The sequence below is a fragment of the Marinococcus sp. LNHM4E3-1 genome (genome assembly GCF_056034405.1).
On record NZ_JBQLID010000012.1, the window covers coordinates 1 to 57,671 of the forward strand.

Annotated in this window: 58 protein-coding genes, 1 tRNA gene and 1 other RNA gene (1 of these 60 running past the window's edge); 3 read left to right on the forward strand and 57 right to left on the reverse strand. The window is 49.8% G+C overall.

Annotation, left to right across the window (positions count from 1 at the left end; genetic code table 11):
- Positions 1 to 118 precede the first annotated feature (118 nt).
- Entirely contained in the window at positions 119 to 529 is a 411-nt protein-coding gene (locus tag ACTRXI_RS12520) for a hypothetical protein (protein WP_474263006.1), read from the reverse strand.
- 158 nt (positions 530 to 687) lie between these two features.
- Between ACTRXI_RS12520 and ACTRXI_RS12525 the strand changes: the two genes are divergently transcribed.
- The gene (locus ACTRXI_RS12525) at positions 688 to 1,014 is read left to right on the forward strand and encodes a thioredoxin family protein (RefSeq protein ID WP_322526358.1); all 327 of its coding nucleotides are present in this window, start codon (positions 688 to 690) and stop codon (positions 1,012 to 1,014) included.
- 119 nt (positions 1,015 to 1,133) lie between these two features.
- The gene (locus ACTRXI_RS12530; protein ID WP_474263009.1) at positions 1,134 to 1,484 is read left to right on the forward strand and encodes a carboxymuconolactone decarboxylase family protein; all 351 of its coding nucleotides are present in this window, start codon (positions 1,134 to 1,136) and stop codon (positions 1,482 to 1,484) included.
- Between the two features lie 37 nt (positions 1,485 to 1,521).
- Here the strand turns inward: ACTRXI_RS12530 and ACTRXI_RS12535 are convergent, their stop codons facing one another.
- The 27 genes from ACTRXI_RS12535 to rpoN all read right to left on the reverse strand — a co-directional run bounded on the left by ACTRXI_RS12535 (position 1,522) and on the right by rpoN (position 26,966).
- Positions 1,522 to 2,145: a hypothetical protein gene (locus tag ACTRXI_RS12535; protein ID WP_474263011.1), complete on the reverse strand. Its 624-nt coding sequence runs from the start codon at positions 2,143 to 2,145 to the stop codon at positions 1,522 to 1,524.
- 102 nt (positions 2,146 to 2,247) lie between these two features.
- Complete coding sequence (gene nrdF, locus ACTRXI_RS12540) at positions 2,248 to 3,219, reverse strand: class 1b ribonucleoside-diphosphate reductase subunit beta (RefSeq protein ID WP_474263014.1); 972 nt, start codon at positions 3,217 to 3,219, stop codon at positions 2,248 to 2,250.
- Between the two features lie 18 nt (positions 3,220 to 3,237).
- Positions 3,238 to 5,292, reverse strand: coding sequence for a class 1b ribonucleoside-diphosphate reductase subunit alpha (nrdE, locus tag ACTRXI_RS12545; protein ID WP_474263168.1), 2,055 nt, complete (start codon positions 5,290 to 5,292; stop codon positions 3,238 to 3,240).
- Positions 5,293 to 5,296: 4 nt separating this feature from the next.
- On the reverse strand, positions 5,297 to 5,692 hold the full coding sequence (gene nrdI / locus ACTRXI_RS12550) for a class Ib ribonucleoside-diphosphate reductase assembly flavoprotein NrdI (RefSeq protein WP_322526362.1): 396 nt from the start codon (positions 5,690 to 5,692) through the stop codon (positions 5,297 to 5,299).
- Positions 5,693 to 6,131: 439 nt separating this feature from the next.
- Positions 6,132 to 6,749: a redoxin domain-containing protein gene (locus ACTRXI_RS12555; RefSeq protein ID WP_474263016.1), complete on the reverse strand. Its 618-nt coding sequence runs from the start codon at positions 6,747 to 6,749 to the stop codon at positions 6,132 to 6,134.
- Between the two features lie 47 nt (positions 6,750 to 6,796).
- Complete coding sequence (locus ACTRXI_RS12560) at positions 6,797 to 7,414, reverse strand: PepSY domain-containing protein (RefSeq protein ID WP_474263018.1); 618 nt, start codon at positions 7,412 to 7,414, stop codon at positions 6,797 to 6,799.
- A gap of 162 nt (positions 7,415 to 7,576) precedes the next feature.
- The gene (locus ACTRXI_RS12565) at positions 7,577 to 8,269 is read right to left on the reverse strand and encodes a PepSY domain-containing protein (protein WP_474263020.1); all 693 of its coding nucleotides are present in this window, start codon (positions 8,267 to 8,269) and stop codon (positions 7,577 to 7,579) included.
- Between the two features lie 70 nt (positions 8,270 to 8,339).
- Positions 8,340 to 9,692, reverse strand: coding sequence for a sensor histidine kinase (locus ACTRXI_RS12570; protein WP_474263022.1), 1,353 nt, complete (start codon positions 9,690 to 9,692; stop codon positions 8,340 to 8,342).
- On the reverse strand, positions 9,689 to 10,387 hold the full coding sequence (locus tag ACTRXI_RS12575; protein WP_474263025.1) for a response regulator transcription factor: 699 nt from the start codon (positions 10,385 to 10,387) through the stop codon (positions 9,689 to 9,691). The genes ACTRXI_RS12570 and ACTRXI_RS12575 overlap by 4 nt, the downstream gene beginning before the upstream one ends.
- Positions 10,388 to 10,423: 36 nt before the next feature.
- Positions 10,424 to 10,921, reverse strand: coding sequence for a DUF1648 domain-containing protein (locus ACTRXI_RS12580; protein WP_474263027.1), 498 nt, complete (start codon positions 10,919 to 10,921; stop codon positions 10,424 to 10,426).
- Positions 10,922 to 10,955: 34 nt separating this feature from the next.
- On the reverse strand, positions 10,956 to 11,147 hold the full coding sequence (locus ACTRXI_RS12585) for a hypothetical protein (protein WP_322526369.1): 192 nt from the start codon (positions 11,145 to 11,147) through the stop codon (positions 10,956 to 10,958).
- The gene (locus ACTRXI_RS12590; protein ID WP_474263029.1) at positions 11,144 to 11,356 is read right to left on the reverse strand and encodes a hypothetical protein; all 213 of its coding nucleotides are present in this window, start codon (positions 11,354 to 11,356) and stop codon (positions 11,144 to 11,146) included. Before ACTRXI_RS12590 ends, ACTRXI_RS12585 begins: the two co-directional genes overlap by 4 nt.
- Positions 11,357 to 11,525: 169 nt before the next feature.
- Positions 11,526 to 11,601 (reverse strand) — tRNA-Thr (locus ACTRXI_RS12595).
- Positions 11,602 to 11,693: 92 nt separating this feature from the next.
- Entirely contained in the window at positions 11,694 to 12,503 is an 810-nt protein-coding gene (gene zupT, locus ACTRXI_RS12600; RefSeq protein WP_091616308.1) for a zinc transporter ZupT, read from the reverse strand.
- A gap of 191 nt (positions 12,504 to 12,694) precedes the next feature.
- Positions 12,695 to 13,057: a transfer-messenger RNA gene (gene ssrA / locus ACTRXI_RS12605) on the reverse strand.
- A gap of 77 nt (positions 13,058 to 13,134) precedes the next feature.
- Positions 13,135 to 13,614 (reverse strand): SsrA-binding protein SmpB, encoded by a 480-nt coding sequence (gene smpB, locus ACTRXI_RS12610; protein ID WP_079475508.1) that lies wholly within the window; start codon positions 13,612 to 13,614, stop codon positions 13,135 to 13,137.
- Between the two features lie 81 nt (positions 13,615 to 13,695).
- On the reverse strand, positions 13,696 to 16,032 hold the full coding sequence (rnr, locus tag ACTRXI_RS12615) for a ribonuclease R (RefSeq protein WP_474263031.1): 2,337 nt from the start codon (positions 16,030 to 16,032) through the stop codon (positions 13,696 to 13,698).
- Positions 16,033 to 16,080: 48 nt separating this feature from the next.
- Positions 16,081 to 16,833, reverse strand: a complete 753-nt coding sequence (locus tag ACTRXI_RS12620; RefSeq protein ID WP_474263170.1) for an alpha/beta hydrolase — start codon at positions 16,831 to 16,833, stop codon at positions 16,081 to 16,083.
- Between the two features lie 30 nt (positions 16,834 to 16,863).
- Positions 16,864 to 17,610, reverse strand: coding sequence for an alpha/beta hydrolase (locus tag ACTRXI_RS12625; protein ID WP_474263033.1), 747 nt, complete (start codon positions 17,608 to 17,610; stop codon positions 16,864 to 16,866).
- Positions 17,611 to 17,777: 167 nt separating this feature from the next.
- Entirely contained in the window at positions 17,778 to 18,008 is a 231-nt protein-coding gene (gene secG / locus ACTRXI_RS12630; RefSeq protein WP_022793890.1) for a preprotein translocase subunit SecG, read from the reverse strand.
- Between the two features lie 164 nt (positions 18,009 to 18,172).
- The gene (eno, locus tag ACTRXI_RS12635) at positions 18,173 to 19,456 is read right to left on the reverse strand and encodes a phosphopyruvate hydratase (RefSeq protein ID WP_079475504.1); all 1,284 of its coding nucleotides are present in this window, start codon (positions 19,454 to 19,456) and stop codon (positions 18,173 to 18,175) included.
- A gap of 23 nt (positions 19,457 to 19,479) precedes the next feature.
- A complete protein-coding gene (gene gpmI, locus ACTRXI_RS12640) occupies positions 19,480 to 21,012 on the reverse strand; it encodes a 2,3-bisphosphoglycerate-independent phosphoglycerate mutase (protein WP_474263035.1) in 1,533 nt (510 codons plus the stop codon).
- Positions 21,009 to 21,767, reverse strand: a complete 759-nt coding sequence (gene tpiA, locus ACTRXI_RS12645; RefSeq protein ID WP_474263037.1) for a triose-phosphate isomerase — start codon at positions 21,765 to 21,767, stop codon at positions 21,009 to 21,011. Before tpiA ends, gpmI begins: the two co-directional genes overlap by 4 nt.
- Positions 21,768 to 21,812: 45 nt before the next feature.
- On the reverse strand, positions 21,813 to 23,003 hold the full coding sequence (locus ACTRXI_RS12650; RefSeq protein WP_474263039.1) for a phosphoglycerate kinase: 1,191 nt from the start codon (positions 23,001 to 23,003) through the stop codon (positions 21,813 to 21,815).
- 219 nt (positions 23,004 to 23,222) lie between these two features.
- On the reverse strand, positions 23,223 to 24,230 hold the full coding sequence (gene gap, locus ACTRXI_RS12655) for a type I glyceraldehyde-3-phosphate dehydrogenase (RefSeq protein ID WP_474263041.1): 1,008 nt from the start codon (positions 24,228 to 24,230) through the stop codon (positions 23,223 to 23,225).
- 73 nt (positions 24,231 to 24,303) lie between these two features.
- On the reverse strand, positions 24,304 to 25,350 hold the full coding sequence (locus ACTRXI_RS12660; protein ID WP_474263043.1) for a sugar-binding transcriptional regulator: 1,047 nt from the start codon (positions 25,348 to 25,350) through the stop codon (positions 24,304 to 24,306).
- A gap of 287 nt (positions 25,351 to 25,637) precedes the next feature.
- Positions 25,638 to 26,966 (reverse strand): RNA polymerase factor sigma-54, encoded by a 1,329-nt coding sequence (gene rpoN / locus ACTRXI_RS12665; protein WP_474263045.1) that lies wholly within the window; start codon positions 26,964 to 26,966, stop codon positions 25,638 to 25,640.
- Between the two features lie 370 nt (positions 26,967 to 27,336).
- Between rpoN and clpP the strand changes: the two genes are divergently transcribed.
- Positions 27,337 to 27,915 carry an ATP-dependent Clp endopeptidase proteolytic subunit ClpP gene (gene clpP, locus ACTRXI_RS12670; protein WP_022793882.1) on the forward strand — a complete coding sequence of 193 codons (579 nt, stop codon included), beginning with the start codon at positions 27,337 to 27,339 and terminating at the stop codon, positions 27,913 to 27,915.
- Between the two features lie 46 nt (positions 27,916 to 27,961).
- Here clpP and ACTRXI_RS12675 read toward each other — a convergent pair whose 3' ends face one another.
- From ACTRXI_RS12675 to secA, 29 genes are all read right to left on the reverse strand, one after another.
- Positions 27,962 to 28,219 (reverse strand): HPr family phosphocarrier protein, encoded by a 258-nt coding sequence (locus tag ACTRXI_RS12675; protein WP_022793881.1) that lies wholly within the window; start codon positions 28,217 to 28,219, stop codon positions 27,962 to 27,964.
- Positions 28,220 to 28,390: 171 nt separating this feature from the next.
- The gene (gene whiA, locus ACTRXI_RS12680; protein ID WP_322526381.1) at positions 28,391 to 29,353 is read right to left on the reverse strand and encodes a DNA-binding protein WhiA; all 963 of its coding nucleotides are present in this window, start codon (positions 29,351 to 29,353) and stop codon (positions 28,391 to 28,393) included.
- A 20-nt stretch (positions 29,354 to 29,373) separates the two neighbouring features.
- A complete protein-coding gene (locus ACTRXI_RS12685; RefSeq protein WP_474263047.1) occupies positions 29,374 to 30,318 on the reverse strand; it encodes a gluconeogenesis factor YvcK family protein in 945 nt (314 codons plus the stop codon).
- Between the two features lie 2 nt (positions 30,319 to 30,320).
- Positions 30,321 to 31,205, reverse strand: coding sequence for an RNase adapter RapZ (rapZ, locus tag ACTRXI_RS12690; protein ID WP_474263049.1), 885 nt, complete (start codon positions 31,203 to 31,205; stop codon positions 30,321 to 30,323).
- A 16-nt stretch (positions 31,206 to 31,221) separates the two neighbouring features.
- Positions 31,222 to 31,695 carry an NUDIX hydrolase gene (locus tag ACTRXI_RS12695; protein WP_474263051.1) on the reverse strand — a complete coding sequence of 158 codons (474 nt, stop codon included), beginning with the start codon at positions 31,693 to 31,695 and terminating at the stop codon, positions 31,222 to 31,224.
- Positions 31,696 to 31,852: 157 nt separating this feature from the next.
- Complete coding sequence (trxB, locus tag ACTRXI_RS12700) at positions 31,853 to 32,797, reverse strand: thioredoxin-disulfide reductase (RefSeq protein ID WP_474263053.1); 945 nt, start codon at positions 32,795 to 32,797, stop codon at positions 31,853 to 31,855.
- 90 nt (positions 32,798 to 32,887) lie between these two features.
- The gene (locus ACTRXI_RS12705) at positions 32,888 to 33,919 is read right to left on the reverse strand and encodes a tetratricopeptide repeat protein (RefSeq protein ID WP_474263055.1); all 1,032 of its coding nucleotides are present in this window, start codon (positions 33,917 to 33,919) and stop codon (positions 32,888 to 32,890) included.
- Between the two features lie 194 nt (positions 33,920 to 34,113).
- Positions 34,114 to 34,743, reverse strand: coding sequence for a bifunctional phosphoribosyl-AMP cyclohydrolase/phosphoribosyl-ATP diphosphatase HisIE (gene hisIE, locus ACTRXI_RS12710; RefSeq protein WP_322526898.1), 630 nt, complete (start codon positions 34,741 to 34,743; stop codon positions 34,114 to 34,116).
- Positions 34,740 to 35,498 carry an imidazole glycerol phosphate synthase subunit HisF gene (gene hisF / locus ACTRXI_RS12715; RefSeq protein WP_474263057.1) on the reverse strand — a complete coding sequence of 253 codons (759 nt, stop codon included), beginning with the start codon at positions 35,496 to 35,498 and terminating at the stop codon, positions 34,740 to 34,742. The genes hisIE and hisF overlap by 4 nt, the downstream gene beginning before the upstream one ends.
- Entirely contained in the window at positions 35,498 to 36,229 is a 732-nt protein-coding gene (gene hisA, locus ACTRXI_RS12720; RefSeq protein ID WP_474263059.1) for a 1-(5-phosphoribosyl)-5-[(5-phosphoribosylamino)methylideneamino]imidazole-4-carboxamide isomerase, read from the reverse strand. The genes hisF and hisA overlap by 1 nt, the downstream gene beginning before the upstream one ends.
- Entirely contained in the window at positions 36,222 to 36,866 is a 645-nt protein-coding gene (hisH, locus tag ACTRXI_RS12725; protein ID WP_474263061.1) for an imidazole glycerol phosphate synthase subunit HisH, read from the reverse strand. The genes hisA and hisH overlap by 8 nt, the downstream gene beginning before the upstream one ends.
- Before the next feature lie 20 nt (positions 36,867 to 36,886).
- Positions 36,887 to 37,477: an imidazoleglycerol-phosphate dehydratase HisB gene (hisB, locus tag ACTRXI_RS12730; RefSeq protein ID WP_474263063.1), complete on the reverse strand. Its 591-nt coding sequence runs from the start codon at positions 37,475 to 37,477 to the stop codon at positions 36,887 to 36,889.
- Position 37,478: 1 nt separating this feature from the next.
- Positions 37,479 to 38,750, reverse strand: coding sequence for a histidinol dehydrogenase (gene hisD, locus ACTRXI_RS12735; RefSeq protein ID WP_474263172.1), 1,272 nt, complete (start codon positions 38,748 to 38,750; stop codon positions 37,479 to 37,481).
- Positions 38,750 to 39,391 (reverse strand): ATP phosphoribosyltransferase, encoded by a 642-nt coding sequence (gene hisG, locus ACTRXI_RS12740; RefSeq protein ID WP_022793868.1) that lies wholly within the window; start codon positions 39,389 to 39,391, stop codon positions 38,750 to 38,752. The genes hisD and hisG overlap by 1 nt, the downstream gene beginning before the upstream one ends.
- Positions 39,384 to 40,571: an ATP phosphoribosyltransferase regulatory subunit gene (locus tag ACTRXI_RS12745; RefSeq protein WP_474263065.1), complete on the reverse strand. Its 1,188-nt coding sequence runs from the start codon at positions 40,569 to 40,571 to the stop codon at positions 39,384 to 39,386. The genes hisG and ACTRXI_RS12745 overlap by 8 nt, the downstream gene beginning before the upstream one ends.
- 199 nt (positions 40,572 to 40,770) lie before the next feature.
- Positions 40,771 to 41,250 carry an acyltransferase gene (locus tag ACTRXI_RS12750; RefSeq protein WP_322526891.1) on the reverse strand — a complete coding sequence of 160 codons (480 nt, stop codon included), beginning with the start codon at positions 41,248 to 41,250 and terminating at the stop codon, positions 40,771 to 40,773.
- Positions 41,247 to 41,903 carry a pyrophosphatase PpaX gene (ppaX, locus tag ACTRXI_RS12755; protein ID WP_474263067.1) on the reverse strand — a complete coding sequence of 219 codons (657 nt, stop codon included), beginning with the start codon at positions 41,901 to 41,903 and terminating at the stop codon, positions 41,247 to 41,249. Before ppaX ends, ACTRXI_RS12750 begins: the two co-directional genes overlap by 4 nt.
- 25 nt (positions 41,904 to 41,928) lie before the next feature.
- Entirely contained in the window at positions 41,929 to 42,759 is an 831-nt protein-coding gene (gene lgt, locus ACTRXI_RS12760) for a prolipoprotein diacylglyceryl transferase (RefSeq protein ID WP_474263069.1), read from the reverse strand.
- Between the two features lie 36 nt (positions 42,760 to 42,795).
- A complete protein-coding gene (hprK, locus tag ACTRXI_RS12765; protein ID WP_462866298.1) occupies positions 42,796 to 43,731 on the reverse strand; it encodes an HPr(Ser) kinase/phosphatase in 936 nt (311 codons plus the stop codon).
- A 204-nt stretch (positions 43,732 to 43,935) separates the two neighbouring features.
- The gene (locus tag ACTRXI_RS12770; RefSeq protein WP_091613443.1) at positions 43,936 to 44,298 is read right to left on the reverse strand and encodes a phage holin family protein; all 363 of its coding nucleotides are present in this window, start codon (positions 44,296 to 44,298) and stop codon (positions 43,936 to 43,938) included.
- Entirely contained in the window at positions 44,298 to 44,504 is a 207-nt protein-coding gene (locus ACTRXI_RS12775; RefSeq protein ID WP_091613446.1) for a PspC domain-containing protein, read from the reverse strand. The genes ACTRXI_RS12770 and ACTRXI_RS12775 overlap by 1 nt, the downstream gene beginning before the upstream one ends.
- A 21-nt stretch (positions 44,505 to 44,525) precedes the next feature.
- The gene (locus ACTRXI_RS12780; RefSeq protein WP_474263071.1) at positions 44,526 to 45,653 is read right to left on the reverse strand and encodes a DUF4097 family beta strand repeat-containing protein; all 1,128 of its coding nucleotides are present in this window, start codon (positions 45,651 to 45,653) and stop codon (positions 44,526 to 44,528) included.
- A 106-nt stretch (positions 45,654 to 45,759) separates the two neighbouring features.
- Positions 45,760 to 48,645, reverse strand: a complete 2,886-nt coding sequence (gene uvrA / locus ACTRXI_RS12785; RefSeq protein WP_474263073.1) for an excinuclease ABC subunit UvrA — start codon at positions 48,643 to 48,645, stop codon at positions 45,760 to 45,762.
- Between the two features lie 7 nt (positions 48,646 to 48,652).
- Positions 48,653 to 50,629: an excinuclease ABC subunit UvrB gene (uvrB, locus tag ACTRXI_RS12790; RefSeq protein ID WP_474263075.1), complete on the reverse strand. Its 1,977-nt coding sequence runs from the start codon at positions 50,627 to 50,629 to the stop codon at positions 48,653 to 48,655.
- Positions 50,630 to 50,821: 192 nt separating this feature from the next.
- Positions 50,822 to 52,015 (reverse strand): hypothetical protein, encoded by a 1,194-nt coding sequence (locus tag ACTRXI_RS12795; protein WP_474263077.1) that lies wholly within the window; start codon positions 52,013 to 52,015, stop codon positions 50,822 to 50,824.
- A gap of 64 nt (positions 52,016 to 52,079) precedes the next feature.
- A complete protein-coding gene (locus ACTRXI_RS12800) occupies positions 52,080 to 53,540 on the reverse strand; it encodes a S41 family peptidase (protein ID WP_474263079.1) in 1,461 nt (486 codons plus the stop codon).
- A 246-nt stretch (positions 53,541 to 53,786) separates the two neighbouring features.
- Complete coding sequence (locus ACTRXI_RS12805) at positions 53,787 to 54,665, reverse strand: YitT family protein (protein ID WP_474263081.1); 879 nt, start codon at positions 54,663 to 54,665, stop codon at positions 53,787 to 53,789.
- Between the two features lie 69 nt (positions 54,666 to 54,734).
- A protein-coding gene (prfB, locus tag ACTRXI_RS12810; protein ID WP_462866311.1) for a peptide chain release factor 2 occupies positions 54,735 to 55,839 on the reverse strand; the annotation gives its coding sequence in 2 pieces (ribosomal slippage) (positions 54,735 to 55,766 and positions 55,768 to 55,839; 1,104 coding nt in all).
- 90 nt (positions 55,840 to 55,929) lie between these two features.
- Positions 55,930 to 57,671, reverse strand: partial view of a preprotein translocase subunit SecA gene (gene secA / locus ACTRXI_RS12815; protein WP_474263083.1) — the 3' portion only. It continues 751 nt past the right edge of the window; the window shows 1,742 of its 2,493 coding nt (coding positions 752–2,493); its start codon lies off the right edge, out of view — the gene reads right to left on this strand; the stop codon is at positions 55,930 to 55,932.

Sequence of the window (57,671 nt, forward strand, 5' to 3'; positions counted from 1 at the left end):
CAGGCTATTTCTTTTTATCATAGCACAAAAAAACTGCCGACAAACTCTAAAATTAGAGTCATTGTCGACAGTCTGAGCCGGCCTGCCTGAAAGGCAGAACCGGCGTTTCATATTCTTGTTAGGACGGGAGTGTTACTTTGTCCATGAATGCTGAAAAAGCATAGGAATCTTCATTGTAGGCGTATAAAAACATGGATCCTGAAACAGCCGTCCGGTAGGAAACATTTTCCCATCCTCCGTTTTCAGTCACTTCCTGTTGGAACTGCTCCTCTGCCTGTACAGCCGCATCCCGGGAATCGAACTCATAAACCGCTACTTTTGTATTCGTGCTGTCTTCCTCCCACATTTCGCTTTCATGATCCATGGATACCGGGGCCGCAGGGCTTTCTTCTGTCTCCTGCATAGAAAGTCCGTTGCTTTCAAGCTCCGTGATCCATTGTTCTGCTCCCTCTGCCTCATTCCCACAGGCCGATGCAAGCAGCAGCATGCCTGCCGCTGCGCACGCTGCCATCCTGTTGAAAAGCCGCATTGCAGTCCCCCTCCTCCCGAAAAAAATGAATATGCTGCTGATTATGTATATGTTTATTCTAACAGGGATTTCCAGTCGAAACATTATTCTTCTCGTTTTTTTGCACATTTTTATGCCTTTGTTACAATAGAGAACAGCATGAAAGGAGCGAATAAATAATGACTACGAATAACCGCATTGAATCTAAAAATTCTTTTGAGGAAACAATACAAACAGAAACACCGGTAGCAGTAGAATTTTCAGCAGGCTGGTGTCCGGACTGCCGGAGACTCGATATGTTTATAGACGATGTACTGAACCGTTTTGACAGCGTGCCATTTCATAAAATTGACACCGAACAGCTGCCAGACATTACAAGCGAACAGGAAGTAATGGGCATACCGAGTATTCTTGTATTCCAGAACGGGGAAAAAATAGGCCATTTGCATAGCGCAGATGCTAAAACCCCGGGTCAGGTAAGCGACTTTTTCTCCAAATATTACTAAAGAAAAACTGCCGGGATTCCGGCAGTTTTTAATTTTTCTGGGCAGCCCATGCCGTGCTTTGTTTGAAATTGCCAGAAGCGGGAATGTTCCCTTCAGCATACTAAAAAGGAGTGAACATTATGGCAGTTATTGATGCCAAAGAAATATTAAGCGAATACCGCCGCGGCATAGAGCAATTCAGTGAATCCTATCAGGAAATCGCAAAAAATTACAACCGCTTTACGTCGAGTGCTTTTGAAGGCGGAGAAGTTTCGACCGCTCAGAAGCATTTGACAGCTCTTGCTATTGGCGTTCATCAGGGTGATACTACATGCATTGTTTACCATATGGACCAGTGTCTCCATCATGGATGTTCTGAGGATGAAATCAAAGAGTATATGGGTGTAGCGGCAGCTTTTGGCGGCGGCGAATCCATGAGTGAAGCAGTGACGATAGGCCTCGATGCCCTGCAGCAGTTAAAGGATAGATAAACAAGAAGCTGTTTCCTTTGCCGGAAACAGCTTCTTGTTATTTATCCAGGATATCTACAACAAATTGGGACCATGTCTCAAGCCGCTCATATGTATCCGGCTGGGACAGTTCATCCACGCTTGTCCAGAAGCCGCGGATCTGCTCCGTTTCTTTGACCTGTACGTCCACGTGCTCCGGAAGAATAAAAGTATATAGAATGCCGAGATGCACTTCACCGACGGCGTTATCGTCATCATTAATCAATCCAAGCGCCTGCATTTCCGCTCCTTCCAGAGAAGAAATATGAAGTTCTTCTTCCAGCTCACGGTCAGCATTTGTGTGCAGCAGCTCCTGAAATGTCGAAACACCGGATTCAGCATTCATATGCCCTCCAAACCCGAGGGACAGTTTATTATGCAGCCTTCCTTCTCCTCCGCCTGCAAGCCGTTCGTATGCGAATAATTGTTCTCCCCTTCGAATGACTACATAGGGAATCGGCTGTTTCCAGGAAGGGTCTTCTTCGGCGTCTCCCCGCCTTTTTTCCGTATATGTATCCGCAATCGTTCCAATAATTTCCTGAATTTGATCCTGCTCGTCCTGCACCCCGTGAAATGCCCGCGCTTCGCGTGCAAATACCTGCTCTCTTGGTGCTACTACAATCATTTCATCCATTTTACCCATACTTTTCACCTCTTTGTGATGTTCATCTGTACTTTATTATAATTATAGCGGAAATTTTTTATATACACATTAAAAAAGCCAGGCGCAGGCCCGGCTTTTTTGTTAGTCGAAAATGAAATCTTCGTCCCGGACCGGCTCCACTGTTGCTTTTTTGTAGCCGTTTCCTTTCATCGAGAAGAAATCATGGGATTTTGTTTTTGTATCCATGCCGTTTAATACAATCGGGTTAATTTCTTCCTCTTCAAAATACGCATCCAGGCCTAAGTTCATCAATGCTTTGTTCGCATTGTACCGAAGGAACTTTTTCACATCAGAGGTCAGTCCTACCGGATCATACAACTGTTCGGTGTAAAGCAGTTCATTTTCATACAGCTCCATGAGGAGGTCGTGGGCAAATTCCCGCAGCTCTTCCTGCTTTTCCGGTGTCTGGCGCTTGTAAATTTCCTGTGCCAGAAGACCAACGTATACCCCGTGGATCGCTTCGTCACGGATAATCAGGTTAATGATTTCCCCGCTCTGCATGAGCTTGCCCTGGCCGTAGAAATAAAGCGGATAATAGAAACCACTGTAGAACAGAAAGCTTTCAAGATAAACAGAAGCTACCATCGCTTTGTACAGGGAAATTTCGTCCCCGTCTTCGATTTTATTGTACTGCTCGACAATACGGGTAGCTTTTTTCTGCAGGTGCGGATTTTCCTTCACCCATTCAAACAGCTCATTGATTACTTCTGTAGAAGCAAGTGTCATGAAAATGTTCGAATAGGATTTTGCGTGCACCGCGTTTTCCATCATTGCCATAAAGTTTAATACCGCTTTGCGCTGGTGGCCTTCCACCTGCTCAGCAACCTTTGGCATGCCGACATTTCCCTGCTCTGTATCGAGCAGGGTCAAACCGGCGAGTACTTTCATATACGTGTCTTTTTCTTCATCGGATAAATATTTCCACGTGAGCAGATCCCCGTTTAGTGATATTTCCTCTGGAAGCCAGAACTGTTTTACGTTCTGGCTGTAAAACATCTGCGTAAAGTCGTCGTCTTGTTTTGACCAGTCGGCTGCGTCAAATATTTGATTCATGGGGTGATGCTCCTTTCTTTACACGACGCAGGAGAGGCAGTCGTCCTGTCCTGTGTCTTTTGTCCGCGCATAGTAAATCGTCTTGATACCTTTATGGTGGGCATAGAGATCAATTCGGTTCAGGTCTCTCGTGGTGATGGTGTCACGCACAAAGAGAGTGAAGCTGATGCCCTGATCGATGTGCTCCTGGATAGCTGCGATCATATCCACAACGTTGAACATATCCATGTCATATGCCGCTTTGTAGTAGAACCAATTATCCGGCGCAAGGCCCGGCATCGGGTAATACGTTTTCGAGTTGCCGTACGTCCGTTCTTCAATCCGCTCCATAATCGGCATAACAGAAGCAGTAGCCGACTGTACGTAGGAAATGGAGCCGGTTGGTGCGATTGCCAGGCGGTAGCTGTGGAACAATCCGTGCGTCTGCACCTGCTTCATCAGCTCTTCCCAGTCTTCAGCATCCGGCAGGGCCATGCCTTCAAACAGGTCCGCAATTTTAGCAGAGGACGGGAGGTAAGAACGGTTCAAATACTTGTCAAAGTAGGAGCCGTCAGCATAACTGGATCCTTCGAAGCCGTAGAACGTCTCTCCTGTTTCTTTTGCAAGCTCCATCGAACGCTGAATGGAATAGAAGTTCACAGCCATAAAGAAGAAATCAGCGAATTCCCTTGCTTCCTCACTTTCGTAGGCGATATGGTTCTGTGCCAGAAAGCCGTGCAGGTTCATCGCACCGAGGCCAATCGATTTCATCATCTGGTTGCCGCGGCGTACAGCCGGAGCATTCGTAATATTGGTATGCGTCGCTACGTGGGTCAGAGAATCAGTGGCGAGCTTCACTGTATCCTTGATCGTTTTGTGCTTCATAACATTGGCAATGTTCAACGAACCAAGGTTGCAGGAAATATCTAGGCCGACTTCATCTTCCTCGCCGTAATCCGTATAGCTTGATACCTCAGACGCCTGGAGGACTTCAGAGCAAAGGTTGGAGAATTTTACTTTGGACACGTTATTCAGCGCGTGCGCCCGGTTGACGTTATCCTGAAACATCAGGTAAGGGTATCCGGATTCGGACCGGAGAATCGCCAGCTTTTCAAGCATGCGGCGGGCATTGACCTTGTCTTTTTTCACGCGGTCGTCCTCGACGAGCTTGTCGTACATTTCGCTCATATCCATTTCATCAAGATGTTCACCGTACGCCCGGTACACTGTGTGCGGATAGAACAGATACATATCTTTATCCTGGCGGGCGAGCTCAACGAATTTATCCGGAATCACGACTCCGATTGATAATGTTTTAACACGCACGTCTTCATCGGCCGAAATTTTCTTTGAATCCAGGAAGTCGTGAATATCCCGGTGAAAAATATTTAAATATGCCGCGCCGGAGCCCTGGCGCTGCCCCATCTGATCTGCATAACGAAAAGCATTGTCGAGCAGCTTCATTACGCCGACGACACCTTTTGTCGCGTTTTCCACATCCTTAATGGCTTCGCCCTTTGCCCGGAGCTTCGATAAGTTCAGTGACACACCGCCGCCTACCTTGGACAGCTGCATGGAGATATCGACAGCCCGGGAGATATCATTTAAAGAGTCGTTTACTTCCAGCAGGAAGCAGCTGACTAATTCTCCGCGCCGTTTTCTGCCGGCATTCAGGAACGTCGGGGTGCTCGGCTGATAATCCTGGCTCATCATCATTTCTGCAAACTGCTCAGCTTTTTCTGCGTTTCCATTGCCGAAATAAAGGGCCACAACAGCCACCCGGTCTTCAAAGCGCTCAAGGATCATTTTCTGATCATTGGTTTTCAGCGCATAATCATTGTAAAATTTAAACGCGCTCATGAATGACGGAAAACGGAATTTCTTTTCATAGCACAGGTTGTAGACGCGCTCAATTTCTTCAAATGAATACGCCTCGAGGAATTCTTTTTCATAAAAGTCATTTTCGAGCAGGTAGTCGAGCTTTTCTTTCAGATCGTGAAAGAAAACAGTGTGCTGATTGACGTATTGAATAAAGTATTGATAAACGGCTTCTTTGTCTTTTTCAAATTGAAAGGACCCGTCCTTTTGGAACATAATCTCATTGTTTAACTGGATCCAGTCGGTGGTTTGTGTTTGTTGCAACTTTCATCGCCTCCTCTGCGAAAATGGACACATCGTTTTTTGTTCCGCTCAGTTCGAATTTATGGAGTATGGGAACGTTGTAGTTCACTGCAATCTGATTGGCGCTTTTGGCGAAATTGTCTCCCCATACTTTGTTTCCACTCGATGCTACAGCAAGAAGCTGCTCTGCATGTTCTTCGAGAAATGCTTCGGTGGATTCCGGGATATTTCCAAATCCCTTCGTATAGGTGATAAGGATAAACGGTTCATCGATTTGTTCCGCTTCATTCAGACTGTACACCCGGTCAAACGGGATTTTTTCCGCAAAACGCTTCACGTTGCCCGTCATAGAATCAAAAATGATCGGTATCATCGAATCCCCTCCTTACTTTCTAAAATGTACGAACATGTGTACATCATTCTTATACCACTACTATATATGGTGTAATCTTCTTTTTCAACATACATGATATAGATATTTTTCGTTTCATCCTCTTGACAATTAAAATCTCTGCCATACTTCCTTATACTCCTCGATTCTACCCTTAAAATTGTGCACATTTTCTGACAGAAAAAATTTCAGTAAGTAAGACCTGCTTCTATATCTAGTCGTTTATAAAAACTTCCAGTGTCTGTACTACTACATACAGACATGCATTTAGTCCAGCTCTCTATTTACAGCGGGATAATTTTCGGTAAATTCTTGATACTTTCAGTGTACAGAAAAATTTATCACGCATTATTTCAAACAAAAGCAGCCCGCGCTTACGCCGGCTGCTTCTCCATATTTCATCACCTTTTCAGGCGGGGTTTTATCTTTCTTTTAATTGAATTAGCTCGTTGACGATCCAGTAGGGGTCCGGCCGGGCGGCTTCCCAGACAGAAACTGCCACGGTGCCGTCCTGATCGATCACATACGTTACGTCTGCAGGGCAGTACGAATGATATCCGGCATGGCGCAGGGCCGCTTTAACCTCCGGGACGTCCTGAAGCAGGTGATCCCGGCAGGAGATGCACGCATTATACCAGGAGGCTGCCACAGCATTTGTGTCTGCAAGCACCTTTCCTGTAAAAGACATGTGCTGCAGCTCTCTCTGAAGGGCGGATACCTGCCCGCTGGCAGCTACTACGATCTGGGCTCCCATCTGCCGAAGCAGCGGGGAAGCCTCCTGATAGCTTCGCAGCCGTTCTGTTTCTGCATGTATCCAGCCGCCAAAACAGAAGAGAAGCACTACCGGACCCTGGAGGAGCAGCTGGTTTAACGTAACATTTTCCCCGTCCATGCTGGGCAGTGAGAATGCCGGTGCGCTCTCTCCTATTCTGAGTCCAGGGCAGAATCCCGGCCGTTTTTCCTGGTGCCATTCGTTCCATAAGATGCTTTTTGCCCGGTGCAGCTGTGAATGCAGCACCTTTTCCCTCAGTAGTGCCATTCCTGGAAGACTCCTTTCGGACCCCGTTCATCTGTTGGTGTTAGTCTTTAATTGTCGTTATCGTCATCGTCGTTGTTATCATCATCATCGTCATCTTCAATATCTCTGGAAGCGATCGTACCGTCTGCATCATTTATGAAGAAATCGCCTTCCTGTTCGTTCGTTTCCACCGAAAGGTCGTATCCGTTCTCTTCACGGTCCAGCTCCCATTCATTCAGCTCTCCGGAAACTTCGCCCATCCCCGAAGCCACAATATCTTCTAAACTGACGCTGTCCCCGTCCTGGATCAGCGGTTCTTCATTATCTTTATCATCATCGGTTTCTTTTTCAGTCACATTGCCGGAGAACGCTCCTACTTCAACATCGTATTCTTGTTCGCCTTCGAGCTCCACATCGTATTTCTGATCTTCCATATCCAGTTCCAGCTCAACCGCCTGACCGCCCGTTTCTTCCTCAGCAATCAGTACAGCTTCATCGGCAGTAATTTTTTCCTCACCAGAGCTGCTGTTGTTTTCGTTACTTTCTCCGGCTGTTTCTTCTGAAGATTTGTTTGAAGAGGTTTCTGCTTCCACGCCACTATTCATGGTCGTGTAAGCTCCTGCACCAATAACTGCACCAAGCGCCGTGACCCCCGCGAGACTGCCTGCAAGTACTTTCCCTTTCATGGTCATTTCCCCCTTTATTTGTTGTTACACCTTTACTATAGAGGCCCGACATGAGAATATCCCTACAAGAAAATGAGAAATTGATGAGAAATACATGGACGGCTCATAACAAGTAAAAAGACAAAAAAAGCCACCTGGAATCATCCAGGCAGCTTTTGCCGTTTAATCATCCCAGGTGACTGACAGTATTTCTCCGGTGATGCCGTGTACCTGAACCGTAGCTTCGTCGTCATCATTTTGTTCAAGCTCCACGTAGTAAAACGGCTCCCCAGCATCCGACGTTTCGAAATCAACGTCGTCCACTTCCCCGTTCACTTCCTCCTGCGCCACAGCTGCGGCTTCCTGTTCACTAAGCACTGTCTGGCGTCTTTCTTCACGCTCTTCCTGTGCTTTTTCTTCTAAAATATCTCCTGACCGCGCATCGATAGTCATTTCTTCCAACGCTTCGTCTTCGGCAAACTCCACTACGTACACGGCGGTTCCTTCCCATGTTTCCCGGCTGATTTCTTCAATAGAAAAGTCAGTCTCTTCTTCTGCCCGGGTGCGCGCTTCTTCTTCTGTTAGAGCTTCTGTATCACCAGTACTGTTACCCGCTACCCGTGTGACGCCTGTAACCGCTCCGTCTTCAGCATCCACCTGCAGCTGGTACGTCCCTCGGTCAAGCTCTGTCATCACCTCATAGGTGCCGTTTTGTTTTTCCACGCTAGTGATGTCACCCTGATACTGTCCCTGAACAGCCTGTTCAATTTCCTCCGGCGACATTTCCGGGGTAAAATACGGCGAAAACCGCCAGGCCCCAAAAGTGGCCACTATGATACCAGCCACCAGCACAAACAGAAAGATAACATTTTTCACCGCAGGCCCCCCTCTCCCTGTTGCTATTATTGTATCCGTTCATTCTGAGAAATTGATGAGAAAGGGAGAGTCATTCACTGGTTATAGGAAAAATTAAGCGGACCGCCGTTCCCTGGCCGTGCGTGCTTTCAATTGTGATGCGTGCGCCGAGAGCTTCAGTAATATCTCTGGCAAGCGACAAACCGAGCCCGTAGCCCCCGCTTGCCCGTGTTCTCGACTCATCCACCCGGTAAAAGCGTTCGAAAACTCGTTCAATATCCTTTTCCGGAATACCGATGCCCCGGTCAATCACAGCGATGACCGGTTCTGTATCTGTCGTTTCGATTTTTACATCAATGACATCACTGCTGTATTTCCGGGCATTATCAAGCAGGATATACAACAGCTGCTTCACTTTGTCGGGATCAGTCTGAACGATTGCCGGCTCCCCGGTTAATTCGATCTCCCGGTGGTAGCTGCTGCGGTAGTTTTCCACAGCATCTGCCGCCACCGTCTCCAGGTCCACTTCGGTAATATGGAGGTTTTCTTTTTCATTCTGACGGGCAAGCAGCAGAAGCTGCTGGGTCAGCTCCCTCATCCTCACCGCTTCGGAATGAATGGCTTCCACCGATTCTTCAATGATTTCGGGACGTGAGGCTCCTCTTCTCTGCAGCAGGCTGGCGTATGATTCAATCACAGTCAGCGGCGTTTTTAACTCATGCGACGCGTTGGATACAAACTGCTCCTGTTTATGATAATTTTCTTCGAGACGCTCAATCATTTCATTAAACGTCTCCCCCAGCTGCTCGATTTCATCCCTGGACTTCGACGACGTGGAAATCCGCTTGAATCTGCCGCTTGTCTGGATATCACGCATAGTAGCTGACAGCGCTGCGATTGGACGGAGGATTACCGTGCTCAATAAGCGTGCCGAGAGAAAGACCGGGATGACAGCCGCAATAGTAGCGACTATTAATATTATCCGGAGCACCGCCAGATTTTCTTCTGTCTGGCGGAGGCTGTCGGTAATCTGAATGTTTGCCACCTGTCCATCTGTCCATATGACCGGCACCGAAACGAATGCGTACCGCTCCCCGTTATGTTCCACCACCCGTTCATATTCTTCGGAATAATATTGAACGGGCTCCCCCGTTAAGCTTCCCTCTTCCGGGGAAGTTACCGTCGCTGCCTCCGACTCATCCTGCAGTACAATTCTGGCCATCCCTTCCGTTGGGGTATACGCCCGGAGCAGCTGTTCGACCGAAAAATTATCCGCGGATTCATTAAACGTGGAGGCTGTCTGTCTTCCTTCTTCTACAGTCTGTTCCACCTCACTTCCGATCATCATGCGGGAAAAGGAAAAGTAAATAGCAAGCACTAAAAGAACGACGAGCACAAATACGAGCACCGATGTATATAAATGAATTTTATTTCCAAGCTTCATGAGAAGTCCTTCACCACGTAGCCAACGCCGCGCACAGTCTGGATATGCGCGGTCCCAAATGGTTTATCAATTTTGTTGCGCAGATAACGAATGTATACGTCCACCACGTTCGTTTCCCCGAAATAATCAAAGCCCCACACCTGCTCTAAAATCTGGTCCCGGGACAGCACCTGCTTTTTGTTTTTCAACAGATAGGAAAGCAGGTCAAACTCTCTGCGCGTCAGCTCTATCGGTTCCCCGCCGGCATACACTTCCCTGGCCGACTCATTCAGCCGCACTTCGCCCACAGAGAGCCACTGCTCTGCTTCGGCTTTCAAAGCTGCTTCTGCCTGAAAGCGGAGCGAGGAACGGACACGGGCGAGAAGTTCTTCAATTTGGAACGGCTTTGTAATGTAATCGTTGGCCCCGAGGTCGAGTCCGGAAACTTTATCCTCCACAGAATCTTTAGCAGTAACAAGCAGAACCGCTGTTTTTGTGTTCTGGCTTCGTATCCGGCGCAGCAGTTCAATACCGCTGATGCCCGGAAGCATAATATCAAGAATAATTAAATCCCACGGCTCCGCCTGGTACATGGCAAACCCCTCAAGACCGTCAGAAGCTTTCTGAACATAATAATTTTCGTAGGTGAGTTCAAGCTCAAGCACCCGCGCAATTTTTTCTTCATCTTCAACAATCAGTATACGTGCTTGTTCCATTAGGCATCCCTCGATACGCTGCCGGATGGCAGTCTATTATGATGAAGAACGTTGGTTCGAAGCTTTACCCCACAAAGTGATTGTTCTCCATGTGAAATAAACAGCGGTTCCAATTAAACAAATAAGGAAAAATGAAGGAAAAAACCACCCGAGTCCCTCGCTTTCATTCAGGGCCGTACGGACGGTCTGCCACTGAACATAGACAAATCCGAGCGACAGCTCTACGAGGAGCACAGAAATGAGAATCTGTCCCTCCCGCTTAAACACTTCTATTTGATGCTCATTCATTCGCACCGGCAGACGGAACCATCCCGGGTAGCGGAGAGAAAAATACGCCCCGATCCAGATAGCGATCAACGCCAGCGGCGGAACAAATAAATAATACTTTGCAGCATATTCGTTCGGGTCTCCGGTGGCGTCGAAAAACTGGGGCACAATGTAGGGAAGACGGGTCCAATAGAAAAGCACAATCGCCAGTATTCCTATTGAAGCCACACCCCCTACAATTAATGCTGTTCTTGCAAACGTCGGCATAACGGTCTGCCTCCTACTATTCTTTATTCCAGCTTCACCACTGCTGCTTTTTTAACGCTTTTGATATCATTACTAGCGTAACAATACAGGACATCGCAATAATGACCATGACGATGCTCCACATCCATTCTCCGGAAATGACGAAGAAAACGCCGAGAATCAGACTTAGCACCACAATAAACCCTTCGAACCAATAAAAGAATTTTACAGCTGCATTTGTGTTCATGACTTTCCTCCTGATTTTTCTTTTGATTTCTTTTTATAGCCTGGCTTTTTTCTGCCCGTCTGGTACGCTCCAAGCAGAGCACTCAGCATGCCAATTGCTGCGACGATAACGTAAAATGTAGATCCGCCAAGCCACAGGAAAAAACCGGCAGTCGCCGCAGCCAAAACTAAAAATATTATATTAAACGTAAACAGCACCGGGGATCTCAAACTACCCCTCCCTTTCGACTTTATCTTATATCAACGTATCATTTTCTTTTCTTATTGCCCATCTTTTCATCAAAAAGAGGCCAAAATATTTCCTCATTGGTCTTTTCTCTTTTTAGACCGGTTTAAAACAAAAAAGCACCCATCTGTATGGGCGCTGTAATGATATGAATGGTGCTAGTGACAGGACTTGAACCTGCGACCTGATGCTTACGAGGCAACTGCTCTACCAGCTGAGCTACACTAGCGAACGTTTACGGCAAGTAATAATATACAAAAAGAAAAATTGGGTGTCAATCAAAAAAACAGAGGCCGGTCGCGGCCTCTTGCTTTCATACACTTAAATAAACAGCAGCAGACTCAAGGCCATTACGGCCATACCACTCACTACCCCGTAAATCGATACGTGGGTTTCATCATATTTTTTTGCCGCCGGCAGCAGTTCATCCAGAGAAATGAATACCATAATGCCAGCCACAGCAGCGAAAATGATTCCAAACAGCGTATCGGTCAAAAACGGCATGAGCAGAAGAAAAGCCAGAATAGCACCAGCCGGCTCTGATAATCCTGATAAAAATGAAAGTCGGAATGCTTTGCGTTTGCTTCCGGTCGCAAAATAAATCGGTACCGAAACAGCTACCCCTTCAGGAATATTGTGTATCGCGATCGCAAGAGCGATCGCAAGTCCAAGGCCCGGGTCATTCAGAGCAGAGGTAAACGTAGCGATACCTTCAGGAAAGTTATGTATAGCAATAGCAAGAGCTGTGAAGGTCCCCATTTTCATAAGGCCCTGGCGTTCAAGCTCTTCCTTTGACATATGCATATCTTCCACCCGCTTTACTTCATGCGGATTTCCTTTTTGGGGGACGAGCCGGTCAATGGCGGCAATAAAAATCATCCCTCCAAAAAATCCCCCGACGGTAACCCACTGGCCTCCGACTTCTCCGAGCGCCCCGACCAGCGACTCCTGTGCCTTAAAAAATATCTCCACCATGGAGACATAAATCATCACACCTCCGGAAAAACCGAGCGAAAAAGCCAAAAACCGGGTATTTGTCGTAGAAGTGAAAAAAGCCAGTATACTTCCGATTCCTGTGGCAAGCCCGGCTCCAAGTGTTAACAAAAATGCATAAATGACATTTGGTTCCATACGCTGCCCCCTTTGTAATCTGATTGGCTTCACGATTCTTTCCCTTATGCAACATTTTAACCATTATTCAAATGTTGTGTCAATGCAAAACTTCCCCCGGCGGAAAGCCGGCGCCGTTTTTCTCTGCGCCGCGAACGAAAAAAGGTGCCCACGGCTGGAAAGCCGTAAGCACCTGTTGTCTCCAGTATGTATGGTGGAGACGGTGGGATTCGAACCCACGTCCAGAGATATTGCCACTTTAGCATCTACGAGCGTAGTCGCTATATTATCATTCACCAGTACGTCAGCCTAGCAACAGGCTTCCGTACGGCTAGTCTGATTAGTCTCTTCAGCCGCCCTCAGACGGAGGGCGAACTGCGTAGCCCACTAAGAGTGAGACCCCAAATCATTCCACGCGGGCGATGGAATGCGGGATCCGCAAAAAGCAGTTGTTACGCTGCTACTGCGAGGTTTTCGTTGTTTTTGCCAGTTATTATTGGCGTGGCATTTTTACGAGCTGCCTCTCGGCTCGCAGCTAAAGCTCAACCTATCCCTGTCGAAGCCGTAACGTCCCCATGTGAAGGATAAGCATGTGCCCATAGGTTTATGAGCGACATACTATATTATAACGAGAGGTCTGGAGCGTGTCAATCTAGTCGCTCATGCCTTTCATGCTGCGATTGATTGCTTTGTCCATTTCACGCTTGGCATCCTGTTCCTTGAGCGCCTGGCGTTTGTCGTATTTTTTCTTACCTTTGGCAAGACCGATTAACACCTTCGCTTTACCGTTTTTAATATAAACCTTTAATGGAATAATGGAGTACCCGGACTGCATGCTTTTACCAATAAGTTTATTAATCTCCCGGCGGTGCAGCAGAAGCTTTCTCGTACGCAGGGGATCGTGGTTGAACTGATTCCCCTGTTCATACGGACTGATATGGGCATTATGCAGAAACAGCTCGTTATTATCGATTTTCCCGAAGCTGTCCTTCAGATTCATCCTGCCAGCCCGGATCGACTTTATTTCGGTGCCCCGCAGTTCAATACCGGCTTCGAAGGTATCTTCAATGGTATAGTCATGACGGGCTTTCCGGTTTTGCGCCAGCACACGGTTTTCCGTTTTTACTGCCATCTCCATTCACCTGCCTTCTGTCTTTATTCTACCATAGGGGCCCGGGCGCGTCCTATTGCCCCGGGCTTTCCCGCGATCATATTATTTCTTTTTATTGTTTTTTGAGACTTTCGAGTAAAACGGCTTTTTGTTACCTGATTTGCCTTTTTTACGTCCACCGTCTTTTTTATTGCCGTCTTTCTTTTCTCCCTGTCCCTGGCCTTCTTTTCGGCCGGGACGCTTGCCCTTATCGCCCTGAACAACTTTTGCGGACTCTTTGCGACGTGCTTTCGCCGGCCGTTTCATGCCGACAATTTCAAAATCGATCGCCGCTTCATCAAGATTTACATTCAGAACACGCACTTCCACCTGATCACCGATGCGGTACATATTCGCGGTACGCTCACCTATCAGCGCATACTGCTTAGGATCATAGTGGTAATAATCATCCGTGAGATAGCTGATATGCACCATACCTTCAATGGTGTTTTCAAGCTCTACAAACAGACCAAAGTTCGCGGCGCCGCTTACAAAACCGGTAAATTCTTCCCCGATTTTATCCTTCATATACTGCGCTTTCTTCATGCTGTCAACTTCACGCTCGGCATCAATTGCCCGGCGCTCCATCTCCGAAGAATGCTGGGTGATTTCCGGCAGTTCATTTTTCCATTTCTGCTGCGTTTTGTCGTCCAGCCGTTTATTTACCAGATACGTCCGGATCAAACGGTGAACAATCAGGTCCGGATACCGGCGGATTGGTGACGTAAAGTGAGTATAGAAGTCCGCAGCCAGCCCAAAGTGGCCGGCGTTTTCAGGATCGTACTTTGCCTGCTGCATCGAGCGCAGCATCACTGTACTGATCACTGCCTGTTCCGGTTCTCCTTTTACAGCGTCAAGCACTTCCTGAAGCGCACGCGGATGTACCGTATTTGCCGTCCCTTTAACTGCATAGCCAAAGTTCGTAACAAACTCCACGAACGACTGCAGCTTATCTTCGGCAGGATCTTCGTGAATCCGGTAGACAAACGGCACTTTCATCCAGTGGAAATGCTCGGCTACTGTTTCGTTGGCTGCCAGCATAAACTCTTCAATCAGCTTTTCAGCGACCGAGCGCTCACGCAGCACCACGTCTGTCGGAGCAGTCGTTTCATCCACGAGCACCTGTGCTTCCTTGAAATCAAAATCAATGGCGCCTCTTCCAAACCTCTTTTCGCGGAGAATAGCTGCAAGCTCTTCCATGCGCTCAAACATTGGCACGAGCTGGCTGTATTCCTCCCGCTTTGCCTGGTTGTTTTCTTCAAGAATCAGACGGACATCATTGTACGTCATCCGGGCGGCCGTTCGAATTACACTTTCAAAGATTTCATGATTAACGACCTCGCCCTGCGGCGTTACTTCCATTTCACACGAGAGCGTCAGCCGGTCCACCTGCGGGTTCAGGCTGCAGATACCGTTTGACAAACGATGCGGAATCATCGGGATTACCCGGTCGACCAAATATACACTCGTGGCCCGTTCTCCTGCCTCCACATCGATAGGTGTTCCTTCGTCCACGTAATAGCTGACGTCTGCAATATGAACGCCGAGCTTATAGTTTCCGTTATTATATTTCGTCACCGTTACAGCGTCATCGAGATCCTTTGCGTCTGCTCCGTCGATGGTCACGATAGTTTCATCGCGAAGATCCCGGCGCTGTTTGATTTCACTTTCATCAATTACGTCCGGTGTTTTCTGAGCCTGCTCCACAGCCTCCTCGGGAAAATCTCCCGGGAGGCCGTGCTTATGAATGATCGACAGAATATCCACGCCCGGGTCATTTTTATGCCCGATGATATTGACGACTTTTCCTTCAGCTCCTGAAGCCGCATCCGGGTATTTAGTCAGCTCTACGACAACCTTATGGCCGTCCACTGCTCCGTTTTCTGCGTCCTGCGGAATATAAATATCATCGCGGATATGCTTATCATCCGCCGCGACAAACCCGTAATTACCGTAGCGCTGGTATGTGCCAACGACTTTTTCAATACCGCGTTCGATGATGCGGATAATCGTGCCTTCGGTTTTACTGCCCTGGCTCGAGTCCGAGATACGAACAAGTACGGTGTCTTTGTTCATGGCCCCGTTAATTTCCCCGGCCGGCACAAAGATGTCGTCGCGTTCCTTTTCCTCCGGAATAATAAAGGCAAATCCTTTGGCATGGCTCTGCACGCGTCCGCGCATCAGATTCATTTTCTCCGGTATGCCGTAGCGGTTGCTTCTCGTCCGGACAACGTCTCCGCTGTCCTCCATTTCGTTTAGCGTCTTCATGAGACGCTTAATATCTTCTGCCGAATCCGCCTGAAGCGTTTCCTGGATCTCCTCAATCGTTGCAGGGCCCGCAGAATCGTTTTTCAGGTAATTCAGCAGTGTCTGTTTTATTTCCTGGTCCAACGTTTTCATCTCCTTTCAATTTGTTGTGATAAACGTTTTGAGCTTTACGCTCTTTTTTTATTTTGACCAATTTAATCCTTCTAAAAACTGATATACATCTTCGTTCAGCTCATCGCGGTCATTCCCGAGGGTAATAACGTGCGGGGAGTCCGGATACCACTTAATCTGTTTATCCTCCGAAGAGATTTCTTCATAAATGATATTTGCGCTGTCTTCTGCAATCATATCATCTTTTTCACCCTGCACAATCATCGCCGGCGCATGAACCATGTCCAGGCTTTCTTCCACTTCCCGGATCAGCCGGTTGACCGAGTGCAATGTGTCCGTCGGCAGCTGACGAAATTCCATAATTTCTTTATCAATCTGGTCCTGGTCTTTCCCTTCCAGACGTTTAAATTCTTTCGCGTAATTGATGACATCTCCGTTCAGCTTGTCTGCGTTGTTGAATGTCGACATTGGGGCGCTCATTGGAATAATACCCAATACATCGTAATGATACGCCACACGCAGAGCCATAAGTCCTCCGAGAGAAAGGCCCCCGACGGCAATCTGATCAAAGCCTCTTTCCTTTAATTCCTCAATTCCTGCTTTTACATCCTCCCACCAGTCATGGTAGTCCGTCTCCATCAGCTCTTCCGGAGGAACACCGTGGCCTTTGTAGACCGGCGCATGTACAGTATAACCTTTCTTTTCCAAAAAACGTCCCATCATCCGGACATCCGCAGATGAGCCTGTGAATCCGTGCAGCAGTAGAACTGCACGGTTTCCACCTTCAAAGGTAAATGACTTAGGGGGTACTACACGCATGATTCATCGTCTCCTATCTGTCTTCTTTTCTATTCAATCGATCGTTCGCATAAGGTTCTCAGAATTTATTTGTGTTGAAGTTAAAAATAACCGTACATCGTTCACCGCTTCGTGCCGGTGCGGACCGTGAAAAAGAAAGTGCTTGCCGTTTTTGTAAAGCACAAACTGCTTCACCGGGCTTTTTACCGTTTTATATATACGCACAGCACTCCGTACCGGCACCAGGCCGTCTTTTTCACCCTGGCCGATAAACACCGGACAGGATACTTTGCCAACAAACGGACGCAGCACGTGCGCTGCCTGCTGAAACTCCCGAAGTGCCCAGCCGGGGGTTTTTAATTTTTCTGCGGCTACCCCGTACCAGGGATGCAGCGATCCTCTGACTTGGCCGCCCGCTACAAGCAGCGTATCCTTCAAAAACTGGCCGGGGTTAATATATTCCATCGGCATACCAATAAGCACGAGCCGTTCCACCTTATAACGGGCTGCCACGTAGCAGGCAAGCAGGCCTCCCATCGAAAATCCAATCACGTACAGAGTGCTGCATGCAGCCGCCAGTTTTTTCGCTGCGCGGTCAGCAGCGTGAATCCATGTGACATAGGAAACACGGCTTTGAATGCTGAAGCTTCCGTCAGCATGACCTGGCAGCACCGGCGTTTCCACTTTCCAGTCTGTACACGCGCGGAGCTCTGCGGCAATCGGTTCGACCTCCCACGGAGAACCTGTAAATCCATGCAGACACAAACATCCAATCGCCTGGTTTTCAGCTGCTGTCTTCATGCTCCTGCTCTCCTATCCTTGGTTTATCTCTATCCGCCCGTTAAACGTTAAACTTCCACCTGTTTGTTTGATTCACCAAATACAGGAAAAGCAAACATTAGCCGGTAACATAAAAAACAGCGAACGATGGAACCGTCCGCTGCTGAGATAGCTTCCTATACTGTCTGTCAGACAAAATAGGCGATGAGTATGGTAAGAACAAAAAACAACACAGCCAGAACTACTGTAAACTGAATCAGAAAGGCTTCGATGCCTCTCGCTTTCTGTTTGCCAACCATTTGTTCGGCTCCGCCGGATATTGCTCCTGCCAAACCGCTGCTTCGGCCCGACTGCAATAAAATAATTGCAATAAGCATGACCGCAACGACTATTAATGCAACGTACAACGCCGTTATCATCACCCGTACACCTCCACGTTCCAATTACGCTTGTATTAATGTAACACACCAAAACGTGCAGTGCAAGCACGTGCGGCAGCATAGGCCGCAAAGCCCACGGTAACGGTGTTTTATTCAATTGTAAAAAACCGCAGCCCATATGCCGGGCTGCGGTCGAAAAGCAATTATTTGTTCAGGTTATAAAAAGCATCTTTGCCCAGATAAACAGCGGTTTCCGCCAGTTCATCGTTGATGCGGAGAAGCTGGTTGTATTTAGCTACACGATCTGTCCGGGATGGTGCACCTGTTTTAATCTGACCCGCGTTGGTCGCTACTGCGATGTCCGCGATAGTCGTATCTTCTGTTTCCCCGGAACGGTGGGAGATAACGGCTGTATAACCGGCACGCTTAGCCATTTCAATAGCATCAAAGGTTTCAGTAAGTGTACCGATCTGGTTCACCTTGATCAGAATGGAGTTGCCGATGCCTTTTTCAATGCCTTCTTTCAGCTTGTTGGTGTTCGTTACAAACAAGTCATCGCCCACGAGCTGGACTTTGTCGCCAAGAGCATCCGTGAGCTTTTTGAAGCCTTCCCAATCGTTTTCGTCCAGACCATCTTCAATGGAGACGATTGGATATTTCGACACCATGTCCTGGTAAAATTCGATCATTTCGTCTGCTGTTTTCACAACACCTTCACCTTTAAGGTGATATTTTCCGTCTTCGTACATTTCGGAAGCAGCAGAGTCCATGGCGAGCATAATTTCTTCACCCGGCTTGTAGCCTGCTTTTTCGATCGCCTCAATGATCGTTTGAAGCGCTTCTTCATTTGAGCCGAGGTTCGGGGCAAAGCCGCCTTCGTCGCCGACACCAGTGTTATAGCCTTTGCTTCCAAGTACCTTTTTCAGGTTGTGGAAGATTTCTGCGCCCATACGTACAGCTTCAAGGAAGTTGCTGGCGCCGACCGGCATAACCATGAACTCCTGGAAGTCGACGTTGTTATCTGCGTGCTCGCCGCCGTTCAGGATGTTCATCATTGGAACCGGCAGAGTTTTCGCATTAAAACCGCCGAGGTATTCATACAGCGTAACGCCGAGTTCATCAGCTGCTGCGCGCGCTACTGCCATTGAAACACCGAGAATGGCATTGGCACCGAAGCTGCCTTTGTTGTCTGTGCCGTCGAGTTCGATCATCGCCTGGTCGATGCCTGTTTGATCTGTGACATCAAATCCGATGATTTCTTCTGCGATAGTTTCGTTCACGTTGTCGACTGCTTTAGTGACACCCTTGCCCATGAAGCGGTCACCGCCGTCACGAAGCTCTACCGCTTCGTATTCACCGGTGGAAGCGCCGCTTGGTACGAGAGCGCGTCCGAAAGCGCCTGTTTCTGTAAATACTTCTACTTCTACCGTTGGATTCCCGCGGGAATCGAGTACTTCGCGTGCGTAAATATCTGCAATTAAACTCATTGATGATTCACTCCTCTGAATGGTTATTGAATGAGGGACTGTCCCGTCATTTCTTTTGGTTTTTCTATTTGCAGCAGCTCTACGGCTGTTGGACACAGGTCAGCAAGCACGCCGCCTTTGCGGAGCTTCGCATTCTCATCGCCTGTGACGATAACCGGTACCGGGTTGGTTGTATGAGCCGTCATTGGTTTATCATCCGGTGTTGTTACTTCATCGGAGTTTCCGTGGTCTGCCGTGATGATGGCGCGTCCGCCTTTATCGTGCAGCAAATCCACAACCCGTCCGAGACATTCATCCACTGCTTCAATTGCTTTAACCGTGGCATCAAGGTCACCGGAGTGCCCTACCATATCCGGATTCGCAAAGTTCAGCACGATGAAATCATGCTTTTCGGACTGAATCTCGCTTTCAAGCGCCTCGGTTACTTCATATACACTCATTTCCGGCTGTAGATCGTACGTGGCTACCTTCGGCGAATCGATCAGCACCCGTGTTTCACCCTTAAATTCTTCCTCGCGTCCGCCGCTGAAGAAAAAGGTTACGTGCGGGTATTTTTCCGTTTCTGCAATGCGCAGCTGGTGCAGTCCGGCATCTGAAACGATTTCTCCCATTGTATTAACCAAGTCCTGCGGGGGATAGGCGATTTCAGCGTTCACCGAGTCACTGTACTGCGTCATGCTGACAAATTTCAGGTTGGATGGAAATTTGTCTCCGCGGTCCAGACCGTTGAAACCATCCTGCGTAAACACCTGTGAAAGCTGGATGGCCCGGTCCGGACGGAAGTTGAAGAAAATTACTGCATCGTTGTCCTGCAGCCGCCCGACCGCTTCTCCGTCTTTTGTGATAACCGACGGGATTACAAATTCATCCCATACTTCTTCTTCGTAGGAAGCGTCTACAACCTCTTCGGCCGTTTCATAGGAAGGACCTTCCCCGTACGTGATGGCCCGGTAGGATTTATCCACACGTTCCCAGCGGTTGTCACGGTCCATGGCGTAGTACCGCCCCTGGACGGTGGCAATATCACCGGTGCCGATTTCTTTCATATAGTCTTCCACTTCGGATACGTACTGCTTGGCAGAGCGCTGACCCACGTCACGGCCATCCAAAAAGGCATGGACATACACGCGCTCGATTTCTTTTTCATTCGCCATGTCGAGCAGCGCTTTTAAGTGGTCGATATGGCTGTGGACTCCGCCGTCAGACAGCAGACCGAATAAATGAAGGGCGCTGTCATTTTCTTTCACGTGATCTACGGCATGAGCGAACGCCTGATTGTTTTTAAATGTTCCCTCTTTGATGCCCTTATTGATTAAGGAAAGGCTTTGATATACGACCCGGCCGGCGCCGATATTCATATGGCCGACTTCCGAGTTCCCCATTTGTCCTTCAGGCAGACCGACTGCTTCGCCGAAAGCCGTCAGTGTTTCATGTGGGTACTGATTCCAATAGCGGTCAAAGTTTGGCGTGCTTGCCTTCGCTACCGCATTCCCTTTGGTTTCTTCCCGGCAGGCATACCCGTCCAGGATAATAAGTGCTACTGGCTTGGTGCTCATTTTTTTCCCGCCTCTGCAAGCTCCAGGAAGGCATTCGGCTTCAGGCTGGCACCGCCGACAAGCGCACCGTCGATGTGCTCTTTCGCCATGTACGTTTCAATGTTTTCCGGTTTTACACTGCCGCCGTATTGAATACGTACTTTGTCTGCCGTGTCCTGATCGTACTGATCGGCAAGTGCTTTTCTTACCGAACCGCATGTTTCATCCGCATCCTCTGCGGTGGAGGATTTTCCTGTACCAATAGCCCAGATCGGCTCGTAAGCGACAACCACTTTTGCAGCGTCTCCGGCACTCAGTCCGGCAAAGCCTTTTTCAATCTGCTCGCGCACAACTGCTTCTGTAGAGCCGTTTTCTTTCTGTTCAAGGGATTCGCCGCAGCACATGATCGGTGTTAATCCGTGGTTCAGGGCTGCTTTCACTTTTTGATTGACTGATTCATTAGTTTCATTGAACATTTCACGCCGCTCGGAGTGGCCGATAATAACGTAAGGAATATTTAGGTCCGCGAGCGCTGCCGGGCTTATTTCTCCGGTGAATGCGCCGCTGTCTTCCTGGTGCATGTTCTGAGCGCCAATTTTCACATCACTCGATGCTGCCGCGTCATTCATGTCCTTCAGAAATAGAGCTGGCGCACATACTACTGTTTCCACGTCTTCTGCATTCGGCACTTTGCCTGCTACTTCTTCGATGAAGGCTACCGCTTCGCCGTGAAGCTTATTCATCTTCCAGTTGCCTGCTATGATTGGTTTTCTCATTGTTTCACCCCACTGAGATTATAGTAAATATACTTTCAAGGCTGCTTATTTATCATCCAGTGCTGCCACTCCCGGCAGAACTTTTCCTTCGATAAATTCAAGCGATGCCCCGCCGCCGGTGGACATATGGCTCATTTTGTCTGCAAGGCCGAATTTTTCCACCGCTGCTGCAGAGTCTCCGCCGCCAATAACTGTGTACGTGCCGGGAGCTTCAGCCATTGCCTCAGCAATAGCGCGCGTGCCTTTTTCAAACGTAGCGAATTCAAACACGCCGACCGGTCCGTTCCAGATAACAAGCTTCGAATCTTTAATGACGTTCGCGTATTCTTTTCTCGTTTCCGGCCCGATATCCAAAGCTTCCCAATCGGATGGAATGCTGTCGATTTTTACTGTCTGCGTGTTTGCATCATCGCTGAAGTCATCGGAAACAATAACATCTTTTGGCATATAAAAGTTTACGCCTTTGTCTTTAGCCTTCTGCATGAATTCTCTAGCCATATCAAGCTTGTCTTCTTCAAGCATGGACTGGCCGATTTCATAGCCCTGCGCTTTAACAAACGTGTAAGCAAGCCCGCCGCCGATAATGAGGTTATCCACGATATCGAGGAGATTATCGATAACGCCGATTTTATCTTTCACTTTTGCTCCTCCGACAATTGCCGTGAACGGACGGTCCGGGTCCTCAAGCGCCTGGCCGAGCACATCGAGTTCTTTTTCCATCAGCAGGCCGGCTGCAGAAGGAAGGTGATGCGCCACTCCTTCGGTGGACGCGTGAGCCCGGTGCGCTGCCCCGAATGCATCGTTCACGTAAATGTCTGCAAGGGATGCTATGTTTTTTGCAAGGGTTTCATCATTTTTCTCTTCGCCTGCTTCAAAGCGCAGGTTTTCAAGAAGCATGATTTCTCCGTCCTGGAGGGATGCTGCGGCCTGCTTAGCTTCTTCGCCGTATACTTCGTCGACCTTTTTCACGTCGACATTCATAATTTCACCTAAACGGGCTGCAGCCGGACCGAGACGAAGTTCTTCTACTGCTTCCCCTTTCGGGCGTCCAAGGTGGCTGCCGAGAATGACGCGTGCTCCCTGTTCGGATAAGTATTGAATTGTTGGTACAGCTGCACGAATCCGTGCGTCATCCGTAATGCTTTCGCCTTTCATTGGTACGTTGAAATCAACGCGGCAGAAAACAGTTTTACCTTTCAGATCTAAATCGCGGATGGTTTTCTTATTTAACGCCATTGCCAAACCTCCCTTAAATTATCTTCCTCATCTATCATAACAAAAATCTGCACTTCCGTTCTTTACCCGCCGCATAAAAAACTGGAACGTCTATTTTTAATAACGCGGCGGCGGAACGGAAATACCGGATTTTTGACGGGCCGGGTACAGGCCCCTTCAGACTCAAAAAAGGGAGGAAGAAATAATATTCTCCTCCCTTTCCCAAGCATTAAAAATGATTTACAGTTTTTTGCCAAAGCTTGCTGCGAGGTCCACAACGCGGCTGGAATAACCGAATTCGTTGTCGTACCAAGCGATTACTTTAACCATGTTGTCCTGCATAACGAGTGTTGAAAGGGAGTCTACTGTGGAAGAATAGGCGCTTCCGTTGTAGTCCTTCGATACGAGCGGCTCTTCGCTGTATCCAAGAATGCCTTTGAGTTCGTCAGACTCAGAAGCTTCTTTCAATGCGTTGTTCAGCTCGTCTACTGTTACATCTTTATCGAGCTCTGCCACGAAGTCCACGAGGGAAACGTTTGGAGTAGGAACACGCATCGCACCGCCGGTAAGCTTTCCGTCGAGCTGTGGAAGCACGAGGGCTACTGCCTGAGCGGCACCTGTAGTTGTTGGTATGATGTTTTCAGCACCAGCGCGCGCACGGCGAAGGTCCTTGTGCGGGCCGTCCTGGATCTGCTGGTCACTCGTGTAGGAGTGGACGGTGTTCATCAGGCCGCGTTTGATGCCGAATTTTTCGTCCAGTACTTTAGCTACTGGAGCCAGGCAGTTCGTTGTGCAGGATGCGTTGGAAACGACTTTGTGCTCATCCGGCTTGAAGTCGCCTTCGTTAACGCCGACAACAAATGTTGCATCTACGCCTTTAGCCGGTGCGGAAATGATAACGTTTTTCGCTCCGCCTTCAAGGTGTTTTGCTGCCTGATCGCGCTGCGTAAAGATGCCTGTGGATTCAACAACGATTTCAGCGTCTACGCCTTTCCAGTCGATTTTCGCTGGATCTTTTTCAGAGAAAACGGTCAGCTTGTGGCCGTTGATTGTAAGGTTGTCGCCGCTTGCCTGAATTTCTGCGTCAAGCGTGCCGTGAACTGTGTCATATTTTAAAAGATGCGCAAGTGTATCAGTGTCTGTCAGGTCGTTTACTGCTACTACTTCAACATCCGGGTTGTTTAAAGCTGCACGATAAACGTTACGTCCAATACGTCCAAAACCGTTAATACCAATTTTTGTTGCCATAATAATTTTTCCTCCTTGGAATATAGATAATTGTGAAAGCTACTGCAGCATAATGCGGCAGGTGTTCTGCCTGTTACTCAGTTGCCTCCGGTGCATCGCTTTGATTCAGAATAGCTTTGGCTGCACCCTCATCGGTGATCAAAATGCTGCTCGGGCGGTAGCGCATATAAGCGTCAATCGCCTTTGCCTTGCTTGAACCCCCGGCTACTGTGATCACTGTCTGATCTGACCGGAGTTCGTCCCACTGAAGGCCCACCGTATTTTCCCGGTGCACCACTTTTCCGTCCTGATTAACATAATAGCCAAACGACTCTGCCACAGCCGATTCTTCCTCGAGCCTGCTGCGCAGGGAAGCGCCCGTAGTCCGCCGCCCGGCCATCGTTTTTGCTTCGCCTATGCCATGAACGACAAGCGATGCTGATTTTAACAGATCAAGCACTTCCTGTACGCCGGGCTCCTGCATGAGCGATCGCCTTGTATCCTCGCTCAGCTGGTCGGGCACATGAAGCAGCCGGTACGAGGCCTGGGCTTTCATTGCCATCGCAGAGCTGATGGTGTTGGCCTGGATCTCCACCTTTTCACCAAGGCCACCGCGGGCAGGTACAAAGATGGTATTGCTCCATTTTGCGTCAGGCACCATCATATCAGCTGCTGAAGCGAGCGTCGTGCCCCCCGCTACCGCAATCACGTCCCCTGGGCTGACACGGTTCTTCATCTGCTGTACCGTTGCACGACCGAGTTCTTTTTTCACTACCGGAAGCTCATCGCTGTCTCCTGAGACGACGATAACCTTCGGGACGGATAAATAACCCGCCAGCTTCCGCTCCAAATCCTCGAGGCCGAAAGCATATTTGACTGTTTGCTCGAGCCCTTCAAGCAGTTTGTTTCCTTCTTCAGTTAAAAGCATCCCTGCGCTTTGAATCAGGATAAGTCCCTGCTGCTTCAAAAAATCTGTTTCACTGCGCAGAACCCGCTCTGAAGTGGATAGCTGAGTGGCAAGGGTTCTTCTTCCAATCGGCTGCATCAGGCGGATGTATTGCAAAATGCGGTACCTTTTCCCTAATGTTTCGAGCACATCAGGCTGCAGTTTCCGCTGCATCTCCAATACGTCACGTAACATATTGCTACACCACCGAACCTGCGGCAGCAGCTTATTTCAAGCCACTCCTCATCATTGATCTTTACTGCTCTGTCCGGGACAATTAAAGTCCCACAGAGACATTTTTTGTCCCGCTCATTTTATAAAAAAATGAACGCTTTGTTCACAATTTCATTGTAGCAATCTATATTTGGAAAATCAACGCAAATGTTCACTGCATTTTTCATGCTGACTACATTTTACTGATACCCGGTTTTCGCTTATTTCATGCATAAAAAATCCTCCTTTTGCTGGAAGGAGGATTTGGGCTACACCGGCTGTTTCCGCTGGGAGGAGGACGGGATCCGGAGCTCTGTTCTGTATTTTGCCACCGCCCGCCTTGAAATCGTACACTGCTGCTCCTGCTGAAGCAGATCAGCAAGCTTTTGATCCGAGAGAGGCTTCTCTTTATTTTCTTCTTTAATCAGTTTTTTCATCATAGCTTTCACTCCGGTGCTTGAAGCATCTTCATCCGTCCGGGTAATTTTCGAGGAGAAGAAATGCTTCAGTTCGACGAGACCGTGAGGCGTCTGCATATACTTCCGGCTCGTCGTTCTTGAAACAGTGGATTCGTGCACATCCGCCTGTTCAGCTACCTCCCGGAGCGTCAGGGGACGAAGCTTTTCTTCGCCGTGTTTTAGATATTCGCTCTGCGCTTCGACGATCACTTCCGATACTTTTTGCAGCGTCTGCTGGCGCTGTTCGACGCTTTTAACAATCCAAAGAAACTGCTTATATTTTTCCATAGCATACTGCCTGGCTTCTTCATCGGCATCCTGCTGCAAAAGACGCCAGTATTTTTCATTCATCTGCAGCTCGGGAAGCCGGTCATTCAAAATCGTGACCACCCATTCTCCGTCGATTTCCTCCACGCGGACATCCGGCGATACAGAAATTGTTTTCTCCTGCCGGTAGGAATCTCCCGGATGCGGAGAAAGCTTCTGGAGGCAGGTATAGATTTCCTGCAGCTGCTCTTTAGTGAGCTGATACTTCTGCTGCAGGTAGCGCCATTTTTTCGCCCCCAGCGCTTCGAGATCTTCAGCTACGACCTGGTCAATATATGGATCTGTATCCAGGCAGCGTTCGAGCTGCAGAAGAAGACATTCCTTTAAATCCCTGGCCCCGATCCCTGCCGGTTCGAGCTGTTGGAGCATCGAAATATACTGCTCGCTTTCTTCTATGCCCAGCCCGAATTTCCGTTCCATCTCCCATTCGATGTCTTCTAAGTATCCGCGCTCGTCAACGCTTCCAGCTAAAAATAAAAGTATTTCCCGGGCAGTTTCTTTATAACCTCCGCATACAATCTGCTCCCTCAGCGCCTCTTCGAGAGTTTCCTCCGACGGTTCACGCCAGTCCAGCTGTTCACCCATGGACGCTGAATTGTAGACCGGATCAGCGGCCCGGGATGCAGAAAGTGACGCTCCGTCCGTAATAGAAGGGAGGGTTAAATCCATTAAAGGGTTTTCCATCGCTTCTTCCTGCAGATAGTCGGATAATTCCTGGGAAGACAGCTTCAACAGGGCAATTGCCTGCTTTAACTCCTGCGTCATCACCAAACTCATTTCCTGCTTCTGCTGCAATTCAAGCCCCAAGCCCATTATCTCCACCTCCTTTTTGAAAACGCTTTCTTACATCATATCATATTTTTCTTCCATGAATCGATCCCTTTTTCTTGTTCTCCTGCTGTCATTATATAAAAATAGATTTGACCCTTCTATTTGTTTGTCAGATCATTTTTCATCTAAATTAAAATTTATATGGAAGTGAAACATTTGCACGTAACGTTTATGTTTGTGAAAATAAAGGGAATGGAAGTTGACGTGTAGCTATATGGGATAGGGTCAGACTTTTTATTTGACCTTAATTGACCAAAGAGTTATGATAATAACAGCAACGCGGAAGGAAAAATATTTTCCACACAACTACCATGAATGTAGTCATACATTTCATTAAAGGAGGACGCTTTTCATGAACTTGATACCAACAGTTATTGAACAAACCAACCGGGGCGAACGCGCATATGACATTTATTCGCGTTTGTTGAAGGACCGCATTATTATGCTTGGCTCAGGCATTGATGACAATGTGGCCAATTCGATCGTAGCACAGCTTCTTTTCCTTGAAGCCGACGATCCGGAGAAGGATATTTCTCTTTACATCAACAGTCCGGGCGGCTCTATTACAGCCGGCATGGCTATTTATGACACAATGCAGCACATTAAACCGCAGGTTTCTACGATCTGCGTCGGAATGGCAGCATCGATGGGTGCTTTTCTTCTCACAGCTGGCCAGGAAGGCAAACGTTATGCTCTTCCAAACAGTGAAGTAATGATTCACCAGCCACTCGGCGGCACCCAGGGACAGGCTGCGGACATTGAAATTCACGCCCGCCGCATCATCAAAATGCGTGAAAAACTCAACCAGATTCTTGCAGACCGCAGCGGACAGCCGCTTGAAGTCATCGAGCGCGATACGGACCGTGATAATTTCATGAGTGCGGAACAGGCAAAAGAATACGGTCTTGTAGACCAGGTTATGGGTCAGTAAGACACAAAAAATCAGGATGGCATCGCGCCGTCCTGATTTTTTATGTTCACATTTCTTTTTTCATAAATTCCGTCAATGATTCGGCCGCTTCCTCTTCATCCGCCCCTTCGGCTAAAAGCTTTACCGAGGCTCCGGTGCGCACCGCAAGGCTCATAACACCCATAATACTCTTGGCATTCACTTTTTTATTATCCTTTTCAAGAAAAATATTGGAATGAAACCGGTTCGCCTCCTGGACGAATAATGCTGCCGGCCTGGCCTGAAGCCCTGTACGCAAATTTACTTCCACTGTTTTTTCGACCATAGTTACTATCTTCCTTTCTCTGTCTGTCTTCAACCGGTACCCGCTTTTCATATACACATAACGTAATTCAATTTAGAACGTTTTTCAAGCAAGCGCTTTAATGACTGCTGTAATACAGCGCCTGCAGGAGCAGAAGAAGCCTCTGCTGCCGCAGGCGCCTGCCTTTAGCGATTATATTTTTTCTGGAATCGGCGGCTTTCCGGCTTGAATACGCTCGGCGATCTGATCAATTTTGCGGAGACGGTGGTTCACACCGGATTTACTCACCTTTCCGCTCGGCACCATTTCCCCGAGCTCCTTCAGCGTGACGTCCTGGTGCTGGACACGCAGGATTGCCATTTCCCTGATTTTTTCAGGAAGGTTTTCGAGTCCGACTTCTGCCTGGACAAGCTGAATGTTTTCCACCTGCCTTAATGCGGCTCCCACGGTTTTGTTTAAGTTCGCTGTTTCACAGTTCACCAGGCGGTTCACCGAATTCCTCATGTCTTTCATAATCCGTACGTCTTCAAAATAAAGCAGCGCCTGGTGCGCACCGATAATATTTAAAAACTCGGTAATCTTTTCGCTTTCTTTAATATAAAGAATGTAGCCCTTTTTCCGTTCAAGGCTTTTCGATGTGAGCCCGAACGTTTCCATCAGCTCCCGGAGTGCCCGGTTATGCTCTTCATACATCGAATAAATTTCAAGATGATACGAAGACGTTTCCGGATGATTGACCGAGCCGCCGGCTAAAAAAGCTCCGCGCAAATACGCCCGGCGGCTGTCCGTGTCTGGAATCACGTCTCTCGCAATCGACCGGTTAAACTGGTAGCCGTTTTCCATAATGGCAAGGTCGCTCAGCATCTCTTTCGTTTCTTCGGCCATCCGGACTACGTAGACATTATTCTTTTTTAAACGCATCTTTTTCCGCACAAGCAGTTCAATCACCATATCCTTGTAGATACGCTTGATTAACGAATAGATCCGTCGTGCGATGGCGGCATTTTCAGTGGAAACGTCCAAAATCAGCTGGCCGTTGCCAAATGAAATGGAACCGTTCATTCTGATTAATGCTGCCAGTTCCGCTTTGGCGCTCGTATCTTCCACTTCAATCTGGGTTAATTCTTTTTTTGTTATAGCCGCAAATGAAGACATCCATCTTCACCGCCTTTCTGTCAATCACGGGCAAGCAGGGCTTCAGATACTTTTTTGGCATTATGACGAAGAACAAGGCCGTCATAGTGCATAAATGTATCTGTTACTACCCGGCACCCAATCTGTTCCAATCTTTCATAATCACATTTCACGGGAAATGCCTGCTTTTTTTCGTAGTTTGCAAGCACCGGAGCCGGTATTTCTCCGTTATGCACCAGTACAGTATCCACAAAAGCGCCACCAGTATGCTTTTCAATGGCATGCAGATGATCGGATGCCGAAAAGCCGTCCGTTTCCCCCGGCTGCGTCATTACATTGCAAATATATACTTTGCGTGCCCCGGACCGATTAATGGCATCCCGGATACCGGGCACGATTAAATTCGGCATGATGCTTGTAAACAGGCTCCCGGGACCAATGACAATGACGTCTGCCTGTTCAATAGCACGCACGGTTTCCGGGAGCGCCTCCGCATCCGGCGGGTGGATAAACACCTGGTCAATCTGCTTGCCGGCTTTTGGGATCAGGGACTCCCCGTAGACCGTGGAGCCGTCCTTCATTTTTGCAAACAGCTCGATACTCCGATTAGAGGCGGGAAGGACCTTTCCACGTACGTTTAACACAGTACTAAGCTCTGTGATTCCTTTGGCAAAATCTCCGGTAATGGAGGTCATTCCTGCTACCAGTAAATTCCCCAGGGAATGACCGGTCAGCCCCTCCCCGCTCGTGAAGCGGTGCTGGAACAATTCTTCAATTAAGGGCTCGACTTCCGCAAGCGCCACCAGTACGTTTCTTACGTCCCCGGGCGGGGGAATATTAAACTCTTTCCGTAAGCGCCCGGAGCTTCCTCCATCGTCTGCGACAGTCACAATCGCCGTAATATCTGCCGGGAACTGCTTCAGCCCCCGGAGCAGGACGCCTATACCTGTGCCACCGCCCATCACTACAACCTTCTGGTCCTCCACGTCTATTTTTTCCTTCCTTCCTCAATGTCCCGGTGATTGGCATTCGTCTCATATTTCCCTGAAAAGTAAGAAGCAATATATTCAGCAAGCGTCACGGAGCGATGCTTGCCTCCTGTACATCCAATCGCAACCACAAGCTGTGACTTGCCTTCCTGCTTATACAGCGGAAGCATAAATTCAAGCATATCCACCAGTTTATTTATAAATTCCTTTGTATCCGTCCATTTTAACACGTACGAAGACACTTCTTCTTCGAGGCCGGTTTTGGGCTCCAGATGTTCCACGTAGTGAGGGTTGGGCAGAAAACGAACGTCAAAAACCAGATCCGCATCGATCGGCATTCCATATTTAAATCCGAAGGACATAACATTCACATTAAAAACCGACTGGTTTTTCTCGGCGTAATCAGTTAATATACGCTCTCTCAACTCTCTTGGTTTCAGGCTGCTCGTATCAATAATATGGCGCGCCCGGCCTTTAAGTTCCTGCAGCATCTCCCGCTCGAGCTGAATGCCTTCAAGCGGCGTATCCTCACTTGCAAGCGGATGCGAGCGCCGTGTTTCTTTATATCGGCTGACAAGCACCTGATCTCCTGCATCCAAAAATAGAATATGTGTCGACAGGTCCTTGCGCTGGTCAAGCTGATCTATGGAAGCAAACAGATGGTCAAAAAACTCCCTCGTCCGAAGATCCACTACGAAAGCTACTTTATCGGTTTTGTTTTCAGTCGTTTCAATTAAATCGATAAATGTCGGGATTAGTGAAGGAGGCAGATTGTCTACACAGTAATAGCCCAGATCCTCAAAGCACTGGATGGCCACCGTCTTTCCGGCCCCCGACATCCCTGTAATGATTTCAACCTGAATCGATTTCCGCTCTTGTTCCATAATCTGCATCCCTCTTTTACATATAGTATGGCGTTGACTGCTCAAACCGGCGGTCCAGAAGCCGGCGATCTTTCGTATAGCGGAACGTACCATACACCGTTCCTTTGTTATTCAAAATATGCTCGACAATGGCTTTATCGCCTTCGGCCATGGGCAGGGACGACACTTCCTGCTTTTTCTTCCACTCAAGGATACCTTCCGGAGACTCATTAAGCACCCTGCCTCCTGCACCAAAAGCTTCAAATGTAAACATCATCCACTCATTTGCCGTAACCCCGTCCTCCATCGTGATAAATGTAAAAATACCCCGCAGATGCGGACGTTCAAGCGAAAGGCCCGTTTCTTCCCGGAACTCCCGCCGGACTGAATCATATACTGACTCCCCCGGCTCCATTTTTCCGCCGGGGGCATTCCACCAATCGTAGCTTGGTTTTTTGAGCATAAGCAGTTGATCGTTCTGCTGTAAAAAACAATTTGTTACCCGCTGCATGTGTACCACCTCACATATACCTTTTTCCAGTATACTATCCTTCGATGGTTCAGACAATTTACAAAAGAAAGTATCCTATGTTTTTTGCTCTCTGTACCAAAAAAACGGCGCAGAAATGATTTTCTGCGCCTGTGCGTCGTCGTTTCAGCCGGAGCGCCTACGCTTCGACCGCGTTTTTCAGTTCTTCCACGTACTGCTGCGCCGTCTGCGCCGCGAGCGATCCGTCGCCGGTGGCCGTCACGATCTGGCGCAGGAACTTGTCCCGGATGTCGCCGGCGGCGAACACGCCCGGAATCTTCGTTTCCATTTCCTCGTTCGTTTCAATATAGCCCTCGTCGTTCGTGATCCCGAGGTCGAGAAACGCCCCGTTCAGCGGCAGCAGCCCGATGTAGATGAACGCGCCGCTCGTTTCGAAGTCGTAGTCCTCGCCGGTTTTCAGGTCCGTCAGCGTGACGCTTCCGACCTTGCCGCCGTCGCCGTTGATCGTTTTCACGACCGTGCTCCATTTGAAGTCGATCTTGTCGTTCACAAACGCGCGCTGCTGCAGGATCTTCTGCGCCCGCAGCTCGTCGCGGCGGTGAATGACCGTCACCTTATCGGCAAACCGGGTCAGGTACACCGCCTCCTCGACGGCGGAGTCCCCGCCGCCGACGACGACAATCTCCTTGTTCCGGAAAAAGGCCCCGTCGCACACCGCGCAGTAGGAGACGCCGCGGCCGCCGAGCTCCTTTTCGCCCTCGACGCCGAGCTGCTTGTACTCCGCGCCGGTCGCGATGATAAGCGCGCGCGTTTTATACACCTTATTGCCGGCGTAGACCGTTTTGTATTCCTTCCCGTCCTCGATGCGCGAAACGTCGCCGTAGGCATACGCCGCCCCGAACTTCTGGGCGTGCTGGAACATTTTCGTCGACAGGTCGGGCCCGAGAATATGGTCAAAGCCCGGGTAGTTTTCCACGTCCTCGGTGTTGGCCATCTGGCCGCCGGGCACGCCGCGCTCGAGCATGAGCGTATCCATTTCCGCGCGGGAGGCGTACACCGCCGCGGTCATGCCGGCCGGGCCGGCCCCCGCGATAATCACATCATAAATCCGTTCTTCCGTCATAAAAGGCCACTCCCCTTATTTTAAATATCGCTCTCTTATGGCATTTATACTTATTGTATGGCAGCCGCTTTTTGGCGTCCAGTACTCTGCTTACTGCTGAAAATCGTCCTCTACCATTTCTTTTACCCTCTGGCCGGTCAGTATATTCTCTTCATATTCCCGGTAAAGCTGTTTCACTTCCGGATGATCGAGCTGACGGTTCTGTTTCCACCATTTTGCCGCCTGTTCCGTTTCACCGAGCAAATATAACGCCGCTCCGTGATAAAACGCAACCGATCCGCGTTCAATCACGAACCGTTTATGATAAAGACGGGCGTAACGGCAGGCATCTTCATAATAGCCAAGATACGTACAGACCGCACTGATCCAGTGAAGGGACTCCCGGTCGAGCGGAAGGATCGCTGTAAGCACGTTCATCACTTTCTTCGAACGCTCATGCTCCCCTTCGCTTTCATACAATGCGGCGAGCTGACAGCTGGCCGGCACGTAAGCACCCTCCTGATGCACTGTTTCCAGCAGTTTTATAGCCTGCTCCGTGTCTCCGCGGTGCTGGTGCAGCTTTGCCAGCTGATGGTAAGCGGCCCAATAATCAGGCTCCTGCTCCAAAAGCTCTTCAAATAGTCCCTGGGCTTCCTGCAACCGGCCTTTATCAGCTTTTTCCACTGCCCGTTCATAAATGGTCATGTCTCCCGGATGCTCGAGAAGGCCAGGCTCATTTTCTTTAATCATTTCGAGCAGTTCCTTCGTTTCCTCTGCAAAGTCGCCTTCCGGTGCGATCTTCATATAATAACCGGCTGTTTCCGCTGCTTTTTCAAAATTGCCCTGGAAGGCATAATTGTTGGCCAGAAAGAAGTAGCATTCGGAGCGTTCCGGCTCAATTTCTTTAAGCACCCGGTCGAGGATGTCGTTGGAGCGGTCAAATCGTTCCATGTCTGTATATATGGCAGCAAGCTGGCATTGAAACAATCCCTTGGAAGGTTCGAGCTCCACAGCTCTTTCCAAAAAGAGAACGGCACGCTTCAGGTGATTTTTCTGATAAGCCACCACGCCCCGCTGAAAGAAATATTCGCCTGACTGCAAGAAAGGAATAATTGCGTCTTCGTTTTTTTGTTTTGAGCCCAATTCCTTTCATCCTTCCTTCGTTTGTTTTTCTTTGTCTCTTCACGTTCCACATCAATTGTGACATTATAACACGCCCCCTGCTTCATGAAAACTCCTAGGAGCCCGCATGTTTTCTCAGCAGCCAGAGACGGCGAAGGAGGATGCGCAAAGAAAAAACCGCCCGGAGAGGACGGTTTTTTCTGCGGTCAGCCTTATTACGAACGATGTCTTTCTTCGAGAACCCGCAGCACATCATCAAGCGGAAGCTTCTGTTCCCGCAGCAGCACCAGCAGATGGTAAAGAAGATCAGCTGTTTCCCAGCTCAGTTCTTCGTGATCCCGGTTTTTGGAAGCAATAATAACTTCTCCGGCTTCTTCACCGACTTTTTTCAAAATTTTATCCACGCCCTCGGTAAACAAGTACGTTGTATAGGCGCCCTCCGGCATTTCTGCCTCGCGGGTAGCTATGACCTGCTCGAGTTCATTAATAATAGCGAATCGCCGGCCGTCGGCTGACTGCTTTTCCTCCGACAGCAGCGAACGGGAAAAACAGCTGTAGTCCCCTTTATGGCACGCAGGTCCTTCCGGCTCCACAAGCACATTTAACGCGTCACTGTCGCAGTCATAGCGGATGTCTGTCACCTGCTGTTTGTTTCCCGAGGTTTCTCCTTTATGCCAGAGCTCCTGGCGTGAGCGGCTGTAAAACCAGGTTTCTTTCGTATCGATTGTTTTCTGCAGCGATTCTTTGTTCATATAGGCAAGCGTCAGTACCTCTTTACTGACAGCATCCTGCACTATGGCCGGAATCAGGCCTGCTTCATCAAATGTTAGTTCGTCGACGTTCATCGTACTAAGACTCCTCTCTCCCGGATAAAAGCCTTCACTTCTTCAATCGATGTCTCTTTATAATGAAAGATTGAAGCAGCGAGTGCCGCATCCGCCCCTGATTTTTCAAATACATCCACAAAATGTTCTTTGGCTCCGGCGCCACCGGAGGCGATAACAGGCACGTCCACTGCTTCGCTGACCGTTCGTGTCAAAGCCTCATCAAAGCCAGTCTTGGCTCCGTCCTGATCCATACTTGTCAGAAGAATTTCGCCGGCTCCGCGGGCGGTGACTTCCCTCGCCCACTCGACGACTTCCCAGTCGGTCGGAGTACGGCCGCCGTGAGTATAAATTCTCCAGGAGCCGAGTGCCTCATCGTATTTTGCATCAACCGCCACAACAATACATTGGGAGCCAAAATAGGTAGACCCCTGAGTAATCAAATCAGGGTTTTTCACCGCAGCTGTATTGAGCGAAACCTTATCGGCCCCGGCACGGAGCATGTTACGCATATCATCGACCGAGCTGATGCCGCCGCCGACCGTAAAAGGAATCGCGATGCTTGCTGCTACCTGTTCCACGACATCTATCATCGTTTTCCGTCCTTCATGCGAAGCGGAAATATCAAGAAAGACAAGTTCGTCCGCCCACTGCTCATCATAAAATGCAGCGAGTTCCACCGGATCACCGGCATCCCGCAGCTCCACAAACTGTGTGCCTTTCACGACCCGCCCTTCTTTCACATCCAGACATGGAATAATCCGTTTCGTAAGCATTACTGTACCTCCTTCACGGCTTCTGCCACATCCACTTTGCCGGTATATATCGCTTTTCCGACAATGACACCTGCTATCCCTTTATCCCGCTTCTCCGCAAGATTCCGGACATCCTCCATCGTGCCGATTCCGCCGGAAGCAATAACATTTACGCCGGTCGCTTCTGCGAGCTGCTTTGTCGCCTCGACGTTCGGTCCAGTCATCGTCCCGTCGGTGGAAATGTCGGTGAATATAAATGTCTCCGCCCCGTGGGCTGCCATTTCCCGGCCAAGCTCAACGGCTGTTACCTCCGAGGTGTCGAGCCAGCCGTTGACGGCTACGTATCCGTCTCTGGCATCAAGACCGATAGCGATACGGCTGCCGTGCTTTTCGAGCATATCCCGGGCAAATTCCGGATACTGCAGGGCAACACTTCCAAGTATCACCCGGTCCACGCCGTTGGATAAGTAATAGTCCACATCCTCTTCGGTTCGGATGCCTCCGCCGACCTGGATACGGACATCAAGCTCCCGCGCGGCACGAACGACGTGGGCATGATTGATGCGTCGTTTTTCTTTTGCACCGTCAAGGTCGACCATATGAATCCAGGAAGCACCCGCCTGTGCAAATGAAGCAGCCATTTCAAACGGCGAATCCCCGTAAACGGTCTCCTGATTGTAATCGCCCTGAAAAAGACGGACACAGTTGCCGTCCCGGATATCGATGGCGGGGTATACAATAAAATCACTCATGAGCTCCGCTCCTTTCACGGACAATCGCCCCGAAATTTTTAAGCATGCCGATACCGACTGTGCTGCTTTTTTCCGGATGGAATTGCGTGCCCATGACTTCACCGCGGCCAACCACCGCCGGCACTGTTTCGCCGTAATCGCTTGTCGCAATTAAAACGTCCGGGTCGGCGGTTTCTATCACGTAGGAATGCACAAAGTACGCATGGCCTTCCTCCACATTTTTCAAAAGCGGATGGTCCGGCTGATGAAACTTGAGCGAGTTCCAGCCCATGTGCGGCACCTTCAGCCTTCTTCCCTGGCTGTCTTTTCCGGAAAAGCGGCGGGCATACCCCGGAAGAAACCCGAATCCTTCTGTTTCGCCGTGTTCGTCGCTGCCTTCAAACAACAGCTGCATTCCAAGGCAGATACCAAGCAGCGGCTTGCCATCAGCCGCCCAGTGTTCAATAAACTCAAACTGCCCGTTTTCCCGGATTAAATTCATGGCATCCCGAAAAGCACCGACACCCGGAAGAATCAAGCCATCCGCTTCCGCAAGCTCGTCTGTGTGCTCGGATACAAAATAAGGAATATCCAGTCGTTCCAGTGCTTTTTTTACACTGTACAGGTTGCCCATGCCGTAATCGATGATTCCTATCACAAGCGCTCCACTCCTTTTCTTTACAGCATTCCTTTGGTTGAAGGAACGCCTTTCACTCTTGGGTCCAGCTGGGTAGCTTCATCAAGAGCCCGTGCCATCGCTTTAAATACCGCTTCAATAATATGGTGAGTATTGTGTCCGTAATGGACGACTACGTGGAGGTTCATCCGGGCTTCCACCGCGAATTTCCACAAAAACTCATGGACGAGCTCGGTATCAAATGTTCCTACTTTTGCTGCCGGCAGCTCCGCCCGGAACTCCAGGTGCGGACGATTGCTTAAATCCACAATGACCTCTGCGAGCGCGTCGTCCATCGGAATTTTAGCATGACCGTAGCGGCGGATACCCTTTTTATCGCCGAGCGCCTGTCCGAAGGCTTCCCCGAGGCAGATGCCGATGTCCTCTGTTGTATGGTGGTCATCCACCTCCACATCCCCCTCAGCCTGTACATCAAGGGAGAAATGGCCATGCTTTTTAAACAGGTCGAGCATATGGCTCATAAAGGGCACATTCGTCTGTATGACCCCGTCCCCTTCGCCGTCGATGCCAAACTGCAGGCGGATGGACGTTTCACCCGTTTTTCGTTCGACGCTTCCTGTACGTTCTGCCATTCTACTTCTCCCCCTTCCGGATATCCACTGCGCGCGCGTGTGCTTCAAGGCCCTCAATCCGGGCAATCGCAGATATATATTCCCCATTTTCCTCGAGCGCTTCTTTACTGTAGGAAATCACGCTGGATCGTTTTACAAAATCATCGACACCGAGCGGACTCGAAAAGCGGGCCGTCCCGCTCGTCGGAAGCACGTGATTCGGGCCGGCAAAATAATCGCCGACCGCTTCGGCACTGTATGGCCCTAAAAAGACAGCCCCTGCATGACGAATGGAGCCGAGCAGGTTATCCGGCTGGGCGGTCATGATTTCCAGATGCTCCGGCGCAAGCCGGTTCACAGCTTCTACTGCCTCCGCCATCGTTTCCGTTAAGTAGATGGCTCCGTGTTTATCAAGCGATTCCTGCGCAATCTTTTTGCGAGGGAGATCTTCAAGCTGACGCTCAAGCTCTTCGGCCACTTTTTGCCCGAGCTCCTCCGAAGTGGTTACAAGCACAGCCGAGGCGAGCTCGTCGTGCTCCGCCTGGGAAAGCATGTCGGCTGCAATATAATCCGCCCGGGCTGTTTCATCAGCAAGCACGACAATTTCGCTTGGGCCGGCGATACTGTCAATCGCCACCTGGCCGAACACTTCGCGTTTAGCCAGCGCTACATAAATGTTACCTGGGCCGACGATTTTATCCACCTTCCGAATGCTTTCCGTGCCATACGCAAGCGCTGCTACCGCCTGCGCTCCTCCAATTTTCACGATATTTTTAATGCCAAGCTCATTGGCTGTGACGAGCACCATCGGATGAAGGCGCTGGTCCTCACCTGGAGGAGAGCACATCGTAATGCTTTTCACACCGGCAGCGATTGCCGGGATGGCATCCATCATAATGGTTGAAGGATATGCTGCCTTGCCGCCCGGTACATAAATACCGACGCGGTCGAACGGAATAATCCGCTGGCCGAGCATCGTCCCGTCTTCCTTTGTCACCATCCAGGACTGCCGGAGCTGGCGCTGATGAAAATCGCGGATGTTTTCAATCGCTTTACGGATCGCTTCGAGCTCTTTATCGTTCACCTGATCATACGCTTCATCTACTTCTTCCTGTTTTACAAACAGCTCATCGAGTGTCACGCGATCAAATATCTCAGTCAGCTCAATGAGTCCTTTGTCTCCATTTTCCCGCACCTTTTCGATAATGGAGTCGACCGATTCCCGCTGCTTTTCGGTCCCTCCTTCAATGGTGCGCTCAAGCGTTACTGATTTATCCAAAGGGGTCACATTCATCATACCTGCTCTTCCACTCCTATCACCTGGGCAACACGCTCCACAAGATCATCAATAACAGTATCCTTCAGACGATAGCTTACCGGATTGACGATCAGCCGGGACGTAATCGGCACAATTGTTTCAAGCTCTATTAAACCATTCTCCTTCAGTGTCTGGCCGGTGGAAACAATGTCTACAATACGGTCTGCCAGACCGACAAGCGGGGCGAGTTCGATCGAGCCATTTAATTTAATAATTTCCACCTGTTCACCCTGCTGCTTAAAGTACTGTGTCGCCAGGTTTGGGTACTTGGACGCCACCTTTGGATTTACATCGGATTTTTCATACTCTGGAAGCCCGGCTACTGCCAGGTAGCAGGCACTGATTTTCAGATCCAGCACTTCATACACGTCACGCTCTTCTTCAATCATCGTATCCTTGCCGGCGACCCCGATGTCTGCCACTCCGTGTTCAACATAGGTGGGCACATCCATCGGCTTTGCCAGGATAAAGCGCATATTTGCTTCCGGAGCGTCGACGATCAGCTTTCTGGATTCTTCAAACTCCGGAGGAATTGGGAAGCCGGCCTTACGGAGAAGCTGCACCGCTTCTTCGAAAATACGTCCCTTTGGCATCGCGATTGTCAGCCATTCATTCATGCGAAGCTCCCTCCTTCTTTTTTCCGATCATGGATACCACGTCTTCATAGGACTCGCTCAGCTGATCCACGTCCTCTACGCCGCGGATATCCTGAAGCACGACCCGTTTTCCGGTTTCGCGGAGTTTACGCGCCTGGTCCACCGCTTCCGGTCGGCGCTCCGGGCTGAACAAAATACATGTCTGGGAAGGCACAGCTCCGGTTAGTCCCAGGGCTTCGACGAGCAAATCAAGACGGAGACCGAATCCGACAGCCTGGGCCGGACGGTTAAACTGCTGCAGCAATTCATCATAGCGACCGCCGCTTCCAAGCGGCACGCCCAGGTTGTTGCCGTAGCTTTCGAATACGATGCCAGTATAGTAGCTCATATGCATAAATAAGTTAAAGTCGAGCTTAATGTAATCAGACAGCTCGTAGTGTTCAAGCACCGTTTTAAGCTCCTGCAGCTCTTCGACTGCTTCCTTTGCCGCCGGCGTCTGAACCAGATTTAAAGCTTCGTCCAGCGTCCGCCAGTCGCCCCGCAGGCGCAGCAGGCTGTTCAGCTTTTTCTTATCCAGGGAGGAAAGCGGTAGATTTTCCACATGCTGGCGGTAGCCAACATAATTTTTTTCGTATAAAAACCTGCGCAGGTCATCAGCGCGTTCATCATTTCCGAGCACCTCTTCAAGCAGCGCATTCACGTACCCGACATGCCCGACGGTAATTTGAAACGTGGTCAGCCCGGTTTTTCGCAGAGCTTCGATCATAAGGGAAACGACCTCTCCGTTCGCACTCGAAGTGCCGTCTCCAATCAATTCCACACCAAGCTGTTCAAATTCTGCCGGCCGTCCGGCCTCAAGCTGCTGCGCGCGAAAAACGTTAGTATGATAAGCCAAACGGATCGGAAAGTGCTGGTTCTGCAGACCGGAAGCTGTCACCCGGGCGATAGGCGCAGTCATATCCGGGCGCAGCACCAGCGTCCGCCCCTGCTGGTCGAGCAGTTTAAACAGCTGATGATCAAGAATCGCCGAAGCGCTCCCGACCGTATCGTAATATTCCAGGGTGGGCGTTTCGACGGGCAGATACCCCCAGCTTTCCCATTCATCGTTAATGACCCGTTGTACGTTCCGTTTTGTCTGAAAATATCCCGGAAGCGCATCGCGCATTCCGAGCGGCTTTTCAAACATAAAAAGCTTACTCATACTCTCTCTCCTTTTCTTTTCACGGTGCTTTAGTTCGCTAATGTACTAACAAAATAAAGAATAACCATAGTTTACACATCTTTTTTTACACCGTCAATTTTCCATTTCCGCTTTCATTGTAACAATATTTGCTGCCCTGTCAGCCTTTCCCGCCTCCAGGAAAACGAAAAGCCGGCTCCTTTGAAAGCCGGCTTGAAGCCTACGTTCTTATCCGCATCGGACTGCCGCCGGCAAAGGCCCGTGCCGGCACGTCTTTATGCACAACCGTTCCTGCTGCCACCACAGCCCGGTCTCCAATCGTCACCCCGGGCAGAATAGTCACATTGGCACCGATCATGACCTCGTTTCCGATTACAATGTCGCCAAGGCGGTATTCATCAATTAAATGCTCGTGTGTTAAAAGCGTCGACTGATAGCCGATAATGGAATTGCTGCCAATATGGATTTTCTCGGGAAACATGAGGTCCGGCATGACCTTGTACGCAAGCGCCGTTTTTTCACCTATTTCCATTCCAAGCAGCTGCCGGTAGATCCATCTTTTCACAGATACAAAAGGTACAACCCGGGAAGCTTCAATAACAGCTGTATTTCTGAATGCCTTCAAAAATGGAACCGTCCGGTACATCTGCCACAGAGCATTGGTATTATTGCCCGGGAAATAACGATCTGTTTTTCTCATTCTTTTGTTTCTCCAACAATAGCGAGCAGATCGCTCATCCGGGTGAGCATCCAGTCCGGTTCATAATTTTTCAGAAACGATGCACCTTTGATGGTCCATTCCACTCCCGCTGTGTGCACCCCGGCATTTTTCCCTGCCAGAATATCGAACTGGCTGTCCCCAATCATAATGGTCTCCTCCGGGCGGGCATTCAGCTGTGTCATCGCTTTTTGCAGCGGTTCCGGGTGCGGCTTGGGGTTTTCCACATCATCCACCGTAATGAACGTAGAGAAAAAAGGAAGCAGCCCGAGCATATTGGCTCCTTTAACCGCAGCTTCCTTCCGCTTCGTTGTCACAATGCCAAGAGAAAAGCCGCGCTCGTACAGCATTTTGATAGTGTCGTATACTCCGTCGTATTCCCGGACGAGCGTTTCATGGTTCGCCAAGTTATGGGATTGATACGTATCAATCATCTGTTCCACCTGGCTCGGATTGCTGCTGATGCTTGAAAAATTATCCGCCAGCGGCACCCCGATCCAGCTGATGATGTCATCTCTGCTGTATTGGTCAGGAGCGTAGTATGTCAGCACATGTTCATATGAAGAAATGATCAAATCATTTGTATCAATCAGCGTGCCGTCTAAATCAAACAGCAGTGTATTCCATCTGGTCATGATGCTTCCCCTTTCGCTTTTATCCTTATATGCCGGGACCGTCTTTACTTAAGTATCTTGCTTTTGCAAGGCCGGCCTGCCTGCGGTATAAAATCAGACTCACGGCTGCTACTATCAACAGCACCGAAATTAACTGCGCCACCCGGATCGTATCAAATAGCATTAAGCTGTCGGTCCTCATCCCTTCGATAAAAAAGCGTCCGAAGGAATACCAGATAACATATGTTAAAAACAGCTCCCCGCGGCGTAGGTTAACCCGGCGCAGCCCTAAAAGCAGTAAAAATCCCGCGATATTCCAAAGCGATTCGTACAAGAACGTAGGATTATAGTAAGCTCCCTCAATATACATCTGATTAATAATAAATTCCGGCAGCTGCAGCCCCTCCAAAAACGAACGGCTCACTTCACCGCCGTGGGCTTCCTGGTTGATAAAGTTGCCCCAGCGGCCGATCGCCTGCCCTAAAATAATACTCGGCGCGGCAATATCAGCCAGCTTCCAGAAAGAGACGCGTTTGATTTTCGAGAAGACGATGCCCGTAAGCACGGCGCCGATCAATCCGCCGTGTATCGCAAGACCGCCTTCCCATACGGCCAGAATACTGCCTGGATTCTGAACATAGTAATCCCACTCAAAAATCACGTAATACAACCGGGCGCAGATAATCGAAATCGGTATGGCAAAAATGAGCAGATCCGCGAAAATATCTTCCGGGAGCCCACGTTTTTTTGCTTCGTAGGAAGCTAAAATGTACCCAAGCAGAGCGCCCAGGCCAATGAGAATCCCGTACCAGTAAATAGGCACAGACCCGACTTCAAAGGCAACCCGGTCGATCGGCTGTATCGATGAATAAATCATATCCCCTGCCACTCCTGACTGCTAAATGTGTAATCGTTAAAACTCTTCTTTATCACCGTCGTCAATCATCTGTTTTAACCGGTCCGAAAACTGCTGGGCCGTGTTCACGCCCATCCGTTTCAGCCGGAAGTTCATCGCCGCTACTTCAATAATAACAGCGAGGTTCCGTCCCGGCCGCACCGGAACAGTCAGCTTCTGAATCTCGGTATCGAGCACCTGAAGCGTCTCTTCATCAAGACCGAGCCGGTCGTACGCTTTTTGTTCATCCCAAAGCTCAAGATGAATCGTCAGCGAGATGCGCTTATACGGACGGACGGCGCCTGCCCCAAACAGCGTCATCACATCAATAATGCCAAGGCCACGGATTTCAAGCAGGTTCTGGATCAACTCGGGCGCCGTACCGACAAGCGTATCGCCGTTCTGCTGACGGATTTCGACAGAATCATCCGCTACAAGCCGATGACCCCGGCGCACAATATCGAGCGCCGTTTCGCTTTTTCCGACACCGCTTGCCCCGGTAATCAGCACGCCGATGCCGTAAATGTCCACCAGAACACCGTGCATGGCTGTGGATTTGGCAAGTTTGGTGTCGAGATAGTTCGTCAGTTGGCTGATCAGCTGTGTGCTTGGCAAATGTGAGCGCATGATCGGCACCCCGGTCTTTTCCGCATTTTCAATCAGCTCCGGCGGAGCCACCAGTCCCCGAGAGATGACAATGCCCGGAGTATCGTATGTACACAGCTTTTCCATGCGTTCCTGCTTTTCTTCGTCCTGAAGCTGTTGAAAAAAAGAAAGCTCTGTGCGCCCGAGCAGCTGCAGCCGCCGGGCCGGATAATATGTAAAAAAACCAGCCATCTCTATTCCCGGACGGGAAATATCGCTCGTGGTTATCGCCCGGTACAGCCCTTCTTCCCCGGCAAGAAGCTCTAATTGAAACCGCTCCTTTAAATCCGTTGCTGTCACTTTTGCCATCGTGCTGCCTCCCTCAAAAATCGCTCTGTTATATCATGAATACGTTTGCTTTCTCTACTTCGTACGTTGTTATTGTAGCACGTTTTCAAAAGAAGATGGAACCTGCTCCGGAGGATTTCAGTTTCACTGCTGCACGAAAAAGACCCGCCAGCAGGCGGGCCATTTTTAACTTATTATAATTTTTTCCCGGTTTCCGGAATACCGTCACGTTTTTCTTCCGCTCAGCGGGTTCACGAAAAGATTGTACATCAGCATATTCAAAACAGCGATCACTACAGCAGCAAGAAAAGCCATGCCAAAGCCGGACATGTTAAAGGCTTCTCCCATTACCGCTGATGTAAGCATCAGCATCAGCGCATTGATCACAAAAATAAACAGGCCGAATGTAACAACAGAAAGCGGGAGAGTGAAAAAAATCAAAAGCGGGCGAATCACGAGATTGATCAGCGTCAACACCAAACCGGCTGCAATAGCTGCCCCAAAGCCGTCAATAGTAAAGCCGGGGAAAAACCCGGCTACTACCATTAATGCAATAGTGTTAACAATAAAAGGTACTAAACAGCCCATTAGGAGACGGCATCCTCTTCATCAGGGAGCAGCACGGCTAATACGAGATAAATCAGAAGTACCCAGGAGGTGACGGGTAAAATAACCAGCACCACACTGATAATCCGTATTAAGGAGGAATCCCAGCCGAGGTAATCTGCCAATCCGCCGCATACGCCTGTCAATTTCCGATCTTCACGGGATTTATACAACTTCTTTTTTGCCAACCTGATCACCCTTTCAGTTTTTTATTCATGATCCTGCACGGTTATGGCACCAGTTTTTGCCGAAGCCTCCAGTCTAAGCGTTGGAGTCGAATCCGGATTGGATACAAACTGATAATACTTTTGCATGAATTCGCTTTTTTCTTCTTTCACTTCGATGTTGTCGAGCAGGCACTTGTAGTTCCCGACGTTTGTGCGGAGTACGCCCTCCGTCCGGATATCCCGCGGCGTAATCACCTTGATGCTCCCCGTTGTAGTGGAAAGAAGCGCCCGGCTCCTCTCACTCAGGGACGTGTATTGGGCCGTAATCGCCCCGTTCAGCGCCTCTGCTTCAATATCTGAAAGCGATCCGTCGTACTGAATCGAACCGTTCCATGTTTTGACGTCGGCGCTGCCGATTTTACCTTCTTTCAGCTCCACTGACCCGTTGGCTGTCTCCACTGCCAGATAGCCGGCAGAAGCATGCAGCACTGTAATTGCCCCGTTGCTTGCTTTGACGTACAGATTATCTGTCTGAACTCCGTCGATCCGGATGTCTCCGTTAAACGTTGATACATCCATTTTGTCCATCGATTTTTCCGGCACATAAACGACCGCCTGGACTTTATAGTTGCCGGACCTTGAAGCAAAGCGGATCTTCCCGCTCCGGGAGTCAAAATCAGTTCCTTCGATGAACTCACGGCGGGCTGCGTCTTCACTTTCCTCGGTATAGGCTTTTACCTGGCAGGCAACACGGATGGTGCTGCCCTCCCACTTCTGACAGATAAGGCTTCCGTTTTGAATAAACATATCGAGCGAGCGAATGTCACTCTCATCATGTTCAAACGTATGCTGGAAGTCTACGGCTGGGCCGAAATTAAAGTCGAGGTCAAACCGTTTGACGCGGTCAAGCGCATGATCAAAAAAGCCGGAGAGCATCGCAAACGGGTCGTCCTTGCTTTTTCTTTTCTGGCTGCCGGCTGCTTTCTTATCTGTCCGGTAGGCGCCGCTTCTCCGGGATTCGGAGGAGCCGCCTTCCCCTTGTTCCTTGCTGTCTGCCTGGGGACCGGACGATGCGCCTGATCCTTTGGCCCGGAGCAGTCGTTCTCCTTCTTCAAGAGAAATAATACCGTCTTCCATCATTTTCAGTATTCGCTGACGTTCTTCATCCATTTCATGTTCCTCCTTAGGTAATATATCAGAACCGGTACATGGACTTTTTAGCCTTCTGCTTCCTATTACATACGAAGAACAGTGGTATCCGTTTCAGTCGATTCTTCTATGATGAAGGGGTATGGGCAGCCTGCTCCGATGCTTCCCATTGCCTGGCCATGCGCTCCCGCTCTCTTTCAAGTACGGGCTTTAAATAATAACCTGTATAGGAAGCCTTTGACTCCGCTACTTTTTCCGGCGTGCCGGTAGCCACAATTTTGCCTCCGCCTGCTCCGCCTTCCGGACCGAGATCAATGATGTGATCCACTGTTTTAATGACGTCGAGATTGTGCTCGATGATTAAAACAGTATCGCCATTATCCACGAGCCGCTGGAGCACCTTCAGGAGCCGGTCGATATCATCCACATGGAGACCGGTCGTCGGCTCGTCGAGGATATAAAGGGATTTGCCCGTGGAACGGCGGTGCAGCTGGGAAGCAAGCTTTACACGCTGGGCTTCCCCGCCTGAAAGTGTCGTTGCCTGCTGTCCTAGTTTTATATACCCTAAACCAACGTCATATAACGTTTGGATTTTGCGCCGGATTTTTGGAATATTTTCAAAGAAGTCCACTGCTTCTTCCACAGTCATTTCAAGTACATCAGCAATGTTTTTGCCTTTGTATTTGATTTCGAGCGTTTCACGGTTGTAGCGCTGACCGCCGCACTCTTCACAGGTGACATAAATATCCGGAAGAAAATGCATTTCTATTTTGATAATACCGTCGCCTTTACACGCTTCACAGCGTCCGCCCCGGACGTTGAAGCTGAAGCGTCCCTTCTGGTAGCCGCGGATTTTCGCTTCATTGGTCATCGCGAATACCTCGCGGATATTATCAAATACCCCCGTGTAGGTCGCAGGGTTTGAACGCGGCGTCCGGCCGATCGGCGACTGATCGATATCAATCACTTTTTCAAGCTGATCGATACCTTCCACGCTTTTGTGTGCTCCCGGCTTCTGTTTACCGCGGTGAAGCTTCTGCGAAAGCACCTTGTATAAAATATCGTTGATCAGCGTACTTTTTCCGGAGCCTGAGACACCGGTAATCGCACTCAGCAGGCCAAGCGGAATATCCGCATTCGTACGCTTCAAATTGTTTTCGACCGCTCCTTTTACCTTCAGCCAGCGGTCGGAGGGCTTACGCCGTTCTCCCGGAAGCGGAATAAATCGTTTTCCCGCTAAATACTGACCGGTCAGGGAGGCGTCGTTTTCCTTCAATTCCTCCGGTGTGCCCTCTGCGATAATGTGACCGCCGTGGCGGCCGGCCCCGGGTCCGATGTCAATGATATGGTCGGCAGCAAGCATGGTGTCCTCGTCATGTTCAACGACAATCAGCGTGTTTCCAAGATCTCGCATGTTCTGCAGCGTCTGTATCAGCCGGTTGTTGTCCCGCTGGTGAAGGCCGATCGACGGCTCGTCGAGAACGTAGAGGACACCCATCAGCGCCGAACCGATCTGGGTAGCCAGCCGGATGCGCTGCGCTTCGCCGCCTGACAGCGTGCCAGCAGAACGGCTCAGGGTTAAATAATCGAGACCAACATTAATGAGAAAGCCGAGCCGTTCATTGATTTCACGCAGAATCAAACGGGCGATCTCCATTTCTTTTTCCGTTAGATCGATGTTTTCGACATACGTATACGCCTGCTGTATGGAAAGGTCCGTCAGCTCTCCGACGTGAATATTTCCAAGCAGCACAGAACGCGCCTCAAGGCTCAGGCGGTGGCCTTTACACGTCGGGCACTGCTTGTTGCTCATATACTGCTGCATCTGCTCACGGGTGAAATCCGATCCGCTCTCACGATAGCGGCGGGAAACGTTGTTGAGCACCCCTTCAAAATAAATCTGGCGCTCCCGGACCTGGCCGCGTTCATTTTTATGACGGAAGGTTATTTTCTGCTGGCCGTTGCCTTCGAGCAGTATTTCCTTATGCTCTGCCGAAAGATCTTTAAATGGCGTGTCCATATCAATATTAAAGTGATCGCAGGCCGAGCGGAGCAGCTGCGGGTAATACTGGGAGCTGATCGGCTCCCATACAGCGATGGCATGCTCCCGGAGCGTCCGGTCCGGATCCGGAACTACAAGGTCGCTGTCCACTTCGAGCTTGCTGCCAAGACCGTCACATGTCGGGCAGGCGCCGTATGGACTGTTAAAGGAAAACATTCTCGGCTCGAGCTCTCCGATCGAAAATCCGCATTCCGGGCAGGAGTGATGCTGGTTAAACCGCATTTCCTTTTCACCGACAACATCAATCAGCACCTTCCCCTCCCCGAGTTCGAGGGCCGTTTCCAATGAGTCTGCGAGCCTGGACTCCACCCCGTCTTTAATGACAACGCGGTCCACCACGGCTTCAATATCGTGCTTTTTATTTTTTTCGAGCTTGATTTCTTCTCCGACGTCGCGCATTTCTCCGTCCACACGAATACGCACCAGCCCTTTTTGCTTCAGCTGATCCATCACCTTCACATGCTCTCCCTTTCTGCCCGCAATAACCGGAGCGAGAATCTGCATTTTCGTCCGTTCGGCATAAGCCATCATCTGATCGACCATCTGGGAAATGGTCTGGGAGGTGATCGGCACATGGTGGTACGGACAGTAAGGCGTACCAACCCGCGCAAATAAAAGCCGCAGGTAGTCATAAATTTCCGTCACAGTGCCGACTGTGGAGCGCGGGTTCTTGCTCGTCGTTTTCTGGTCAATCGATATTGCCGGGGACAGTCCTTCAATGGAATCAACGTCCGGCTTTTCCATCTGCCCTAAAAACTGGCGGGCATATGCGGACAACGATTCGACATACCGGCGCTGCCCTTCAGCATAGATTGTATCGAAGGCAAGCGAAGATTTCCCGGAGCCGGATAATCCAGTCATGACGACCAGCTGGTCCCTCGGAATTGTCACGTCAATATCTTTTAAATTGTGGGACCTCGCCCCCTGAATCTTAATGTTATCTGCTGCCATTCGTTGGTCATCCTTCCGCTTTAAGTTCTAATACCATATCGCGCAGTTCCGCTGCGCGTTCAAACTGCAGATCTTTGGCCGCCTGTTTCATTTCGTCTTCCATTTGGTCGATCACTTTTTTCCGCTCCGACTTGCTCATTTTATCGAGAGCCGGTTTATCAATATCGGATGAATCCTCTGAGCTGACCGTTGCCTGGATCAGGGCAGGGATTTCTTTCTGGATCGTTTTTGGTGTAATGCCGTATTTTTCGTTATGCGCTATCTGGATCTCGCGGCGACGGTTCGTTTCACTGATCGCCACATCCATCGACCGCGTGATTTTGTCTGCGTACATAATAACATGCCCGCGGTCGTTCCGGGCAGCACGGCCCATCGTCTGGATAAGGGAGCGTTCCGCGCGCAGAAAGCCTTCCTTGTCCGCATCCAGAATACCTATCAGCGACACTTCCGGAATATCGAGCCCTTCACGGAGAAGGTTAATGCCGACCAGAACATCAAACTGGCCGAGGCGAAGCTGGCGGATAATATCGATCCTCTCGAGCGTTTTAATATCCGAGTGCAGATACTTCACCCGGATGCCGAGCTCTTTTAAATAGTTGGTCAGATCCTCCGCCATTTTCTTGGTGAGCGTCGTTACGAGCACCCGCTCGTTTTGCTCCCGGCGTTCATGAATTTCGCCGATCAGGTCATCGATCTGTCCTTCAATCGGCTTTACTTCCACGGTAGGGTCAAGCAGACCTGTCGGCCGGATAATCTGTTCGATAACTTCCGGTGCGTGTTCAAGCTCATACGGCCCCGGCGTTGCGGAAATGAACATCGCCTGATTAATCCGCTCTTCAAATTCATCAAATTTCAGCGGACGGTTGTCCATCGCAGACGGAAGACGGAAGCCGTGATCCACGAGCACCTGCTTTCTTGCCTGGTCCCCGTTGTACATACCGCGCACCTGTGGAAGCGTAACGTGGGACTCATCCACCACGAGTAAAAAATCATCCGGAAAATAGTCAATCAATGTATACGGCGCATCCCCGCGGTTCCGGAAGGTCAAATGCCTCGAATAGTTCTCGATGCCGGAGCAAAAACCCATCTCCTGCATCATTTCAAGGTCGTAATTAGTCCGCTGTTCGAGCCGCTGCGCCTCAAGCTCCCGGCCATTCGCCCGAAACTTTTCGAGCTGCTCCTGAAGCTCCTGCTGAATATTTTTAATGGCACGCTGCATTTTTTCTTCCCTTGTCACAAAGTGGGATGCGGGGAAAATTGCAGTATGCGAGCGTTCACCGATAACCTCGCCGGTCAGAGCGTCCACTTCAGTGATACGGTCGATTTCATCGCCAAACATTTCAACACGAATGCAGTGCTCGTCTCTTGAAGCCGGAAAGATTTCAACGACATCGCCGCGCACGCGAAACGTCCCGCGCACGAAATTAATGTCGTTACGTTCGTATTGAATGTCTACGAGCTTCCGAAGAATCTGGTCCCGTTCAATCTCCATGCCGGTCCGGAGCGAAAGCACCAGGTCCCGGTATTCCTCCGGAGAACCGAGGCCGTAAATGCAGGAAACACTGGCGACGATAATAACGTCCTCCCGCTCAAATAAGGCGCTCGTCGCCGAGTGCCTTAGTTTATCAATTTCATCGTTAATACTCGCGTCTTTTTCAATAAATTGGTCCGTCTGCGGTACGTAGGCCTCCGGCTGATAGTAGTCGTAATAGCTCACAAAATATTCCACCGCATTGTTTGGAAACATCTCTTTAAATTCATTATATAACTGCCCGGCCAGTGTCTTATTGTGCGCCATGACAAGCGTCGGCCGGTTCACTTCTGTTAACACGTTGGAAACGGTGAACGTTTTGCCGGTCCCTGTCGCTCCAAGCAGTGTCTGGTATCTTTTGCCGTCGCTCAACCCTTGAACCAGCTTTTCAATCGCCTGCGGCTGGTCGCCCGCGGGGTTATATTTACTCGCCAGTTCAAATGTTTCGTTCATATTAGTCCCTCACTTCCTGTCTGCGTTCCGGTCATATGTCTATTTACTATACCACATGAAGATTGGAAAGAAACAACATAAAAACGAACGTATATTCGCTATTATTATTGTACTCCACTCCCCGGCAATTGCAAAGAAAACGACACCCCTCCTATACCATAAAAAAACAGAACCCGGCAGGGGGGTTCTGTTTTACTGGGCCGTATGCATGCTTTCCGGTGCTGTTCGTTCTTTATTAATCATCAATATCCCAAGCTGATGGTGCTGATTACTGTAAAGCGCCGCCTGTGCCTGGCGGAGCTCTCCGTTAATATCCTCCACATCCAGCCGGCAATAGGCGGAATTTTTCTGCACCGCCCGGTAAAGGCTCGCTTCATCATATACTTTTTCGCTGTTCACCCGCCGGATAACCTCGCCTGCTTTAATATGCATGCGGTCTGCCGGAGACTCCGGGAGCACAGCGAGCACGGATATTCCGTCTCCACGGAGCGTATAAAGAAAATTGCTTTTAGCTGAACTGCCGGCAGCAATGGTTACCCATTCCCGCAGCAAAATCAGGACAGCCGTAATTACCGGAATAACCCATCCGCTGTAAAAATAAGCAAGTGCTGCACCGGCGCCGGTAAGGACAGCGATTCGTACAACCCACCATCCGGCCGAACGCACCTGCACCGCTGCCAGACGGTCGAAGGTTTTCATCCGTATGCCGATCACTGCCGGCAGCAAAAGAAGGGAAAAAGCGGTTCCGCCCGGAAGCAGCGGCCACCAGCCTCCTGCCTCAACAGCGCTACCCGGGATAAACAGAAATACCGGGAGCATCCATAGACGGTGCGTGATCTGGCCTCCAATCGGCTTACCGCGGCGACTGACTGTCCGTATCGGAGAAAAGAACTTTGTCCCGTTCCAGACAATCAGTATTCCTTCCGCAAGCGTGAGCACTGCGAGCCAGACCATCAGAGAAAAAGCATCAAAGCCGTTTCCGAGCCAGGCTGCGTCAGAGAAAAACGGCACCGCAACCCCGGCAGCATCAAGTGCCAGAGCAGCTAAAAATGACGTCCCCCACACGTGCAGGGCGGTCAGCCAGCGGTGCAGACCTGATACTGCCAGCAGCGCACTGATCACTATTGCAAGCAGAACTGCTCCCAGAGGCAGTGAGATGCCCGTAACAATGGCGACGACCGAGACAAAAGCAGCGATTACGACCGCCGGAATAACACTCATCGTCAATTCCATCAGCATTGGATACATTTTTGCCTGAAACATTTTACGTTCTCTTTTCACCCGAATATAACCAACCATAAGCATGGCTGCTACTGCTATGTAAGTTAGCGGGTTCAGAAAAAACCACGCTAACGCAGGACCAATTTCACCGATTATTTCCTGCATCCACTATTTCCCCCTTTTCTTTGGGCCGGGCAGAACCCGGCCACCGGTATCATCCAGCTTTCATTTATTGTTCTATGACTGTATCAAGCGCACGCTGCAGCTGCTTATCATTGTCCCGGTTCTGGACATTTTCAAGCACAAAATCATTCAGCGCCTCTGCTGTTTCCGGCGTCAGCGTGCCGGTGGCTTCCAGACCTTCCTGTTCCTCCTGAAAATCCTGTACCGCCGCTTCGGTTTCTTCGCTGTAGTACCCGTCTTCACGTCCCGGATCGAAGCCGGCTCCTTTTAAAAGGGTTTGCGCAGTCGCAATATTTTCTCCAGTCGTATCCGGCTCCAGAGCTTCATCAATGGACAAAATAGAGGCTTGGAAATAGTCGGGCTGCTCCTGCTCAATGGTCGGCTCCACGCCTTCTTCATTGATCCAGTTTCCATCCGGTGTCAGCCATTTGGAAACAGAGAGCTTCACATCACTTCCATCATCCAGTTCCATTACCTGCTGGACCGTTCCTTTGCCGTAGGTGCTCTCTCCTACCAGCTCAAAGCTTCCGGACTCTTTCATTGCAGCTGCCAGAATTTCAGAGGCAGAAACGCTTCCCTGATCAATCACGCCGACCACCGGGTAGTCTTTGTTTTCCTCTAAGGATGAGGTCACCTCTGAAATCTTGCCTTCCCGGTCTTCAATCTCGACTACCGGCTCTCCGCCCGGAATAATCATGCTGCCGATGTCTTCCACCGCGTTCAAATATCCGCCCGGATTGCCACGGACATCAATTACCAGTCCGTCAATGTTTTCACTCTCCACCTGCTCGAGCTGGGTTTCGAATTCATTGGCTGTATTTTCAGAAAATGACGATAAGTTCAGATAACCGATGCTTTCCCCGTCCTGCTCAATCACTTCGCCTTCTACGGTTTCGATCGGAATTTCATCGCGCTCCACTTCAACATTAAAAGGCTCCCCGCTTCCCCGCTGTACGGTGAGGTTCACGTTCGTTCCTTTTTCTCCGCGGATTTTCAGGACTGCTTCATTGAGTTCCAGGTTTTCTGTGCTTTCTCCGTTAATTTCCAAAATATCATCATTTGGCTGAAGCCCGGCGGCTTCTGCTGGAGAATCATCGATTGGAGAAACGATAGTTACCGCGTCCCCGGATTTATTTACTTCAGCTCCAATGCCTTCGAAGGACGACTCCAGTGACTGCGTGAATTCCTGTGCTGTGCTTTCACTCATGTAGCTGGAGTGAGGATCATCGAGTTCTCCGATCATTCCTTCGATAGCCCCCTGCACCAGCGCATCGTCATCCACTTCTGTCATGTATTCGGAGTCGATCAGATCATATACAGAACTGATTTTATTTAAGTCTTCTTCTGACACGTTTTCCGTTCCGCTGTCCGAACCGGATTCGGACAGTGCGGGCGAGGATGTCCCCGACTCTCCTCCCCAGACAGAAGCACCTACGGCCGCGCCTCCAGTCCCGGCTGCCGCTGCTGTGACCAGAATTGCTGCCGTCACTTTGATGTTTTTCTTCATCTATTTCACTCCAGCTTTATTAAAGTCATAACCAAATCATAGACTATACGAAAGAGGAAGCAGCTGCACGAGCTGTTCCTCCGAATCGAAAACGACGAGCCGTCCCTGGGCCTGCGAAGCGGGTCAGTTCGGTGGTGAAATATAACTTTCACCACCGAACTTCCTTACTACCAACGCTCTGCGCTTTTCTTTAGTGTAGCATGAACTTCTATGGTTCTGAAACACAATGTTGGTGCTTCCGCTTTTTTACACAGAGTTGCCTTGATTCTCAAATCCCTGTCCAAGCACTTCTGAAGCGTTGCTCACAACCACAAAGGCCTCGGGGTCCTGCAGCTGGATCACGCGCTTCAGCCGGGTAACCTCCCCACGGTTGACGACGCACATCAGCACCGGACGTGCATCATTAGTAAAGCCTCCGCGTCCTTCGAGTTTGGTTACTCCGCGGTCCACTTCTTTTAAAATAGATTTGCGCACCGTTTCTTCGTGCTTTGTAATCACAAAAGCCACCTTGGCATAGCCCAGACCGGTCTGCACGACATCAATAGTTCTTCCGGTAACAAACAACGAAATAAGGGCATACAGTGCGAACTCCAGGCCAAATATGAACGCCGAGCCCGTAACGATCAGCCCGTCCATAATAAAGACTGAGGTACCGAGCGTCCCCCCGGCGTATTTATGAATAATTTGAGCTAAAAGATCCGTGCCTCCAGTCGAAGCACTCGCTCGAAACACCAGTCCAAGACCAAAGCCCACTCCGATTCCGCCAAACAACGCACCAAGCAGCGGGTCATCGATACCGATGTCCCAGTTCCTCGTGAAATAAACAATAAAGGGCAAAAACAGCGTCCCAATTATTGTTTTTGCCCCGTACTGGAGTCCACCAAGAAGCAGGAGACCGAGAATGAAAAGGAGAACGTTGGTGATTCCTATCGTTACAGCCGGTTCTACGTCCAGCGAAGCCTCCAGCAGAGTCGCAAAACCACTTACCCCTCCGGATGCGATCGAGTTCGGCAGTAAAAAAGCGTTATAGGAAATAGCCACAACGGCTGTTCCGGCAAAAATCTGAAACCCATTGACCCATTTCAACGCTGTTTTTGACATTGGTTTTCTTCTTCGATTTACCATTACACTTCCTCCTTTTGGTTTGACGTAAAAAGAGCCTGCGCGAACGCAGGCTGCTGATTTTGCCCTTTGCTATACCTTCATGCTTGCACGCAGGTACTCATCGATGAACGGGTCAAGATTGCCGTCCATCACTGACTGCGTGTTGCCCATCTCAACATTTGTGCGGTGATCTTTCACCATGTTGTACGGATGGAACACGTAAGAACGGATCTGGCTTCCCCAGCCAATTTCTTTCTGTTCTCCGCGGATTTCATCCATTTCCTGCTGGCGTTCTTCAATCTGGCGCTGATACAGCTTCGCCCGCAGCATTTTCATCGCCTGATCCCGGTTTTTCAGCTGGGACCGCTCGTTTTGGCAGGTGACGATGATGTTTGTCGGCAGGTGGGTGATCCGCACGGCGGAGTCCGTTGTGTTTACGTGCTGACCGCCGGCACCGCTCGCACGGTACGTATCGATTCTCAAATCCTCCGTCCGCACTTCCACTTCTACGGAGTCTTCCATTTCCGGCATGACTTCGCAGGAGACAAAGGAGGTATGCCGGCGCCCGGAGGAGTCAAACGGGGAGATCCGCACGAGCCGGTGCACGCCCTTTTCTGCTTTCAGGAAGCCGTAGGCATTGTATCCCTTAATCATCATAGTGACGCTTTTCAGGCCGGCTTCGTCCCCGGGAAGATAATCCAGGGTTTCCACCGTATAATTTTTCTTTTCTGCCCAGCGGGTATACATCCGGAGCAGCATGGACGCCCAGTCCTGGGATTCGGTACCGCCGGCGCCGGGATGCAGCTCCAGAATGGCGTTGTTTTTATCGTACGGCTCGCTGAGGAGCATCTGCAGTTCAAAATCGTTAATGTCTTTTTTCAGCTGCTTTGTGCCTGATTCGAGCTCTTCTTTTAAATCTTCGTCGTCTTCTTCCTTTACAAGCTCATAGGACACCTCGAGATTTTCGTGCTGTTCTTCGAGCTCGCGATAGCCTTCGGTAATATCCTTTAACGCATTGTTTTCATCAATAACTTTTTTGGAGGCGTCCTGGTCGTCCCAGAAGCCGGGGTGGGTCATCTTTTCTTCGAGTTCGCTTATGCGCTCCCGCTTGGCATCGAAGTCAAAGAGACCCCCTGAAGTCCGCTAATCGCTTAGCCATATTTTCAAGTTCGTTTCGAATTTCTGCCATATCCATGTAAGAAATCCCCTTTCTGAATGTAGGTGGCAAGGAAAAAGCCCGAAGCTAAGCACTTCGGGGCTTGTCCCTCCCGTTTTTCGTTTCTTATTACCTCTTGTTCGGCACCGGCATTTTCCGGTTACCATTTGCCGGCGCTGATTTCTTTTTGTTTTTCGGCTGCTCTTCTTCTGCTTCCTGTTCGTCCTGCCGCACTGCTTTTCCTTTAGCGACTTCCTGGCGCTGCAGGTTCTCTTCGTTCACTTCCGATTTGATTACGTACGTCGCTACTTCTTCCTCAATGGAGGCAATCATGTCTTCAAACATATTAAAGCCTTCGAATTTGTATTCCCGAAGCGGATCATTCTGGCCGTAAGCCCGCAGGTGAATGCCCTGGCGGAGCTGGTCCATCTGATCGATATGGTTCATCCACTTCCGGTCCACCGACCGGAGGAGCAGCACTTTTTCGAATTCACGCATGGACTCTTCGTCAAATTCCTGCTCCTTTGCTTCGTAGTTCCCTTTTGCTGTTTCCCATACCTTTTCGATAACTTCTTCCTGTTCAAGACCTTTAACGTCCTGCTCTGTCAAATCACCTTCATTCAGAACGGTTGTGTTCAGGTAATGAAGCATGCCTTCCAGGTCCCAGTCCTCCGGCACCTGCTCCACCGGCGTGTAGGCTGCAACAATATTTTTCACTGTAGAATCCAGCATACGGAGCACGATGTCACGCAGATTGTCCGACTCGAGCACTTCCATCCGCTGGGCGTAAATAATATCACGCTGCTCGCGCATCACATCGTCGTACTGCAGGATCTGCTTCCGGGAGTCATAGTTGGCGCCTTCCACCCGCTTTTGCGACTGTTCCACCGCGCGGGTAACCAGCTTGCTTTCGATCGGCTGATCTTCACTCATTCCGAGGCGCTCCATCATACTGCTCATATTATCAGAGCCAAACCGGCGCATCAGTTCATCTTCCATGGATAGGTAAAACTGGGAAGCACCTGGGTCTCCCTGACGTCCGGCACGCCCGCGGAGCTGATTGTCGATACGGCGGCTTTCATGCCGTTCGGTACCGATTACAAATAGTCCGCCAAGATCCGGAACATCGTCTCCGAGCTTGATGTCGGTACCACGGCCGGCCATGTTGGTTGCAATAGTGACAGCCCCGCGCTGCCCGGCATTTTCAATGATTTTCGCTTCGTTTTCGTGGTTTTTTGCGTTCAGGATGTTGTGAGGAACGTTTTTCTTTTTCAAGTACCGGGAGATCAACTCGGACGTATCAACGTTAACTGTACCGACGAGCACAGGCTGGCCTGTTTCGTACAACTCAGCAATCCTGTCGGCAGCTGCACGGAATTTCGCTTCCCGGGTTTTAAAAATCAAATCGGATTTATCTTCACGGACGACCGGTTTGTTGGTAGGAATCGACACGACATCCGTGCCGTATATATTGCGGAATTCCTCTTCCTCTGTTTTTGCCGTACCGGTCATACCGCCAAGCTTCTGGTACATCCGGAAGTAGTTCTGGAACGTAATTGAAGCGAGGGTCATGCTTTCCTTCTGCACCCGCATGCCCTCCTTCGCTTCAATGGCCTGATGCAGGCCTTCACTGTACCGGCGGCCAGCCATCAAACGTCCGGTAAACTGGTCCACGATGACTACTTTTCCGTCCTGCACCACATAGTCCTCGTCGCGGTGCATCGTTACATGGGCTTTTAATCCCTGATTGATATGGTGCAGCAGCTGCACGTGCTGCTGATCGTATAAATTCTCTATCTGAAACGCTTTTTCCGCCCGGGTAACGCCTTCATCGGTCAAAAGCACCGTTTTGGTTTTTTCATCGATCGTGT

Coding starts and splice junctions, on each gene's coding strand:
- lgt (WP_474263069.1), bottom strand. CDS start 42,759: ATGATTTATTCATCGATACAGCCGATCGACCGGGTTGCCTTTGAAGTC.
- hisA (WP_474263059.1), bottom strand. CDS start 36,229: ATGAGTGATTTTATTGTATACCCCGCCATCGATATCCGGGACGGCAAC.
- hisF (WP_474263057.1), bottom strand. CDS start 35,498: ATGCTTACGAAACGGATTATTCCATGTCTGGATGTGAAAGAAGGGCGG.
- ACTRXI_RS12530 (WP_474263009.1), top strand. CDS start 1,134: ATGGCAGTTATTGATGCCAAAGAAATATTAAGCGAATACCGCCGCGGC.
- gap (WP_474263041.1), bottom strand. CDS start 24,230: ATGGCAACAAAAATTGGTATTAACGGTTTTGGACGTATTGGACGTAAC.
- ACTRXI_RS12520 (WP_474263006.1), bottom strand. CDS start 529: ATGCGGCTTTTCAACAGGATGGCAGCGTGCGCAGCGGCAGGCATGCTG.
- secG (WP_022793890.1), bottom strand. CDS start 18,008: ATGATAACGGCGTTGTACGTTGCATTAATAGTCGTTGCGGTCATGCTT.
- ppaX (WP_474263067.1), bottom strand. CDS start 41,903: ATGACCAGATGGAATACACTGCTGTTTGATTTAGACGGCACGCTGATT.
- ACTRXI_RS12750 (WP_322526891.1), bottom strand. CDS start 41,250: ATGAGAAAAACAGATCGTTATTTCCCGGGCAATAATACCAATGCTCTG.
- ACTRXI_RS12650 (WP_474263039.1), bottom strand. CDS start 23,003: ATGGCGTTAAATAAGAAAACCATCCGCGATTTAGATCTGAAAGGTAAA.
- ACTRXI_RS12580 (WP_474263027.1), bottom strand. CDS start 10,921: ATGCCGACGTTTGCAAGAACAGCATTAATTGTAGGGGGTGTGGCTTCA.
- nrdF (WP_474263014.1), bottom strand. CDS start 3,219: ATGAATCAAATATTTGACGCAGCCGACTGGTCAAAACAAGACGACGAC.
- rnr (WP_474263031.1), bottom strand. CDS start 16,032: ATGAAAACGTTGGACCAGGAAATAAAACAGACACTGCTGAATTACCTG.
- ACTRXI_RS12800 (WP_474263079.1), bottom strand. CDS start 53,540: ATGAAGAAAAACATCAAAGTGACGGCAGCAATTCTGGTCACAGCAGCG.
- ACTRXI_RS12770 (WP_091613443.1), bottom strand. CDS start 44,298: ATGGGCTGTTTAGTACCTTTTATTGTTAACACTATTGCATTAATGGTA.
- nrdI (WP_322526362.1), bottom strand. CDS start 5,692: ATGATACCGATCATTTTTGATTCTATGACGGGCAACGTGAAGCGTTTT.
- eno (WP_079475504.1), bottom strand. CDS start 19,456: ATGAGTTTAATTGCAGATATTTACGCACGCGAAGTACTCGATTCCCGC.
- clpP (WP_022793882.1), top strand. CDS start 27,337: ATGAACTTGATACCAACAGTTATTGAACAAACCAACCGGGGCGAACGC.
- hprK (WP_462866298.1), bottom strand. CDS start 43,731: ATGGCAAAAGTGACAGCAACGGATTTAAAGGAGCGGTTTCAATTAGAG.
- ACTRXI_RS12745 (WP_474263065.1), bottom strand. CDS start 40,571: ATGAGTAAGCTTTTTATGTTTGAAAAGCCGCTCGGAATGCGCGATGCG.
- ACTRXI_RS12575 (WP_474263025.1), bottom strand. CDS start 10,387: ATGGAACAAGCACGTATACTGATTGTTGAAGATGAAGAAAAAATTGCG.
- rapZ (WP_474263049.1), bottom strand. CDS start 31,205: ATGGAACAAGAGCGGAAATCGATTCAGGTTGAAATCATTACAGGGATG.
- whiA (WP_322526381.1), bottom strand. CDS start 29,353: ATGTCTTCATTTGCGGCTATAACAAAAAAAGAATTAACCCAGATTGAA.
- rpoN (WP_474263045.1), bottom strand. CDS start 26,966: ATGGGCTTGGGGCTTGAATTGCAGCAGAAGCAGGAAATGAGTTTGGTG.
- ACTRXI_RS12525 (WP_322526358.1), top strand. CDS start 688: ATGACTACGAATAACCGCATTGAATCTAAAAATTCTTTTGAGGAAACA.
- ACTRXI_RS12625 (WP_474263033.1), bottom strand. CDS start 17,610: ATGAAGACAGCAGCTGAAAACCAGGCGATTGGATGTTTGTGTCTGCAT.
- trxB (WP_474263053.1), bottom strand. CDS start 32,797: ATGACGGAAGAACGGATTTATGATGTGATTATCGCGGGGGCCGGCCCG.
- ACTRXI_RS12570 (WP_474263022.1), bottom strand. CDS start 9,692: ATGAAGCTTGGAAATAAAATTCATTTATATACATCGGTGCTCGTATTT.
- nrdE (WP_474263168.1), bottom strand. CDS start 5,292: ATGTTCCAAAAGGACGGGTCCTTTCAATTTGAAAAAGACAAAGAAGCC.
- ACTRXI_RS12585 (WP_322526369.1), bottom strand. CDS start 11,147: ATGAACACAAATGCAGCTGTAAAATTCTTTTATTGGTTCGAAGGGTTT.
- hisG (WP_022793868.1), bottom strand. CDS start 39,391: ATGAATGAATGGCTGACAATCGCGATGCCAAAGGGACGTATTTTCGAA.
- smpB (WP_079475508.1), bottom strand. CDS start 13,614: ATGGCAGTAAAAACGGAAAACCGTGTGCTGGCGCAAAACCGGAAAGCC.
- ACTRXI_RS12675 (WP_022793881.1), bottom strand. CDS start 28,219: ATGGTCGAAAAAACAGTGGAAGTAAATTTGCGTACAGGGCTTCAGGCC.
- zupT (WP_091616308.1), bottom strand. CDS start 12,503: ATGGAACCAAATGTCATTTATGCATTTTTGTTAACACTTGGAGCCGGG.
- hisIE (WP_322526898.1), bottom strand. CDS start 34,743: ATGAACGTCGACGAACTAACATTTGATGAAGCAGGCCTGATTCCGGCC.
- ACTRXI_RS12555 (WP_474263016.1), bottom strand. CDS start 6,749: ATGGCACTACTGAGGGAAAAGGTGCTGCATTCACAGCTGCACCGGGCA.
- ACTRXI_RS12535 (WP_474263011.1), bottom strand. CDS start 2,145: ATGGGTAAAATGGATGAAATGATTGTAGTAGCACCAAGAGAGCAGGTA.
- ACTRXI_RS12660 (WP_474263043.1), bottom strand. CDS start 25,350: ATGTTACGTGACGTATTGGAGATGCAGCGGAAACTGCAGCCTGATGTG.
- ACTRXI_RS12795 (WP_474263077.1), bottom strand. CDS start 52,015: ATGCAGGAAATAATCGGTGAAATTGGTCCTGCGTTAGCGTGGTTTTTT.
- hisB (WP_474263063.1), bottom strand. CDS start 37,477: ATGGCAGAACGTACAGGAAGCGTCGAACGAAAAACGGGTGAAACGTCC.
- hisD (WP_474263172.1), bottom strand. CDS start 38,750: ATGAATGTGACCCCTTTGGATAAATCAGTAACGCTTGAGCGCACCATT.
- tpiA (WP_474263037.1), bottom strand. CDS start 21,767: ATGAGAAAACCAATCATAGCAGGCAACTGGAAGATGAATAAGCTTCAC.
- ACTRXI_RS12695 (WP_474263051.1), bottom strand. CDS start 31,695: ATGCAGCGGGTAACAAATTGTTTTTTACAGCAGAACGATCAACTGCTT.
- ACTRXI_RS12560 (WP_474263018.1), bottom strand. CDS start 7,414: ATGAAAGGGAAAGTACTTGCAGGCAGTCTCGCGGGGGTCACGGCGCTT.
- ACTRXI_RS12805 (WP_474263081.1), bottom strand. CDS start 54,665: ATGGTAAATCGAAGAAGAAAACCAATGTCAAAAACAGCGTTGAAATGG.
- gpmI (WP_474263035.1), bottom strand. CDS start 21,012: ATGAGCACCAAGCCAGTAGCACTTATTATCCTGGACGGGTATGCCTGC.
- ACTRXI_RS12780 (WP_474263071.1), bottom strand. CDS start 45,653: ATGGATGAAGAACGTCAGCGAATACTGAAAATGATGGAAGACGGTATT.
- uvrA (WP_474263073.1), bottom strand. CDS start 48,645: ATGGCAGCAGATAACATTAAGATTCAGGGGGCGAGGTCCCACAATTTA.
- uvrB (WP_474263075.1), bottom strand. CDS start 50,629: ATGAACGAAACATTTGAACTGGCGAGTAAATATAACCCCGCGGGCGAC.